General features: G+C 44.0%; 53 protein-coding genes and 1 tRNA gene (1 of these 54 running past the window's edge). 27 read left to right on the forward strand and 27 right to left on the reverse strand.

Going from position 1 to position 57,671, the window contains the following annotated elements:
* Together AAE02nite_RS22575 and AAE02nite_RS22580 are read right to left on the reverse strand one after the other, a co-directional pair.
* A partial coding sequence (locus AAE02nite_RS22575) for a DUF3843 family protein (protein ID WP_146903666.1) occupies window positions 1-426 on the reverse strand: 426 nt, incomplete at its 3' end.
* Window positions 427-526: 100 nt separating this feature from the next.
* Window positions 527-1,744 carry an MFS transporter gene (locus tag AAE02nite_RS22580; protein WP_146903671.1) on the reverse strand — a complete coding sequence of 406 codons (1,218 nt, stop codon included), beginning with the start codon at window positions 1,742-1,744 and terminating at the stop codon, window positions 527-529.
* Between the two features lie 188 nt (window positions 1,745-1,932).
* Between AAE02nite_RS22580 and AAE02nite_RS22585 the strand changes: the two genes are divergently transcribed.
* Both AAE02nite_RS22585 and AAE02nite_RS22590 read left to right on the forward strand, forming a co-directional pair.
* Window positions 1,933-2,418, forward strand: a complete 486-nt coding sequence (locus AAE02nite_RS22585) for a hypothetical protein (protein WP_146903674.1) — start codon at window positions 1,933-1,935, stop codon at window positions 2,416-2,418.
* Entirely contained in the window at window positions 2,408-2,608 is a 201-nt protein-coding gene (locus AAE02nite_RS22590; protein ID WP_146903677.1) for a helix-turn-helix transcriptional regulator, read from the forward strand. The genes AAE02nite_RS22585 and AAE02nite_RS22590 overlap by 11 nt, the downstream gene beginning before the upstream one ends.
* A gap of 113 nt (window positions 2,609-2,721) precedes the next feature.
* On the opposite strand, the gene AAE02nite_RS22595 is transcribed toward AAE02nite_RS22590, so the two are convergent.
* Both AAE02nite_RS22595 and AAE02nite_RS22600 read right to left on the reverse strand, forming a co-directional pair.
* Window positions 2,722-3,918, reverse strand: a complete 1,197-nt coding sequence (locus AAE02nite_RS22595; RefSeq protein WP_146903680.1) for a lactonase family protein — start codon at window positions 3,916-3,918, stop codon at window positions 2,722-2,724.
* Between the two features lie 237 nt (window positions 3,919-4,155).
* Window positions 4,156-5,388, reverse strand: a complete 1,233-nt coding sequence (locus AAE02nite_RS22600) for a DEAD/DEAH box helicase (RefSeq protein ID WP_146903683.1) — start codon at window positions 5,386-5,388, stop codon at window positions 4,156-4,158.
* Window positions 5,389-6,095: 707 nt separating this feature from the next.
* Between AAE02nite_RS22600 and AAE02nite_RS22605 the strand changes: the two genes are divergently transcribed.
* Window positions 6,096-7,349 (forward strand): metallophosphoesterase, encoded by a 1,254-nt coding sequence (locus AAE02nite_RS22605; protein WP_146903686.1) that lies wholly within the window; start codon window positions 6,096-6,098, stop codon window positions 7,347-7,349.
* 72 nt (window positions 7,350-7,421) lie between these two features.
* Here AAE02nite_RS22605 and AAE02nite_RS22610 read toward each other — a convergent pair whose 3' ends face one another.
* The 3 genes from AAE02nite_RS22610 to AAE02nite_RS22620 form a co-directional block, all read right to left on the reverse strand.
* Window positions 7,422-8,219, reverse strand: coding sequence for a glycoside hydrolase family 16 protein (locus AAE02nite_RS22610; RefSeq protein ID WP_146903688.1), 798 nt, complete (start codon window positions 8,217-8,219; stop codon window positions 7,422-7,424).
* A gap of 79 nt (window positions 8,220-8,298) precedes the next feature.
* Complete coding sequence (locus AAE02nite_RS22615; protein WP_146903690.1) at window positions 8,299-8,706, reverse strand: VOC family protein; 408 nt, start codon at window positions 8,704-8,706, stop codon at window positions 8,299-8,301.
* 205 nt (window positions 8,707-8,911) lie between these two features.
* Window positions 8,912-9,574: a YdcF family protein gene (locus AAE02nite_RS22620; protein WP_146903692.1), complete on the reverse strand. Its 663-nt coding sequence runs from the start codon at window positions 9,572-9,574 to the stop codon at window positions 8,912-8,914.
* Window positions 9,575-9,899: 325 nt separating this feature from the next.
* Here AAE02nite_RS22620 and AAE02nite_RS22625 point away from each other — a divergent pair, with 325 nt between their 5' ends.
* From AAE02nite_RS22625 to AAE02nite_RS22635, 3 genes are all read left to right on the forward strand, one after another.
* On the forward strand, window positions 9,900-10,691 hold the full coding sequence (locus tag AAE02nite_RS22625) for an alpha/beta fold hydrolase (protein ID WP_170252668.1): 792 nt from the start codon (window positions 9,900-9,902) through the stop codon (window positions 10,689-10,691).
* Between the two features lie 21 nt (window positions 10,692-10,712).
* On the forward strand, window positions 10,713-12,284 hold the full coding sequence (locus AAE02nite_RS22630; protein ID WP_146903696.1) for an ATP-binding protein: 1,572 nt from the start codon (window positions 10,713-10,715) through the stop codon (window positions 12,282-12,284).
* 125 nt (window positions 12,285-12,409) lie between these two features.
* A complete protein-coding gene (locus AAE02nite_RS22635) occupies window positions 12,410-13,279 on the forward strand; it encodes an SDR family oxidoreductase (protein ID WP_146903699.1) in 870 nt (289 codons plus the stop codon).
* A 31-nt stretch (window positions 13,280-13,310) separates the two neighbouring features.
* Here AAE02nite_RS22635 and pth read toward each other — a convergent pair whose 3' ends face one another.
* From pth to purL, 5 genes are all read right to left on the reverse strand, one after another.
* Window positions 13,311-13,871, reverse strand: a complete 561-nt coding sequence (gene pth / locus AAE02nite_RS22640; protein ID WP_146903886.1) for an aminoacyl-tRNA hydrolase — start codon at window positions 13,869-13,871, stop codon at window positions 13,311-13,313.
* 207 nt (window positions 13,872-14,078) lie between these two features.
* A complete protein-coding gene (locus AAE02nite_RS22645; protein ID WP_146903702.1) occupies window positions 14,079-14,648 on the reverse strand; it encodes a 50S ribosomal protein L25/general stress protein Ctc in 570 nt (189 codons plus the stop codon).
* 177 nt (window positions 14,649-14,825) lie between these two features.
* Window positions 14,826-15,752: a ribose-phosphate pyrophosphokinase gene (locus AAE02nite_RS22650; protein ID WP_146903707.1), complete on the reverse strand. Its 927-nt coding sequence runs from the start codon at window positions 15,750-15,752 to the stop codon at window positions 14,826-14,828.
* Between the two features lie 170 nt (window positions 15,753-15,922).
* A tRNA-Gln gene (locus AAE02nite_RS22655) sits at window positions 15,923-15,995 on the reverse strand.
* 83 nt (window positions 15,996-16,078) lie between these two features.
* On the reverse strand, window positions 16,079-18,331 hold the full coding sequence (gene purL, locus AAE02nite_RS22660) for a phosphoribosylformylglycinamidine synthase subunit PurL (protein WP_371863495.1): 2,253 nt from the start codon (window positions 18,329-18,331) through the stop codon (window positions 16,079-16,081).
* A gap of 339 nt (window positions 18,332-18,670) precedes the next feature.
* On the opposite strand from purL, the gene AAE02nite_RS22665 reads away from it, so the two are divergent.
* Entirely contained in the window at window positions 18,671-19,144 is a 474-nt protein-coding gene (locus AAE02nite_RS22665; RefSeq protein WP_146903710.1) for a hypothetical protein, read from the forward strand.
* A gap of 210 nt (window positions 19,145-19,354) precedes the next feature.
* On the opposite strand, the gene AAE02nite_RS22670 is transcribed toward AAE02nite_RS22665, so the two are convergent.
* On the reverse strand, window positions 19,355-20,449 hold the full coding sequence (locus AAE02nite_RS22670; RefSeq protein WP_146903713.1) for a hypothetical protein: 1,095 nt from the start codon (window positions 20,447-20,449) through the stop codon (window positions 19,355-19,357).
* Window positions 20,449-21,087 carry an ABC transporter ATP-binding protein gene (locus AAE02nite_RS22675; RefSeq protein ID WP_146903716.1) on the reverse strand — a complete coding sequence of 213 codons (639 nt, stop codon included), beginning with the start codon at window positions 21,085-21,087 and terminating at the stop codon, window positions 20,449-20,451. The genes AAE02nite_RS22670 and AAE02nite_RS22675 overlap by 1 nt, the downstream gene beginning before the upstream one ends.
* Before the next feature lie 371 nt (window positions 21,088-21,458).
* Between AAE02nite_RS22675 and atpD the strand changes: the two genes are divergently transcribed.
* From atpD to AAE02nite_RS22690, 3 genes are all read left to right on the forward strand, one after another.
* Window positions 21,459-22,964 carry a F0F1 ATP synthase subunit beta gene (atpD, locus tag AAE02nite_RS22680; protein ID WP_146903719.1) on the forward strand — a complete coding sequence of 502 codons (1,506 nt, stop codon included), beginning with the start codon at window positions 21,459-21,461 and terminating at the stop codon, window positions 22,962-22,964.
* A gap of 83 nt (window positions 22,965-23,047) precedes the next feature.
* On the forward strand, window positions 23,048-23,293 hold the full coding sequence (gene atpC, locus AAE02nite_RS22685) for an ATP synthase F1 subunit epsilon (RefSeq protein WP_146903722.1): 246 nt from the start codon (window positions 23,048-23,050) through the stop codon (window positions 23,291-23,293).
* A 168-nt stretch (window positions 23,294-23,461) separates the two neighbouring features.
* A complete protein-coding gene (locus AAE02nite_RS22690) occupies window positions 23,462-24,604 on the forward strand; it encodes a trans-sulfuration enzyme family protein (protein WP_146903726.1) in 1,143 nt (380 codons plus the stop codon).
* Window positions 24,605-24,803: 199 nt separating this feature from the next.
* On the opposite strand, the gene AAE02nite_RS22695 is transcribed toward AAE02nite_RS22690, so the two are convergent.
* From AAE02nite_RS22695 to AAE02nite_RS22710, 4 genes are read right to left on the reverse strand one after another with little or no spacing between them, the layout of a single operon-like run.
* On the reverse strand, window positions 24,804-25,385 hold the full coding sequence (locus tag AAE02nite_RS22695) for a nitroreductase family protein (protein ID WP_146903729.1): 582 nt from the start codon (window positions 25,383-25,385) through the stop codon (window positions 24,804-24,806).
* Window positions 25,382-26,518: a DegT/DnrJ/EryC1/StrS family aminotransferase gene (locus tag AAE02nite_RS22700; RefSeq protein WP_146903732.1), complete on the reverse strand. Its 1,137-nt coding sequence runs from the start codon at window positions 26,516-26,518 to the stop codon at window positions 25,382-25,384. Before AAE02nite_RS22700 ends, AAE02nite_RS22695 begins: the two co-directional genes overlap by 4 nt.
* The gene (locus AAE02nite_RS22705) at window positions 26,511-27,188 is read right to left on the reverse strand and encodes an acetyltransferase (protein ID WP_146903735.1); all 678 of its coding nucleotides are present in this window, start codon (window positions 27,186-27,188) and stop codon (window positions 26,511-26,513) included. The genes AAE02nite_RS22700 and AAE02nite_RS22705 overlap by 8 nt, the downstream gene beginning before the upstream one ends.
* Window positions 27,178-27,795, reverse strand: coding sequence for a sugar transferase (locus tag AAE02nite_RS22710; RefSeq protein WP_146903738.1), 618 nt, complete (start codon window positions 27,793-27,795; stop codon window positions 27,178-27,180). Before AAE02nite_RS22710 ends, AAE02nite_RS22705 begins: the two co-directional genes overlap by 11 nt.
* A gap of 195 nt (window positions 27,796-27,990) precedes the next feature.
* On the opposite strand from AAE02nite_RS22710, the gene ispE reads away from it, so the two are divergent.
* On the forward strand, window positions 27,991-28,800 hold the full coding sequence (ispE, locus tag AAE02nite_RS22715; RefSeq protein ID WP_146903741.1) for a 4-(cytidine 5'-diphospho)-2-C-methyl-D-erythritol kinase: 810 nt from the start codon (window positions 27,991-27,993) through the stop codon (window positions 28,798-28,800).
* On the opposite strand, the gene AAE02nite_RS22720 is transcribed toward ispE, so the two are convergent.
* From AAE02nite_RS22720 to tgt, 3 genes are all read right to left on the reverse strand, one after another.
* Entirely contained in the window at window positions 28,748-29,701 is a 954-nt protein-coding gene (locus tag AAE02nite_RS22720; RefSeq protein WP_146903744.1) for a DMT family transporter, read from the reverse strand. The genes ispE and AAE02nite_RS22720 overlap by 53 nt on opposite strands.
* Window positions 29,702-29,816: 115 nt before the next feature.
* Complete coding sequence (locus tag AAE02nite_RS22725; protein ID WP_146903747.1) at window positions 29,817-30,896, reverse strand: LptF/LptG family permease; 1,080 nt, start codon at window positions 30,894-30,896, stop codon at window positions 29,817-29,819.
* A gap of 191 nt (window positions 30,897-31,087) precedes the next feature.
* Window positions 31,088-32,218 (reverse strand): tRNA guanosine(34) transglycosylase Tgt, encoded by a 1,131-nt coding sequence (tgt, locus tag AAE02nite_RS22730; RefSeq protein ID WP_146903752.1) that lies wholly within the window; start codon window positions 32,216-32,218, stop codon window positions 31,088-31,090.
* A gap of 191 nt (window positions 32,219-32,409) precedes the next feature.
* Here tgt and AAE02nite_RS22735 point away from each other — a divergent pair, with 191 nt between their 5' ends.
* From AAE02nite_RS22735 to AAE02nite_RS22755, 5 genes are all read left to right on the forward strand, one after another.
* Entirely contained in the window at window positions 32,410-33,522 is a 1,113-nt protein-coding gene (locus tag AAE02nite_RS22735) for a glycosyltransferase (protein WP_170252669.1), read from the forward strand.
* A complete protein-coding gene (locus tag AAE02nite_RS22740) occupies window positions 33,513-34,124 on the forward strand; it encodes an RNA polymerase sigma factor (protein ID WP_146903759.1) in 612 nt (203 codons plus the stop codon). The genes AAE02nite_RS22735 and AAE02nite_RS22740 overlap by 10 nt, the downstream gene beginning before the upstream one ends.
* Before the next feature lie 350 nt (window positions 34,125-34,474).
* Window positions 34,475-35,113: a 16S rRNA (guanine(527)-N(7))-methyltransferase RsmG gene (gene rsmG / locus AAE02nite_RS22745; protein ID WP_146903762.1), complete on the forward strand. Its 639-nt coding sequence runs from the start codon at window positions 34,475-34,477 to the stop codon at window positions 35,111-35,113.
* A 242-nt stretch (window positions 35,114-35,355) separates the two neighbouring features.
* Entirely contained in the window at window positions 35,356-35,538 is a 183-nt protein-coding gene (locus tag AAE02nite_RS22750) for a hypothetical protein (RefSeq protein ID WP_146903765.1), read from the forward strand.
* 159 nt (window positions 35,539-35,697) lie between these two features.
* Window positions 35,698-38,184, forward strand: a complete 2,487-nt coding sequence (locus AAE02nite_RS22755; protein ID WP_146903768.1) for a DUF5686 and carboxypeptidase-like regulatory domain-containing protein — start codon at window positions 35,698-35,700, stop codon at window positions 38,182-38,184.
* A gap of 73 nt (window positions 38,185-38,257) precedes the next feature.
* Here the strand turns inward: AAE02nite_RS22755 and AAE02nite_RS22760 are convergent, their stop codons facing one another.
* Window positions 38,258-39,232, reverse strand: a complete 975-nt coding sequence (locus AAE02nite_RS22760; protein ID WP_146903772.1) for a YheT family hydrolase — start codon at window positions 39,230-39,232, stop codon at window positions 38,258-38,260.
* A gap of 242 nt (window positions 39,233-39,474) precedes the next feature.
* Between AAE02nite_RS22760 and rpsT the strand changes: the two genes are divergently transcribed.
* On the forward strand, window positions 39,475-39,738 hold the full coding sequence (gene rpsT / locus AAE02nite_RS22765; protein WP_146903774.1) for a 30S ribosomal protein S20: 264 nt from the start codon (window positions 39,475-39,477) through the stop codon (window positions 39,736-39,738).
* 275 nt (window positions 39,739-40,013) lie between these two features.
* On the opposite strand, the gene pyk is transcribed toward rpsT, so the two are convergent.
* Both pyk and AAE02nite_RS22775 read right to left on the reverse strand, forming a co-directional pair.
* Window positions 40,014-41,444, reverse strand: a complete 1,431-nt coding sequence (gene pyk / locus AAE02nite_RS22770) for a pyruvate kinase (RefSeq protein ID WP_146903777.1) — start codon at window positions 41,442-41,444, stop codon at window positions 40,014-40,016.
* 6 nt (window positions 41,445-41,450) lie between these two features.
* A complete protein-coding gene (locus AAE02nite_RS22775; protein WP_146903781.1) occupies window positions 41,451-41,876 on the reverse strand; it encodes an IPExxxVDY family protein in 426 nt (141 codons plus the stop codon).
* Window positions 41,877-42,062: 186 nt separating this feature from the next.
* Between AAE02nite_RS22775 and AAE02nite_RS22780 the strand changes: the two genes are divergently transcribed.
* The 7 genes from AAE02nite_RS22780 to AAE02nite_RS22810 all read left to right on the forward strand — a co-directional run bounded on the left by AAE02nite_RS22780 (window position 42,063) and on the right by AAE02nite_RS22810 (window position 50,903).
* On the forward strand, window positions 42,063-42,299 hold the full coding sequence (locus AAE02nite_RS22780) for an acyl carrier protein (RefSeq protein ID WP_026462992.1): 237 nt from the start codon (window positions 42,063-42,065) through the stop codon (window positions 42,297-42,299).
* Window positions 42,300-42,364: 65 nt separating this feature from the next.
* Window positions 42,365-43,618, forward strand: a complete 1,254-nt coding sequence (fabF, locus tag AAE02nite_RS22785; RefSeq protein ID WP_146903784.1) for a beta-ketoacyl-ACP synthase II — start codon at window positions 42,365-42,367, stop codon at window positions 43,616-43,618.
* A 19-nt stretch (window positions 43,619-43,637) separates the two neighbouring features.
* Complete coding sequence (gene rnc / locus AAE02nite_RS22790; RefSeq protein ID WP_246151223.1) at window positions 43,638-44,357, forward strand: ribonuclease III; 720 nt, start codon at window positions 43,638-43,640, stop codon at window positions 44,355-44,357.
* 69 nt (window positions 44,358-44,426) lie between these two features.
* Window positions 44,427-46,304 (forward strand): NAD(+) synthase, encoded by a 1,878-nt coding sequence (gene nadE / locus AAE02nite_RS22795; RefSeq protein WP_146903788.1) that lies wholly within the window; start codon window positions 44,427-44,429, stop codon window positions 46,302-46,304.
* Between the two features lie 127 nt (window positions 46,305-46,431).
* Entirely contained in the window at window positions 46,432-47,316 is an 885-nt protein-coding gene (lgt, locus tag AAE02nite_RS22800) for a prolipoprotein diacylglyceryl transferase (RefSeq protein WP_146903791.1), read from the forward strand.
* Between the two features lie 649 nt (window positions 47,317-47,965).
* The gene (locus AAE02nite_RS22805) at window positions 47,966-50,020 is read left to right on the forward strand and encodes a beta-L-arabinofuranosidase domain-containing protein (RefSeq protein ID WP_146903795.1); all 2,055 of its coding nucleotides are present in this window, start codon (window positions 47,966-47,968) and stop codon (window positions 50,018-50,020) included.
* 67 nt (window positions 50,021-50,087) lie between these two features.
* Window positions 50,088-50,903: a DUF4488 domain-containing protein gene (locus AAE02nite_RS22810; RefSeq protein ID WP_146903798.1), complete on the forward strand. Its 816-nt coding sequence runs from the start codon at window positions 50,088-50,090 to the stop codon at window positions 50,901-50,903.
* Window positions 50,904-50,994: 91 nt separating this feature from the next.
* Here the strand turns inward: AAE02nite_RS22810 and AAE02nite_RS22815 are convergent, their stop codons facing one another.
* Together AAE02nite_RS22815 and yidD are read right to left on the reverse strand one after the other, a co-directional pair.
* Window positions 50,995-51,891 (reverse strand): hypothetical protein, encoded by an 897-nt coding sequence (locus AAE02nite_RS22815; RefSeq protein WP_146903801.1) that lies wholly within the window; start codon window positions 51,889-51,891, stop codon window positions 50,995-50,997.
* A gap of 119 nt (window positions 51,892-52,010) precedes the next feature.
* Entirely contained in the window at window positions 52,011-52,232 is a 222-nt protein-coding gene (gene yidD / locus AAE02nite_RS22820; protein WP_146903805.1) for a membrane protein insertion efficiency factor YidD, read from the reverse strand.
* 87 nt (window positions 52,233-52,319) lie between these two features.
* On the opposite strand from yidD, the gene AAE02nite_RS22825 reads away from it, so the two are divergent.
* From AAE02nite_RS22825 to AAE02nite_RS22835, 3 genes are all read left to right on the forward strand, one after another.
* A complete protein-coding gene (locus AAE02nite_RS22825; RefSeq protein WP_146903808.1) occupies window positions 52,320-53,135 on the forward strand; it encodes a PorV/PorQ family protein in 816 nt (271 codons plus the stop codon).
* Window positions 53,136-53,141: 6 nt separating this feature from the next.
* Complete coding sequence (locus AAE02nite_RS22830; protein ID WP_146903811.1) at window positions 53,142-55,238, forward strand: ComEA family DNA-binding protein; 2,097 nt, start codon at window positions 53,142-53,144, stop codon at window positions 55,236-55,238.
* A gap of 192 nt (window positions 55,239-55,430) precedes the next feature.
* Complete coding sequence (locus AAE02nite_RS22835) at window positions 55,431-56,906, forward strand: nicotinate phosphoribosyltransferase (RefSeq protein WP_146903816.1); 1,476 nt, start codon at window positions 55,431-55,433, stop codon at window positions 56,904-56,906.
* Window positions 56,907-56,974: 68 nt separating this feature from the next.
* On the opposite strand, the gene AAE02nite_RS22840 is transcribed toward AAE02nite_RS22835, so the two are convergent.
* Window positions 56,975-57,671 carry the 3' portion of a class I SAM-dependent methyltransferase gene (locus tag AAE02nite_RS22840; protein WP_146903819.1) on the reverse strand. 59 nt of this gene lie beyond the right edge of the window, so 697 of the gene's 756 nt are visible here — the last part of the coding sequence; its start codon lies off the right edge, out of view; its stop codon occupies window positions 56,975-56,977.

A 57,671-nucleotide genomic window follows, 5' to 3' on the forward strand; every position in this document is an offset into this window, starting at 1 on the left:
AGTTTGGTGAAGCACTAGTGTTAAAGGGAAATCCGGCGCTAGGGTAGAATCTACATAGTTTTTTGACATGTAGTGCCAAATCAGGTAGGCAATATCCTGCGGGTTTAGGTATTCGGTATCGTATTCTGTTAAATCGTAAAAAGGCAGGTAAAAACCGCAGGTTTCTTTATTATGGTTTATAAATGTCTGCCAGATTCCGATTTCGCTGATAAAATCTTCGAAGTAAGAGGTTAAGATACAGGCCAGTTCCTTTAGGTTTTCACTGCCCATTTCGTATTTCAAAAACCACTTTTTCTCCTTTGATAACAGGTTATTTACCTCGCTGGCAAGTTTCAGAAAAGGTTTATCGTAGTCGTTGAAAGTTTTATAAGGCTTTAAAGCCAGCCAGTCTTTGTTTGTAACCTTACCGGTTAATGTAATGGCCATAGTTTCCCGGAGCTAAAATATCTGGTTAGAATAGTATATCAGAATTATTTTCGGAGATTCTGATTTTACGATTTTGAGGAATCACCGTTGCCGTTTAATACTAAACCGCTGGAGCATGGGTATTAAGTTTAGGTGTTATCACCATAAATCCAATGGCCGTAAGTACCGAAAAAATACCGGCCAGCCACCACAAGGTTGTAAAGCCATAAGCAGCCACAATGCTGGTGCCCAGGTAAGGGGCCAGAATATGGGCCGCCGAGTAAGAGAGCGAATACAAGCCCATGTAAGCGCCCCGGTTGTGGTCGTTGGAACGGTTAACCGTAATGGTAGCCATAAAAGGCATGGCAAATATTTCGGCCATACTCAATAATAACATGGCGATAAATAATACAAATTGCCCGTAGACCAGGTTTAATAATATAAAAGAAAACCCGTTGAGCAAAATACCGCTTACAATTAACCTGGTAAAAGAAATTCGCTGCCCGATGAGGTAAATTAATATCATCTCAAACAGGAAAACAATAAAGCCGTTCAGGCCTAGCAGCGTACCAATGCGCGCCTCCGACAACACATAAACCTGACGGTAATAAAGCGGTAAAGTAGTGAAAAACTGAAAAAATACCACCGCAAAGCAGGTACACAAAAAAGCAAAAACCAGGTAAGGATAATCCTGGTAAGGCGACGAATTACTTTTTTCAACTGTTTTCTCCGGTTGAATTTTGGGCTGGTAACCTTTGCGGGAGTTAAAATAAAAGTAAAAAAACAACCCGGCTAAAATGCAGGTAATGCCATCAGCCATAAATAACCATTGGTACGATATAGTCGCCAATAAGCCGCCAATTGCCGGACCAATAGAAAAGCCCAGGTTAATGGCCATCCGGTTGAGCGAAAAAGCGCGGGTAAGGTTTTCGGGTTTGGCGTAAAAAGCAACCGACGAAGAGTTAGCCGGCCGCAAACATTCCGTAATCAGGCTTAAAATAAACAAACCGCCCACAAACGGTAAAAAGCTTTTTAATTGCAGCAACATAAAGAAAAAGCTGCCGCCCAGAATCAGGCTGTAAAACTGCACCCGGAAATGCCCAACCCGGTCGGTGAGCCAGCCGCCTAAAAAAGAACCACACATAGAACCTAAACCAAAAGCGCTCAGAGCCAGCCCCGCTTGTTTCAAAGAAAAGCCCAAAGCCTCGGTTAAATAAACACTTAGGAAAGGCACCACCATAGCCCCGCTCCGGTTTATAAACATAACCATAGCCAGCATCCAGGCCGGCCTCGACAAACCACCATAAGCGTTGCGGTACAAGGTTAAAACACGGTTCATCAGACAAGGCTTATTTAGACGGTAAATTTAAAAATTAGACATTAAGTCAGCGGAATATTATTCTGGTTCCTTAGGGCTATAATTATGATAATAAATTAAATGGTAAAATATTTAATACAAAATGTAAAAAATACTTGACTTTTGTAAAATATGTTTTACATTTGTAACGAACTTAAAACCTAATCACTATGAAAACATCATTCTTATTTCCCAACTCCTTTAAGAAAGTGGGTTGGCTCTTGTTAATTCCTGGTACTATTCTAGGCATAATGGTCGTATTTCTAGATTATGAAGCGCCCTTCTTAAATGCCCAAGTATTTTCGCTATTTAAGAATGCACCGTTATTTAACAACGAAACCCCAGCCAGCCATGTGGTTTACAATAACCTGACCAATGAAATAGCCGGAATAATTTTTCTCATTGGGGCTATTTTGGTGAATTTTTCAAAGGAAAAACAGGAAGACGAGTATATTGCTAAAGTCCGGTTGGAGTCGTTGGTTTGGGCCACTTACCTGAATTATGGTTTTTTATTGCTTAGCCTGCTATTGGTGTATGAATCCCAGTTTCTTACCTTCATGGTGCTGAACATGTTTACCCTGCTGATTTTCTTTATAATCCGGTTTCATTTGATGTTAAGCCAGAATAATTACTCCCTTAAGGTCCATGCAGAATAAATTAAGAGTAGAAAGGGCAATTAAAAATATTACCCAGGAAGAACTGGCCCGCTTAATTGGGGTGAGCCGCCAAACCATTAATGCCATGGAGCTGAATAAATACGTGCCGTCAACGGTGTTATCGCTTAAAATTGCCCGGGTGTTCGAGAAGAAAGTAGAAGATATTTTTATTTTGGAAGAGAACGATTAAACTAAACTACCAACGCCCTTAAAGCATTAGGCCTTAGCAAATTATTAATAAATAAAAGGCTTTGCCCATGAGCAAAGCCTTTTATTTTGGCATTTAATAAATATTGCAGGTAATTAGGAAGCAAAAGCCGGCACCACTTGTACACAAACCGGCGAAGGCACTTCTACCGAATGGCCGGTAGGTTTTAGTTTACCGGTATTTGGGTCGGCGAGATAGGTAAAAATATTGTTTGTATTTTGGTTGGCAACGAGTAAAATATTGCCGCTGGGATCGAAGCCAAAATTGCGCGGCCATTTGCCCTGGGTACTTACGTGTTCTACCAAGGTTAAATTACCCGAATCGGCATTAATTGCAAATACAACCAGGCTGTCGTGGCCCCGGTTAGAACCGTACAAAAATTTACCGTTTGGCGAAACGTGTACATCTGCGCAAAAACTTTCCTGGGTAACACCGGCCGGTAACGTAGAAATAGATTGGGTTTGAGTAAACGAGCCATTGGTGCTGTTATAAGCCAGTATGGAAACAGTATTATCTAATTCGTGAATTAAGAAGGCAAATTTGCCATTCGGGTGAAAAGTTAAATGCCGGGGGCCAGCGCCGGCTTTAGCGTTAAAATCGCCTCCGGGGTTAGCAATTAAACCACCCCGCTTGGTGTCGAGGCGGTAGCTTTTTACTTTATCAATACCTAAATCAACGGCAAAAACAAATTTATTATCCGGTGCCGGCACAATGCAGTGTGCATGGGGTTTTTCCTGTCGTTTGGTGTTGGGGCCAGAACCCTCGTGTTGCTGCTTGGTTCTTAAATTGCCCAGGTTGCCATTGGGCTGCAATGGAAAGATAGCTACATTGCCGCCCACGTAATTAGCCACCAATGCAAATTTATTTGATTTATCGAGGCTGATATAGCAAGGAGCGCCGCCGCCGGTGGCCTGCTGGTTGAGTAAAGTTAAACGGCCGGTTTTTTTATCGACCGAGAAAGCGCTTACGGCCCCGGTGTTGCTGCCGTTAAATTCGGCTACTTCGTTTACCGCGTATAAATATTGCTGGTCTGGAGCTAACGTAAGAAAAGAAGGATTAGCGCCGCCTTTGTAACCGCTTACTTTTGTAAGCTGGCCGGTGGTGCCATTTAGCCGATATTGAAATATACCCAGGTCGCCGACTTTGGCGTAGGTGCCCACATATACCGCGTAAAATTTATCTTTCGGTTTTTTATCTCTTTGGGCCAAAGCCGAGAAGGCAAATGGAAGCCCAGCCAGCCCCAGTCCGGCTGCTTTCATAAAAAATCGACGTGTCTGTTTCTCTTTCTTCATAAAGTTATACTGGCTTTTTCAACGGTTTGGGTAGCAAGATAAGCAGAATAGCTGAAATGAATAAAGGTATACTATTGCTGTTAAATATTAGTTCTTTGGAAAGCTAATATGCCCTTTCGGGACTGGTGAAATTTAGCTATCTCCTTTAAAAAAATAAAACCAGGTGTTTGCTTGCACCTGGTTTTATAGAATAAGTTTATAAATTTTCCTTTGTATAAGGACTTGTTTTAGATTCGCTTAGCCTCTGGAGCGGCCAAACCACTTCTTTTTCTTTTTCACTTCTGCCCGGTTTTTCTCGGCGCTGGAGGCAACAATTTCGGCATGGCCGATAGAGGTGAAATGGTAAGGATGATCTTCTACAACCGGAATATTTTTCGAAATTAATTTATGAATATCGCGGAGGTAAGGCTTTTCTTCGGCGTCGCAGAAAGAAAGCGCAATACCGCTGGCGCCTGCCCGGCCAGTCCGGCCAATGCGGTGCACGTAAGTTTCGGGTACGTTCGGTAATTCAAAATTAATTACGTGCGTTAGTTCTTCTACGTCGATGCCCCGGGCAGCAATATCGGTAGCAACCAGCACGCGGGTAGTACGGCTCTTAAAATTGGTAAGCGCACGCTGGCGGGCATTCTGCGATTTATTACCGTGAATCGCTTCGGCCTGAATACCGGCATTATTTAAATCTTTTGCTACGCGGTCGGCACCGTGTTTGGTGCGCGTAAATACCAGGGCCGTTTCTATTTTGCGGTCTTCCAGTACGTGGTTCAGCAGTTTACGCTTGTTGTTTTTCTCTACAAAGTAAACGGCTTGCTTAATGGTTTCGGCGGTAGAAGAAACCGGAGTAACTTCTACTTTGGCCGGATTTACCAAAATGGTATTGGCTAAATCTGTGATTTCGGGGGGCATGGTAGCCGAGAAAAACAGCGTTTGCCGCTTAACCGGTAATTTCGCAATCACCTTTTTTACATCGTGCACAAAGCCCATGTCCAGCATCCGATCGGCCTCGTCCAACACAAATAATTTAATACTGTTCAGGTTGATAAAGCCTTGGTTCATCAGGTCGAGCAGGCGACCCGGCGTAGCCACTAAAATATCGACGCCCCGCTGCAAAGCAGCGGTTTGGGCGTGTTGCGATACGCCGCCAAAAATTACCAGGTGCCGCAAACCGGTAAACCGACCGTAAGCCGTAAAGCTTTCTTCAATCTGGATTGCCAGTTCGCGGGTAGGGGTTAAAACCAGCGCTTTTATGCCTTTAGGACCACGCTCAGTTGTTTGTTCGTTTTTTAATAATTGCAGAATCGGGATGGCAAAAGCGGCTGTTTTCCCGGTTCCGGTTTGGGCACAGCCCAGCAAATCTCTGCGTTGCAAAATCAACGGAATAGACTGTTCCTGAATAGGGGTCGGTTGGGTATAACCTTCTTTTTCTAGCGCCTTCAGGATGGGCTCTATTAAATTTAATTGATTAAATGTCATTCTTGGTTTTTATAAGCCGGTTTTAGTAATCGGGTTTCCGCTGTGTTGCGGCGAAATGGTTTCGGATAGTTTTATAATTTTTACCGGCTGGTTCTGTTGTATAACTCTATTCCGGGCGTAACAATTCAATTACTGCATTATTTATCTTTATGGAGGCAGTTACAAGATTTAGACCTTCCCCGGAGGGCGAAGGTACGGTTTTATTATTTAGAACAAGCGTTTCTTTTAAAGCACTATACCGCCGGCTTAAGCAATCAGATGAACAATATTCAAAATCAAGTTTAACTTACTTTTAAATTCATTAGAACTTTGCCGCATTAAACTATCAGTTCGCATGCCGGTGGAATAAAATGAATTCAAATAACACTTACTAATCTGGTCCAGAACATAAATTTTATAATAAAACATATTCAGGAGAATGTTTGCACAATATTTGTATAAACAGAAATTAGAACTTACCTGTTTTTTTTATGTTCTTCTATTTAATAGTTAATCTTTATAGCTGATAACATAGCAAGGATCAGCCTTGGAAGTTAGTTTTTAACTTTTGCCATAATGGCAGGAGCGGAGTACCTTTGGGGCGAAAAAATATTTAATAAATTAATTTTATTATTTAACAAGCGTTCTGCTAAGCTGGAATTAGTCTGAATATTTTCGGGAAGCCTTTTTTAGGTTTATTCTCTATTTACTAAATACAAAATTAAATAATGCATCAAACAAGATTTTTTATAGGTGTTTTTCTAGTTGTTCTGCTTTCATTTTTACTAGATAAATACGTTTACGCGGGCATCCGTACCATTACAGATAACTGGAAATCAACTAAATTAAAGAAATTTATACGGCGGGGTTACTGGGCATTATCCTGGGGTGTAACTGCCACCATGCTGGTTTATCCGGTTTTTGGTATGCGAAACGCTTTTACTTACTGGATTCTCAGCATCTTTTTTACCTTGTTTGTAACCAAACTGGTTTTTACCCTGGTTTTGTTTGGCGAAGATATTTACCGCCTGATAGTTGGCATGATTAAAACTGTTTTTAATTCCGGAACTAGCGATAAGCCGGCAAAACCTGGACGCCGGAAATTTATGAGCCAATTGGGTTTAGCTTTGGCGGCTATTCCGTTCGCCTCTTCTCTTTATGGCATGATCATAGGCAAGTACGATTACAAAGTGCACCGGCATACCTTATTTTTTGACGATTTACCCGAAGAATTCGATGGGTTTACCATTACTCAGATTTCGGATGTGCACACGGGTACTTTTGATAATGCCGAAGCCGTACAGCGGGGGATTGACATGATAAAAGACCAAAAATCGGATTTATTTGTTTTTACCGGCGATTTGGTAAATAACGTAGCCGATGAGGTTGAGCCCTGGATGAATCTCTTTGGGCAGTTGCGGGCTCCGTTCGGTCAGTTTTCGGTACTGGGTAACCACGATTACGGCGATTACATGGAGTGGGAAAGTGAAGAAGCCAAAGTTGCCAACCTGGACAAACTGAAAAAACACCATGCCGATATGGGCTACCGGTTATTGCTCGATGAAAATATTACCCTGGAGAAAAACGGTCAAAAAATTTCCTTACTGGGTGTAGAAAACTGGGGTGATGGCTTTATTCAGAAAGGCGATTTGGAAAAAGCGCTGAATGGCGTAGATAAAGATTCTTTTAAAATATTGCTGTCGCACGATCCTTCACACTGGCAAAATATTGTTAATACCCACCCGTCTAACATACACCTGACTTTATCGGGCCATACGCACGGTATGCAAATGGGCATTGAAACGCCTACCATGAAATGGAGCCCATCGGAATTGCGCTACGCCCACTGGGCCGGGCTGGCCGAGGCAAACAGCCGGTATTTGTACGTGAACCGGGGCTTTGGTTTTCTGGGCTTTACTGGCCGGGTAGGTATCTGGCCCGAGATTACGGTATTAGAACTGCGCAAGAAAGCAGTGGCTTAAACTTCTAATGAAACAAAAGAGCCGGGTGAAAATTTAACTTTCACCCGGCTCTTTTGTTTACCTTTTTATGGTTTACAATTGGTAAACCCGAACGTAATCGATGTAAAATTTTTGCGGGAGGGCTGTCATATCTACTCCTTTCTGACCGCCCCAGCCACCGCCAATGGCTAGGTTCAAAATAAGGTAAAAAGGTTGGTTAAATGGCCAGGTATCGGTACCGGTACCTTCGTTCTTAAAAGTAAAAACTACTTTGTTGTCCAGCCAAAAATCTATTTTGTCTTTGTTCCAATCTACGGCGTACACATGGTAATCGGCGGAAGGTTTGGCTAAACCTACTTTTCGGCCTTTGTTCGTGTTTTTGGTATGGTTGTAAGCTTTGGTATGTACGTTAAAATGCACCGTATCCGGGTCGTAGCCTACGTTTTCCATAATGTCTATTTCGCCGGAGGCCGGCCAACCCACTTCTTTAATATTTTTACCCAGCATCCAAATGGCCGGCCAGGTACCACGCGCCGACGGAATTTTAGCCCGAACTTCTATGCGGCCGTACTGCCACTCGCCGGTGCCCTGCGTGGTAAGGCTGGCTGAGGTTACCGGTACTTTTTTGCCGTTTACCAGCAAAGAATCATGGCGGGCTTCTATAACCAGGTTACCGTTTTCGACGCGGGCATTTTCCAAGCGACCTTTGGTATAAAATTGCAGCTCTTTATTCCGGATATAACCTTCTTCGGGCACCCACTTTTTAGGATCGGGCTGACCTTGGTAATTAAATTCATCCGACCAAATTAACTTAGGCTTTTTGGGCAGCGAGGGAGTTTCCAGGGTAAAGAAAGTCCAGAACGAAATGAATAATAAACTGAGATAGGCCATATATTTAAAATCCGAAATAAATGAAAATATATTATTAAGGGTGCACGGGTAATTATCAAAAACAGTTAAAGCTTAAACTTTACTTTTTTTGTTCGCAGTTAAACATCCAGTTTATACCAAATTTATCGGTTAACATACCAAAGCGGGCTCCCCAAAAAGTATCTTGCAGCGCCATGGTTACCTGGCCACCAGCCGCAAGATTGGCAAAAGCAGTTTCCATTTGGGCAACATCTTCGAAATTAAGCGATAAGGTAACATTATTGCCGATGGTTAGTGGGTGGTTTGGTAAACAATCCGAAGCCATAATAGTAGCTTTGTCAAGTTGTAAAACGGCGTGCAAAACTTTCTTTTTATAAGCCTCGGGTACTTCCATTTGCGCGCTATCGAAATAACTTAACATCCGGATTTCGCCATTCAGGGTTTCTTTGTAAAAATTCAGAGCCTCCTCGCAGTTGCCCTCAAAGTTTAAATAAGGTTGTACTTCCATTTTTATTATTCAGGTTAAAAAATATTGGCTTAAAAACTAAGGTATTGCGCAATATGCAATTACAACTTACGTGGCAGCGTCAGCCCGTAAAGTTGGTGCTTTGTCAGGCTAAAAGGCAGCGATTATAAATTACAATTTATCCTCAACCAGACTAAGCATGTTTTAGTTAATGCATTAGTATTTTAGAAAGGATGTTATTGGGATGTTAATTTTCAGGCATTAAATGGCTCGTAAATCCTTTCCGGACCAGCTGTTCATAAGCGCTCCACACTTCTTCCGGAATGTCCTGGTAAATCTGAAAGCCTTTGGGCGGGTATAGCCGGATTCGTTGTAAATCGCCCAGCATAATATTAATGACCATTTCCTGCGAAATCTCGTGGTTGGGGTAATCGGCAAAACTGATCTGGGGGGAGGTTACCGATATTTCTACTGGTTCGCCGGGCCATTGCTTCATAAAGGTGGCAAAAGTTCTTCTTTCCATGTACGGTTTTTGCACCAAAATCAGGCGTTTCACCGGTATTTGGTGTTGCTGCAGCAAAGCATACGTTAAGGCAATATTTTCGCCGGTGTTGGTCGAACGGTTTTCGGTCAGAATTTTATCGGCTGGAACTCCCAGGTCGCGGGCAATGCGGGCAAATTTATCGGCTTCGGGTTCATCCCACAGGTCATCGGTAAGCCGGCCCAGCCCGCCCGAAAATATCAGCAGCGGCGCGAAGCCCTCCAGAAATAGTTCGGCCGCACGTTCGGCTACCCGGGTGTCGTGGCTACCCAGGGCCAGAATACAATCGGCAGGGGAAAGCAAATGGTTAACGTGATGATAATCCCAAATAAGTTGGCTTAAGCGTAAGGTTTCCGGATCAAGGAGCATAATTAATTTGTTTTGACTTGAATATCTTAAAAGTACTTTAATTAAAAAAACAGTTTAACCTAAAACCACCATTATAAAATTAAGACGTATGCAAACTCCTCTTAATCAAGGGTTAGTTAGGTTGCATCCCATCTTCCTTTGTATTTTGCCAGTCAGGAGATGCCGAGAAGGCAGCCTTCGCAGAATAAGGCAGGGTTCCTAAAAAATATAACCAGTAGGGGAGATGGCTCGTTAAAAGAAATAGACTTTATTTTATTGCACTTTAGATATATATTATATAAAATTATAATTAATAAATTGCTCAGCTTTATTTCGGAACAGGCTCATGATAGATATTCTGCATAGAAATAATGTTAAAGTAAGCGGTCAGGGCGTTATACCTATGTTGTTTGCGCATGGTTTTGGCTGCGACCAAAGCATGTGGCGCCTCATGACGCCGGCTTTTGAGCAGGAATATAAAATAGTGTTGTTCGACCACGTGGGTTTCGGGCAATCTGATTTAAAGGCTTTTGTGCCGGGTAAGTATAATTCGTTGCAGGCTTACGCCGATGATATGCTGGAGATTTGCGAGGAACTGGATTTAAGAGAGGTAATATTCGTGGGGCACTCGGTTAGCGCTATGATTGGCGTGTTGGCCGCCATAAAAGAACCTGATTGGTTTCAGAAATTGATTTTAATTGGCCCATCACCGCGTTATATTAACGACGAAAATTACGTGGGTGGTTTTAATGCCGAAGACATTGAAGGCCTGATCGATTTTTTAGACAGCAATTATTTGGGTTGGTCCAGTGTTATGGCGCCGGTGATTATGGCCAATCCGGAACGACCGGAGTTAGGCCAGGAATTAACCAACAGTTTCTGCCGTACCAATCCGGAAATTGCGAAGAACTTTGCCCGGCTAACTTTCCTTTCGGATAACCGGTCCGATTTACCAAAAGTACATACGCCGTCTTTGGTGTTGCAGTGCGCCGAAGACGTAATTGCCCCCGCAACAGTAGGAGAATACGTGCATGAGCAATTACCCAACAGCAAATTAATATTTATGAAAGCAACCGGCCACTGCCCCAATTTAAGTCATCCGGAAGAGACCATTGCGGCAATAAAGAATTTTTTATAAGAGTTAAGGTGTAATGCAGGGATGATGAGCAGGGTAGATTACAAAGAATATATACTGGAAAGTGCGGAGGATTTATATGAAAATGCGCCCTGCGGCTATGTATCTTTCTTGCCGGACGGCACTATTGTTAAAATTAATAAAACCCTATTAAACTGGCTGGGCTACTCCCGCAAAGAAGTTATTTCTAAAAAGAAGTTTATCGACTTTCTGGCCATCGGCGGAAAAATATTTTACGAAACACACTTTACGCCTTTACTTAAACTACAGGGGTTTGCCAACGAAATAAATTTTGACCTGCTGCCGAAGGAAAATGCGCCGGTACCAGTATTGGCGAACACGGTTCAGCTACGCAACGAAAACGGGGAACCACAAATGAACCGGGTGACGCTGTTTAATATTACCGACCGGAAAAAATACGAACAGGAATTATTACTAGCTAAGAAGAAAGCCGAAGAAGCCACCAAAGTTAAAGCCGATTTTATTTCTACGCTTAGCCACGAAATAAGAACGCCCATGAATGCCATTGTCGGCATTACCGATATTCTTTTAAATACCGGTCCCACACCAGCACAACTGGAGTACCTGAATATTTTAAAGTTTTCGTCGGAAAGCCTGCTTAACCTGATAAACGATATTCTGGATTTGAGTAAAATGGAAGCGGGGCAGGCTACCCTAAACCCGCATATTTTTAATTTACGCGAACTGGTAAATAGCATTTTGTACAGCTTTACGGTTAAGGCCGAAGAGAAAAATATCCTGCTGGAAGTTTTTATAGATGAGCAAATACCCGCGTATATAAATGCTGATGAAGTAAAAATAGGGCAGGTACTGACCAATTTGCTGGGTAATGCCATTAAATTTACCGACCAAGGTGCCGTTAAAGTTTCTTTAGACCTTTTGGGCTATGAAAAAGATGCAGTAAACATTCATTTTAGAATTAAAGATACTGGTATTGGCATTCCGGAAGATAAGTTAACCTTAATATTTGAGGAATTTGCCCAGGCTACTGCCGATACCGAGCAGCAATTTGGCGGCACCGGACTAGGTCTTACCATTACCAAACGCATCCTGAATTTATTTAACAGTAAAATTGACGTACAAAGTGAGCCGGGCAGAGGCACCACTTTCAGCTTTGATTTGAAGTTAAAAATAGGCAAAGCAACTACCTCGCGTTCCGGTATTAACCAAAATAGTGCTATGGCTGCCGGGCTTTTAAAAGGCATTAAGTTGCTGCTGGTTGAAGATAATAGCATTAATATTCAGGTAACGGAGAAATATTTGAAAGACTGGGGGGTGACTTATGAGGTGGCCCGCAACGGCCTGCAAGCAATATCTAAAATTAACCAGACCGATTTTGACTTGATTTTAATGGATTTGCAAATGCCGGTGATGGACGGCTACGAAGCCACCCGATGGATCCGGAATTTACCCGAACCTAAGTACCGGCAGTTGCCCATTATTGCCCTTTCAGCATCTGCCAAATCCGACATAGACCAGAAAATAAAGGAATGCGGCCTGACTGATTTTGTGAACAAGCCTTTTAAACCGGAGGAATTACACCATAAGATAGCCTTGTACGGCAGAAAGAAATAAGCTAAATAAGTAATAAGTTGCTGTAGATTAGCTGTAAAGCTTGTATAAAAATTAAAGTGCAATTTAATTTTGTTCAAGCACTTATAAATATTTAATTGGAGGCTAATGCTTTAACTACCACAACCATGCCAGCAGAACCCATGTTGCGAGCCGATGCCCTGCAGGGCAAAACCATTCTGGTAACCGGTGGCGGTACCGGCTTAGGCAGATCGATGGTCGCCTGCTTTCTGAAACTAGGAGCCCAAGCCGTTATTTGTAGCCGGAAATTAGAAGTACTGGAACAGACTGCCCGGGAATTACGCGAAGAAACCGGTGGCGAAGTGCTGGCCTTGGCTTGCGATATAAGAAATTATAGTGAGGTAGAAGCAATGCTGGCAGGAGCTTTAAGCCGGTTTAATAAAATAGATGTACTGGTAAATAATGCCGCCGGTAATTTTGTGAGCCCCACCGAGCGCCTGAGCCATAAAGCATTTGATGTGATAACTGATATTGTTTTAAAAGGAAGCTACAACTGTACCCTGGCTCTGGGCAAACATTGGATTAGCCAACAGCAACCGGCTGCTATATTAAATATTATTACGACTTATGCTTCTACGGGTTCGGGTTACGTGGTGCCGTCGGCTTGTGCGAAGGCCGGGGTGCTGGCACTTACCCGCTCGTTGGCCGCCGAGTGGGCGAAATACAATATTCGTTCCAATGCCATTGCTCCGGGCCCTTTCCCCACCGAAGGCGCCATGAGCCGGCTGTTTCCGCCGCAGTTAGCCCAGCAACTCGACCCCATTCAGCGCATCCCGCTAAAGCGTTTTGGGGAGCACCACGAACTGGCTAATTTAGCGGCTTACCTGATATCAGATTATGCGTCATTTGTCACCGGTGAAGTAATTACCATCGATGGCGGGGAGTGGCTTTATGGCGCCGGCGAGTTCAACCATTTCGACCAGGTACCGAACGAACTTTGGAATGCCTTGGATCAGCAGCGAAAAAGTAAATATTAAAAATTTAAGAATTTAGCTCCGGCTCAGAAGACTACTTATTGTAGAAATTCATGGTGCGTTCCAGTCCGATGGTTCCGAAGGCCAAACTCATTTCGGCGGATTTTTCGATTAATGCGGGCAATTGTTCCTGCTCTTCTTTAAAGAAAGGACTGAGCACGTAATCAACCTGGCGACCCTTCGGGTAACTGTCCCCGACACCAAACCGCAGCCGTGCATATTCGTTAGAGCCCAGCGTTTCTTCTATGTGTTTTAAACCGTTATGGCCGCCCGCTGAGCCTTTGGAGCGCATACGCAACTTACCGAAGGGCAAAGCCAAATCATCGGTGATAACCAGCATATTGGCTACCGGTATTTTAAGCGAGGTAAGATAATGCGCAACGGCTTTGCCGCTCAGGTTCATGTAGGTGGTAGGTTTTACCAGGGTATAGCTTTTGCCTTTGTGTTTTATTTCGGTTACAAAAGCGTGGCGGCCGATTTCAAAGCGGGCTTCGTGTTGCTGCGCCAGGTAATCTACTACCATAAAGCCGATATTATGACGGCTTTCGGCGTACTCGGGACCAATATTGCCCAATCCTACTAAAAGATATTTCATGTCCGGAGGAAAGTTTTCGACGGCATTAGCTGGACTGGTAGTGGCACCAAAACCAAAAGCCGCTTTAATTATATTTATGATACCGCCCAAGCGTATTTATTTTGCCGCAAAATTACAGGAATTAACCAAAAAGCCGGTTATTAAAAACAAAAAATCCTGCCCGGCGAAAAGACCAGGCAGGATTCGGAAAACAGAAATATTTTAAAATTATTTCTCGTTCTGCTGTTGTTTCAGCGCCCGTGGAATAGCCACGGTTGCTACCGGTGAAGCCGGGTTGGTTAAAATGGTATAGTTTTCGGCTTTAATTTTGCCAACTTTAACCGAACGGCCTAATTCCAAATCCGAAATATCAACATCGATATAATCAGGCAGGTTAGCCGGTAAAGCTTTTACTTTAAGCTTACGCAGTTTAGCCACTAATTTACCACCCGATAATACGCCTGGCGATACACCTACGAAGCGAACCGGAATTTCCATTTTTACTTCTTTGTCATCGTTCAGTTGTAAAAAGTCGGCGTGCAATAATACTTCATTAACCGGGTGGAACTGGGCATCCTGCAGGATAGCTTTGTAAACAGTACCTTCTATGTTTAAATCCACCGTTGCAACTTCCGGTGAATAAATTAAGTCGCGGAACATAATCATAGGAGCACGGAAGTGAACCTGCTCGCTACCGCCGTACAATACACATGGTACATACGATTCTTCGCGAAGCTGCTTGGCTTCGGTTTTACCGAGATTTGCTCTTTTAAACCCTATAATCTCTATACTTTTCATTATTAAATTGTTAAATGGTTAAAATTGATTGTTAGTGTTTAGCTATTAGCTTTTTAGCGATTAGCCGTATTATTTTAATATTTAATTTCTTCTTGATTCTTATTCTGTTTTCCTGAACCCCAACGCTCTTCTTTTAATTCCGAACTACTTATAGATATAACTTCTAATGGCTAAAAGCTACAAGAATAGCGAACTAATAGATTCGTGCGTTACGACGTTGCTGATGGCCCGGGCAAATAACTGCGAAAAGCTTAAAACTTTAATCTTCGGCGAAGCATGACGCAACGGAATAGTATCCGATACAACCAGCTCTTCCAGCATTGAATTTTCGATACGTTCGTAAGCCGGGCCGGACAAAATCGGGTGGGTAATAATAGCCCGTACGCTGCGGGCTCCTCTTTCCCGGAGCAGTTCGGCCGCTTTGCAAATAGTGCCGGCCGTATCCACAATGTCATCCACCATTACAATGTCCTGACCTTCTACATCCCCAATTACCTGCATCGAAGCAATTTCGTTGGCACGGGCCCGTTGCTTATCGCAAACTACCATTTCGGCGCCAAATTTAGACGCAAAAGCCCTGGTTCTTACCACCCCACCCACATCCGGCGAGGCAAATAATAAACGATCCAGTTTCAGGCTTTTAATGTAAGGCACAAAGATGGCCGAGCCATCGAGGTGATCTACCGGAATATCGAAAAATCCCTGAATCTGGCCGGCATGTAAATCGCAGGTCATGAGGCGGTCGGCGCCGACGCTTTGTAAGGCATTGGCTACTACTTTAGAACCAATAGCCACCCGGGGTTTATCTTTGCGGTCCTGGCGGGCGTAACCATAATAAGGCACCACCACACAAACTTTATGCGCCGAAGCACGCTTGGCGGCATCCACCATCAGCATTAATTCCATCAGGTTGTCGGCCGGCGGAAAAGTAGACTGAATCAGGAACACTTCGCAACCGCGTACCGACTCGTTGAAGCTGGCAGAAATTTCACCATCGCTGAACCGTTGGAGGGAGACATCACCCAACGCGATGCCATAAGCGGCGGCAATTTTTTCGGCGAGGTACCGGGATTGAGATCCGGAAAAGATTTTAACTTGAGGCATTTTGCGTTTGATTTTTGAAAGCGGAACGCGAATTTATAAAATAATAAAACTAGTTACTATTAATTTAAATTAATCGCTCTTAGGGCTTTCAAAAGGCCTATTAACAAAATTAACAATGCGCTACATCCTGGTTTTACCCGTTTGGAAATCGCACATTGTTAATCTTTTTGTTGTCCGACCAGGTTTCGAACCTGGACTCTTCTGAACCAAAATCAGACGTGTTGCCAGTTACACCATCGGACAATTTCCCATTCGCTTATCGTTTGGTGGCACAAATATACGGCGAACTTTTCTTTTTCAAAATCTAAAATTAATTTTTTTGAAAATTAATTCATTAGTTTTTCTAAAGCGGTGTCGTACAGCTTCTTAATTTCTGCGGTATTTTGGAAGGCTTCATTGTCGATGCGGCATTCGCCGGTTGTAACCGTACCTAATAAGGTAAAAGCGGTATTCCGGCCTTTTAAGGCAGATTCAAAGGCTTCTTGTTGCGCCGGTGCTACCGAAATAACAATGCGGCTCTGGCTCTCACCAAATAAATATGCGTCTTTCCGGAAAGCCGAATCTGTTTTAATATCGAAGCCTAAATTCTTTGGCATAGCCGATTCCAGCAGGGCAATGTACAAGCCGCCGTCCGAAATATCGTGCACCGATTGTACCAGTTTTTCCCGGATGAGCTGTTTCGTAGCCTCCTGTACCTGGTACTCGGTTTCTAAATTAAAAGCCGGCGAAGGCGATAATTTTACGCCGTGGTAAGAGTATAAATATTCCGAAGAATTAATGTCGTTCTGAGCCGAACCCACTAAATATATTAAATCACCGGCATTCTGGAACGCTAGGGTAGTAGCCAGTTCTTTGTTTTCCAGGATTCCCAACATCCCAATGGTAGGCGTCGGGAACACCGGACCTTCGTCGGATGACTGGTTGTAGAAACTCACGTTCCCGCCGGTAACCGGCGTTTCGAATTTTTCGCAGGCTTTTTTCATACCTTTGATGGCGCCTACAAATTGCCAGTAAACTTCCGGTACGTAGGGGTTACCAAAATTAAGGCAGTTGGTAATGGCAACCGGTTCGCCACCGGAGCACACAATATTCCGGGCCGCTTCGGCCACCGCAATAGCGCAACCTTCTTCAGGGTTGGCGTTTACGTAGCGGCTGTTGCAATCTACGGTTATCGAAATGGCTTTGTCGGAGCCTTTAACTTTTACAATGGCGGCATCGCTCGGCCGGTTGGTCGTCATGGTAGCGGTACCTACCATTGAGTCGTACTGGTGGTTTACCCAGCGGCGGGAGCAAATATTCGGGTGGCTGGCTAAGAATTCGGCTATTTTCCGGTACTCGTCTAAACCGGTTGGTTCGGCTACCTGGTCGATGCTGAATTTCTGGGCTTCGGCAAAATAAGCGGGTTCGCGGTATTCGCGGTGGTAAACCGGGGCGCCGCCGCCTAGCACTAAATCTTCGGCGGGCACATCGGCTACCAACTCGCCGTGCATATAATATTTTAAACGTTTGGTATCGGTTACTTCGCCAATCTGGGCGCAGTACAAATCCCATTTATCGCAAATGGCTTTTATTTTATCTTCCTGGCCTTTGTGCACCACAATCAGCATGCGTTCCTGGCTTTCCGATAGTAATATTTCAAAAGGCACCATGTCTTTCTGGCGGGTAGGTACTTTATCGAGCCATACTTCCATGCCGCTTTCGCCTTTGGCGCTCATTTCGGAAGTAGAACAGGTAATGCCGGCCGCGCCCATATCCTGCATACCAACCACACAACCCGACTCCAATACCTCTAAGGTAGCTTCGAGTAATAATTTTTCCTGGAACGGGTCGCCCACCTGCACCGAAGGTAATTTTTCGGCGGAAGCTTCGGTAATATCTTCGGAAGCAAAAGTAGCCCCGTGAATACCGTCCTTACCCGTAGCGGAACCCACAATAAATACCGGATTGCCGACGCCTTCAGCAATAGCAGAAGCGGTTTTACCAACTTCTACAATACCCGCTGAGAAAGCATTTACCAATGGGTTTACGTTGTAGCAATCATCAAAATATAATTCGCCACCCACCGTGGGAATACCAAAAGCATTGCCGTAATCGCCGATGCCTTTTACCACGCCTTTTAACAAGCGCTTGGTTTTATCGTTTTGTATATTTCCGAAACGTAGTGAGTTTAACTGGGCAATCGGGCGGGCACCCATCGTAAAAATATCGCGGTTTATACCACCCACGCCGGTGGCGGCACCCTGGTACGGTTCAATGGCCGACGGGTGATTATGGGATTCGATTTTGAAGCTGCAGGCCAAGCCGTCGCCAATATCTACCAGACCGGCATTTTCTTCGCCGGCTTCGGCCAACATTCGCGCCGATTTCTTAGGCAAGGTTTTCAGCCAGACAATAGAGTTCTTGTAGGAGCAGTGTTCCGACCACATTACCGAGAAAATACTCAGCTCGGTAAAGTTGGGCGTACGGCCTAATATATTTTTTATTTTTTCGAATTCTTCGGGAAGAAGTCCTAATTTCTTAGCAGTTTCTACGGTTGTTAGCTGTTGTTCCACGCCGGTAGCAGTTTTAATGAAGCGCAAAATTATGTAATTCTCGTTTATCAGCCTTCATAAATATTTTAAATTATCTTCAAATAGGAAAATGTACAGAATTATCAATCTAATATAAGTATTAAGCTATACTTTATATTAGAATTACTTACGCCTGATGACATATTCTAAGCAGTAGCTGTGGTACTCTAATGCAACTTATATAATGCGGTTAAATAATATTATTGGCTTGCAACGTTTTAGTCGTTTGGAGAGTCATGAAGGTAAAAGATGTTTCTAATCCGTAAGGTTTAACGGTTATTCTTTTGACTTAGGATTTATCTTTAATATTTACTTACTTACAAATATCCATCTTTAACAATAAGCTTTATGAGATTATACTTTTACACCTTGCTATTAATAGCACTACTTACCAACTGTGCAGATGGAGAAACAACTCCTTCTCAGATAGCCGGTAAAATAAACGAGGAGTTTACGCTAAAGCTAAACCAAACCATTCAGTTAACGGGAGGGGCCACTGAGGTGCAAGTAGCTAATGAAAATCCCCTTTTGGTGCAGATGATAGAAGCTAAGGACGGAAGTTGTCCAGCTAACGCTACATGTATAATGTCCGGTTTTGCTACTGTTACTTTGAACGTATCACAGGGTAAATCCTACAGCGACACCATACATCTTTGTTTGGGTGATTGCAATTTATATCGTGGCGGAACCAGCGGCGATACTGTCGAATTTAGAGTAGGCGCAAATCAATATGTAGCTATTCTGAAAAGCGTAGAATCCAAAAGTGAGGCTTCACTTCGCAATGTGGTGCAGCGGGTATTTTTGGCTGTGAGAAACAAATAGTTACTGGCTAAAAGCTGGTATTAATACATTCCCTCTCTTTGGTTGCAGTTTGGCAAAACTTACTTCTGTTTAAATTAATTTTTTGCCAAATGGATATCTAGTTACAGCAGGCCTAGCGGGTATCCTAAACCCGCCGGGCCTGCTGTAACTAGATACGTACTTTGTAGCGTTTTAAAATAGTTGAATATTGACTTTTCATTAATATTATTTCTAATAGACATAGTAATAGCGGTAGTAGAGAGAATAAGCCAACAGAAACAGCAAGATGGTTAGCAGGTAAAGCGGTGGGTGCAACAGTAAAAACAAGAGCAAGCCTATATAAATAAAGAATACCCACTTTAAATAAGCCTCCTGGTTTAGCTTTAAATATAACAAGGTATATATAAGGGAAATAACGCTTATGCCAAAGGTTACCAGGAATATTAAAGAGCTTATGGTCGCCGGATTAAAGTTGAGCCGTAAAACCATTATTATTTCGGGCACGAGTAAAAGGCTAAAAAGTATAATTTGGTAAGTAAACCGGTGCCAGCGCGGAAAGGGCAACTGCCGCCAAAAAACTAAAGCTGTTTCCTGAAATTGCTGTACCTGTTGCACCAGCATAGCCTGAGTTACTACGGCCGTCAGAAATCCAATGAAAGTGGGACGTAAATCGTATTTGGGGTAGGGGTAGAGCGTCATAAAGGCATAGAGTACGCCCAAGGATAATATTTTGGTTAAGCCCAGCATCACTTTTTCCTGCCGGACCAAATACCGCAACGGCCATAAAACCGGGTGCGCTAATATTCTTTTTTCACCGCTGCGCAATATAATATTGTCTGCCGCCTCCGGAATAGTTTGGGTAATTTGCCGACCGAAATAAAATAAGGTATATAATATTAATAGCAGATTGTATGAGGTAACTACCCCTATTACCCAATAGTAGGCAGTTTGCAGACCGTAATAACTTATTAATATTGTATAAACCAACGCCGGTAAAAAAAGCTGTAAATGGGTTAAAGCCAACCCAAGCCACAAAATCCGGCGGGGAAATAAACTAGTGATGAATAAATATTCGTTTTCGGGAGCCCGAATAGTTTTTAACAAAAAATTAAAGCACTTGAGGTAATATAACAGAAAAACTCCTAATACCGAAAATATAAAAACCGGCGAAGTTACCGCCCCAGTCAGAAAATACGGACTTACCAGCATGGTTGGCGACTGCTGAATTCCAAAAGATAGGAAAAACACAACCAGAAAAAAGCCGGCATTAAGCTGGTAAAATTGCTGCACCACCACTTTATTTAATATTCTGAGTAGCGCAATCATCAGGAGACCGAAAGCTGGGTTAAGGTTTGGTTTTGCACCAGCCAGGTAGCCGTTAGGGTTAGTTGAGACATCTGCGCATCCTGGTGCGAGGTTACCAGAAAACTGGTTTGGTGCTTACTATTATACTCCTGAATTAAATTATAAACCAGTTCTACCGTAGCCGTATCCAGCGTAGCCAGTGGTTCGTCGAGTAATATTAAACTAGGCCGACCAATAAAAGCCAGGATAAGCGACAGCTTTTTGAGCATACCCGAGGAGTAAGTACGAACAGGTTGGTGCAAATAATTTGTGTTAAAATATTTAATTAAGGTAGTTGCTTGGTCGGCCGGCGCCTTTCGGGCTTGCGCAAATAAATTTATTAATTCGGTACCGGTTAAGAAACCCGGATAAAGTGGCGCGGCTTCTCCTAAATTAATATGGCGGCGGTGCAGCAGGGGCTGTGCCTGCAGGTTTATGCTTTGGTTCAGCAAAATATTGCCCTGGTACGGAATTAAGCCACCCAGCACCCGGAACAAAGTAGTTTTACCCGATCCGTTTTGTCCTTTAATCCAATGGTTCCCCGCCGGTATTTGGAGTTCCGGAATAGAAAGTACCAGGTGATTGCCGTAATATTTGTTAAAGTTCCGGAAGGTTAACATGCCTGCGCGTGGTAATATTTTTCTGCTTTAAGTTTAATGGTATTCTGGTATTTATTAATCGGCACACGCTCAATTTTAATACAAATAATACTTATAGCTAAGTATTAATTTTACTGAGGGCTGGTTATTTTTTACTTTCTGGTCTGCGATAATGAAAACTGCCGGTTATAAATTAAAATGTGGTATCTTTGATATTAATCCACAACACTTTCGTTTTCAAATATTACCTGTTTGCAGGTTCTTATAATAAGAGATATTTTCAGCTTTCTTTTTTTTACTAAAAACTTTTAACCAACCAATTTGAATTACGCGAATTATAAATTAATTTTGCGCCCTGAAAAGAATAGGATTAGAATACTTTAATCAAAAATATGGCAAATATTGGCAGAATTACCCAGGTTATTGGTCCCGTGGTGGATGTTAGCTTCTCGGGTGAAAACTCTAAATTACCAAACATTCTGGATGCCCTGGAAGTAACCAAAGGCAATGGCCAGAAAATCATCCTGGAATGCCAGCAACACCTGGGCGAAGACCGGGTACGTACCATTGCGATGGACTCTACGGATGGTCTTACCCGTGGCGCCGAGGTAACGGACCTGGAAGGACCAATTAAAATGCCAACCGGCGATGACGTGCGTGGCCGTTTATTTAACGTGGTAGGCGAAGCCATCGACGGTATTGCCCAGCCAAAAAGCACCGGCGGTTTATCTATTCACCGTCATGCTCCCCGTTTTGAAGATTTAGCTACTTCTTCGGAAGTATTATATACCGGTATTAAAGTTATCGACTTGCTGGAGCCTTATGTAAAAGGTGGTAAAATTGGTTTGTTCGGTGGTGCCGGGGTAGGTAAAACCGTATTAATCATGGAGCTGGTAAATAATATTGCCAAAGCTTACGGTGGTCTTTCGGTATTTGCCGGTGTGGGTGAGCGTACCCGCGAAGGAAACGACTTACTGCGCGAGTTCTTGGAATCGGACGTAATTAAATACGGCGAAGAATTTAAGCATTCAATGGAAGAAGGTGGTTGGGATTTATCTAAAGTAGATGCCGATGCCTTGAAAGATTCTAAAGCAACCTTAGTGTTCGGTCAGATGAACGAGCCGCCAGGGGCCCGTGCCCGCGTGGCATTATCCGGTTTAACCGTAGCCGAAAGCTTCCGCGACGGCGATGGTACCGGTGCTGGTCGTGATATCCTTTTCTTTATCGATAATATTTTCCGTTTCACCCAGGCAGGTTCTGAAGTATCGGCCCTTTTAGGTCGTATGCCATCGGCGGTAGGTTACCAGCCAACGCTGGCTACCGAAATGGGTGCCATGCAAGAGCGGATTACTTCTACCAAGCGCGGTTCTATTACTTCGGTACAAGCCGTTTACGTACCGGCGGATGACTTAACTGACCCGGCTCCGGCAACAACTTTTGCCCACTTGGATGCCACTACCGTATTGAGCCGTAAAATTGCTGAGTTAGGTATTTACCCAGCGGTGGACCCATTGGATTCAACTTCCCGTATTCTGAATGCCCAGGTTCTCGGCGATGAGCATTACAACACGGCTCAGCGCGTAAAAGAAACCCTGCAGCGTTACAAAGAATTACAGGATATTATCGCCATTTTGGGTATGGACGAATTATCCGAAGAAGACCGTTTGGTGGTAACACGGGCACGTCGGGTACAGCGTTTCTTATCGCAGCCTTTCCACGTGGCCGAGCAGTTTACCGGCTTAAAAGGTGTATTGGTTGATATTAAAGACACCATCCGGGGCTTTAATATGATTATTGATGGTGAGTTAGACCATTTACCCGAAGTAGCTTTTAACCTGGTTGGTACCATCGAAGATGCGATTGCCAAAGGCGAAAAGTTAATGGCTGAAACAAAATAATTTTTCGTTATTCGTTGTTCGTTAATCGTTATTAGTTTTAATGCGATTCGAATAACGAATAACTAATAACGAACAACGAAATAATGTACTTAGAAATAATTACCCCGGATAAAAGTGTATTTGAAGGCGAAGTAAGCTCGGCTCAGTTTCCGGGTACGCAAGGTTCTTTTGAAGTGCTGAATAACCATGCGCCTTTAATCAGTACCTTGGAGAACGGTCAAGTCCGGGTTACCACGGCCACGGGTAATCAATATTTTAATGTAAATGGCGGGGTGGTTGAAGTTCTAAAAAATAGAATTATTCTTTTGGCGGAAGCTGTTACCGAATAATCTCTCCTGATATAAAAAGTAAAAAGCCTTTCTCTATCCAGGGAAAGGCTTTTATTTTATAAAATTTTTTGGGATTAATTTAACACAGTAAAGCATAGAAAATTTTTAACTTTTCATTTAAGTAAGGCATTCTCTACCTTTGCGCAACTTACTTCTTAAAAGATTCAGATGGCCCAGCACAACCCGCCCATTAAACCCAAAGTAACCCCCATTTACCAAACTTCGGTTTTTACTTTCGATGACCTCACCGAACTGGAAGCATATTTTGAGCAACCTTCGCAACGGTATATGTACGCGCGGTACAGTAATCCCAACGCCAACGAACTGGCCGAGGAAGTAAATAAGCTGGAGCAGGGCGATGGTGCCGTCGTTACTTCTTCGGGTATGTCGGCCATTTTTGCGGCTATTTTGCTTTTTTGCCAGGCCGGCGACCACGTGTTGTGCGCCGAAGAAATTTATGGGGGTTCGTCGGTGCTGCTGAACCAGGAACTCAACCGAATGGGTATAACGGTAACTTATGTGCCAGTTGAAAGTTTATACAACCTAAGCAGCTTTACAAAACCTAATACCAAACTGCTGCTTGCCGAAACCATGAGTAATCCTTTGCTGCGGGTGTTGGATATAGCGCAAGTAGCCGCCGCCTGCCATCAAGAGAACATCAAACTGGTAATTGATAATACGTTTGCCTCGCCCATTATTACCCAACCTTTAGCCTTGGGGGCCGATGCGGTCATTCACAGCGTAACTAAATATTTAGCCGGACACAGCGATGTAACGGCGGGCATTGTGGTTACCAAAGGCGAAGAACAGGTAAAGCGCATCCGGCAAATTATGATGCATTATGGCTTAAACCTCAGTCCGTTTGAAAGCTGGCTTGCCGTTAGGGGGCTGAAAACCCTGCGGCTCCGGATAAAACAACACAGCAGCAATGCCTTAACGATTGCCCAATATTTATCCGCGCACCCCAAGGTAAACCGCGTTTATTACCCGGGTCTGGCAGCGCATCCGGACTACGAATTAGCTAAAATACAAGGCCAGGACTTGTTTGGCGGTATGCTGTCGTTTGCTATTGCCGACGACGAAGCAGTGGTAAATAAATTTATGCAAAGCCTGCCTTCTATACCGTTCGCGCCGTCTTTAGCGGGCGTAAGTACTTCTATTTCGCACCCGGTTCGTACCTCACATCGCTCTTTAAATTCTGTCAAACGCGATGCATTGGGTATTACCATGGGCGTCATCCGGTTATCAGTAGGCGTAGAGGAACCAGAAGAAATATTAGCCGAACTGAAAGAAGCTTTAAAAGTAATTTAAGCAGACCGTTAAATACTTTATCTTGATTTTGAGCTAAATGCTTTTACTTACGCCCTAACTCATATCTGTCATTCAGGAGGAAGCTTTTTAGCAGCTTACTAAATAGGTTACTCCTGTTTGACAACTGTGGATTTCATGTACATTGGCTATCTTTTCTCAACAGAACTTCATTTGTCAGTAATTTACCTAGCTAAAATGTTTACTTTATATAAGTGATTTTGGCATGTATAGGGGAATTGCGGCGGCCGGTTAATACTTTATCGGAATAGCCCAGGTAAATAATTCCCAGAACAAGATCTTCTGCTTGTAGTTGCAGGAAGGTTTTCATAGCTGGGTGGTAGGCCATGCCGCCGGAACCCCAGTAAGAAGAAATACCCAGTGCGGTAGCACCCAATAATAAATTCTGAACAGCACAGGCGGCGGCCGCAATTTCTTCCAGTACCGGAATAGCCGGTAATTGTCCGCGCTGCATAATGGCAATTATTACATGCGAGGCCAAATCGCCCATGTGCAACAGTTTATCGTATTTTTCGGGCATAAACTTTTCTGCCGGTATATGCTGCTGGTATAAATTGGCGTGCTGCTGGCAAAACTCTTTTACTTTTTCGCCGGCATAAACCACAAAATGCCACGGCTCGGTTAGCCCGTGGGTGGGTGCCCAGTTAGCTAGTTGCAGCAGTTCGGTTACTTGTTCCTCCGGAATTTGCTGCCCGTTCATCAGGTGCGGTTTGGTAGTCCGGCGGGTTTGGATAATATGTTGGATGGCAGAAAAGTCGTTCATGCGGATCTAAATTGTTTTAAGATAACGGCCGTAATCTTTTCGAGTTGCTCTGGGGATAAGGCGGAGCCGGAAGGCAGGCATAAGCCCAGGTTAAATAAATTTTCGGCCACTGAGCCACCATAAAAAGGGTTACCGGCAAATAGCGGCTGCTGGTGCAGGGGCTTCCAAAGCGGGCGGGCTTCAATATTTTCTCTCTCCAGGGCTTGCCGGAGTTTTTCGGAAGTTATGGTTTGGTCAGGATCTAAAGTAATACACGACAGCCAACGATTAGAAAAACCTCCCGGCAATTCTGGTAAAAAATGGATAGTTGTTATGGGCGAAAGCGCCTGTTGGTAAAATTCGTGAATCTTTCGTCGTTGCTGCACCCGCTCTTCCAGCACACCCAACTGGCCTAAACCAATCCCTGCCGAAATATTGCTCATCCGGTAATTATATCCTACTTCGGAATGCTGGTAATGCGGGGCCGGATCTTTGGCTTGCGAACCCAGGAATAAGGCTTTCTGTGCCAGACTGGCATTATCAGTAACTAAGGCACCGCCGCCAGAAGTAGTAATAATTTTATTGCCGTTAAAAGAATAAATACCTATCGCCCCGAAAGTGCCCAAAGCTTTATCCTGGTAAGTCGAACCAAGCCCTTCGGCCGCATCTTCTATAACGGGAATGTCATAGCGGTTGGCAACATTCATTACCTCGTCTAACTTAGCCGGCATCCCATATAAATGCACCAGTAAAATAGCTTTGGGCTTTTTGCCTAATTGCAGTCGTTCCTGAATAGCTTTTTCTAAAGCTTCCGGGCACATATTCCAGGTGTCAGGTTCGCTGTCGATAAATACAGGCGTGGCGCCCTGGTATAGGATGGGATTAGCAGTAGCTACAAACGTAAAAGTAGAACAAAGCACTTCATCGCCGGTACCAACTCCTAAAACCCGCAAAGCCAAGTGAATGGCGGCCGTGCCGGAATTAAGCGCAACTGCATAGTTAGCACTAAATTTCTGACAAAGTTCTTTTTCGAAATCCTGAATATTTTGTCCGGCTGTGGTAATATAATTTTCGTCGAAAGCTTTTCGAATATAAGCTTGCTCCGCACCGCTCATGTGCGGCGGCGACAAAAATATCCGCGACGAATCAGCCATGGTGCCGTTTAATAACTTTGGCCGGTACGCCCACCGCTGTAACAGCCGCCGGTAAATCGCGGTGCACCACGGCTCCTGCTCCAATTATTGCTTTATCGCCAACTTTCAGAAACTGAATAACAGTAGCGTTGGTGCCCACATATACGCCCTTGCCCAAAGCGGAATTACCGGCAATATTTACGTGGGGCATGAGCGAACAGCAATCGCCCAGTACCACATCGTGGCCCAACGTACAGCCCAGGTTTAGCAACACATGTCGGCCTAAAACAACATTGGTGGTTAAAATACAACCCTGCGTAATAATAGAGCCCTCACCAATTTGATTAAACTGGTAAGCTTCGTTGGGTACCGCCGGGTGAATTAAGGTCGCGAACTGAATATTTTCATTCGTAATTTTCTCCGCAATTTGGGCTTTAAGGCCGGGGTTGCCAATGGCAATGGCTACATAAAGAGGTTCCTTTACTGCCTGTAAATCTTTTAGGTCTCCCAGGTACGGGTATTTATTAATGGTTTTGGGCGTATCAGAATTATCATCGTAAAAACCAATCATATTCCAGGTAGGAATATAGTGGTTTATCTGGTGGATGAGCATGAGTACTTCCCGGCCGAGGCCGCTGGCGCCGAAAATGGCAATATTTTTCAGGTAAGAGTGGGTTCCTTTATGAGGCATGAGGTAAAGTTCCGGTAAAACGTTCGGCAGTGGCACTGCCCGGAGCCTGAATATCGGTCGGCTTCCATAACTTAACAAAGGTGCGGGCTAATATTTTCAGGTCCAAAAAGAAACTTTGGTTTTCTGCGTACCAAACATCATAATTAAATTTCTGCTCCCAGGTTATGGCATTACGGCCATTTATTTGTGCCCAACCCGTAATACCCGGCTTTACCTGGTGCCTTTTGGCCTGTTCCGGCGAGTACAAAGGCAAGTATTCGGGCAGTAATGGCCGCGGACCAACCAGGCTTAAATCGCCTTTCAGTACGTTCCAGAGTTGGGGTAATTCGTCTAAGGAATAACGGCGCACCAGTTGGCCAATTTGGGTTAAACGCTCGGCATCCGGCAGCAACGTGCCATCGGGCGCACAAGCATCGCGCATGGTTTTAAATTTATAAATGGTAAAAAATTTGCCGTGCTGGCCGGGACGGACTTGTTTAAAAAATACGTTTCCTTTCTGAATAATCAGCAGCAATAAAGCAGTCAGGAGCACTGCCGGTAAGGTTACCGGCAAACTTAGGATTACAAAGCCTAAGTCTAAAGCTCTTTTAAAATATTGCTGATACATACTTGATCTTTCAGAACAATCTCAAAATTAAACTTAAGTTTTTGTTTTTCGAAATAATACGCTGGTTTTCAGTCTTCCTGTTACCTAATAGATAATTTTTGTGCCTAATTGATCTAATGATTTACAATAAAACTCGCCAAACAAAACAGGAGCGTATGGTTTTTTGTCTGCACCCGGTTCTATAACTTCGCAGCCATGATTTTATTCCCGAATGCAAAAATAAATATTGGCTTAAACGTGGTTTCTATGCGGCCCGATGGTTTCCGAAATCTGGAGTCGTGCTTTTACCCGGTGCATTGGTGCGATGCCCTGGAAATATTGCCAGCCGAAGCCATGCAGTTCTCTTTATCCGGCATTCCGGTACCCGGTGCTTCCGAAACCAATTTGTGCCTGAAGGCTTACGAATTGCTAAAAGCTGATTATGATTTGCCGCCGGTGTTTATGCACCTGCACAAAAATATTCCTATTGGTGCCGGCATGGGAGGCGGTTCGGCCGATGCGGCGTTTGCCTTAAAACTGTTAAACGATTTATTTAAACTGAATATCAGTACGGAACAGCTAGAGGATTACGCTCGCCGGCTCGGCAGCGATTGTGCATTTTTTATCCGAAACAAACCGGTATTTGCTGTTGAAAAAGGTGACGTTTTCCAGGACATTAATCTGGATTTAACGGGTTACGGCTGCACCGTGGTTTACCCCGATTTACATATTACCACCGCCGAAGCTTATAGCCAGGTAGTGCCACAAGCGCCAGCGCAACCCTTGCTCACGGCTTTGCAAGGAGATATTAGTACCTGGAAAGAAACTGTAAAAAATGATTTTGAAGCTGCTTTGTTTCCGCGTTACCCCATAATCGGTGAAATTAAAGCACAACTGTACCAGGCCGGAGCCTTGTATGCGGCCATGACTGGTTCCGGCTCGGCAGTTTTTGGTATTTTTCTGAAAGAACAGGCTATGGAACTAACGTTCCCGGCTGCGTATCGGGTGTGGCGGGGGCTCCTTTAAGCTTATACCGCCGGTTCAGGTAACGCTCAATTAAAGAATGCGAAAAAACACTGAATAAAATAATAACGGCGCCCAGGTAAAAGCCACCCGACATTTTCTCGGAATCTTTAAAAATAAAGTATGCGAACAAAATGCCGTAAACCGGCTCCAGGTTAATACTCAGGTTTACCGTAAAAGCCGATATTTTTTTCATGAGCCGGACCGAAGCGGTAAATGGGTATACGGTGCACACAATAGCCAAAATCAAGAGCCAGAGTACATCTAACCAAGTAAGCGCTAAATTTACTTGTCCGGTATCGGTAAACCAGCGGGCATAAACCGGAAAGAATAAGGCGGTTGCCAGACAAGCGCCAACCATTTCGTAGCAACTAATAATGGCCGGCCGGTAAGTTTTAACCAGACGCACGTTTACAATGGAGAAAACAGCGCTCAGCAACGCCGATACCACGGCCATCACAATACCCAGCACGTGATCAAACTCGAACCGAAAAATCAGATATAACCCTAATATTATCAACAAGGCCATAAATATTTCGTGCGCCTGTATTTTCTTTTGCGTGAAAATAGGCTCCAGAATGGCGGTCCAGAGGCTGATAGTAGACATGCCGGCCAGGCAAATGGCCACCGAAGAAACCCGCGCCGAGGCAAAAAACAAAATCCAATGGGCCGAAATAATAAAGCCAACGCCTAATATCCGGATGAGCGCTTTCCGCCCAACGTTAAAGGAAATTTTCCGGAAATAAATAATTAGGGCCAAGGCAGAGGCGGCCAGCAACGTTCGTACAAAAACCAGTTCTACGGCCGGTATCGAAATTAATTTACCCAAAATGGCCGTAAAACCCCATAGAAAAACAATGAAATGGAGTTCCAGGTAATTTTTAAAACTGACAGATTCTTTCAAAACAAGAATAATTAACTAGCCTTACCCGGAGTTTAACCGGCTAAAACAAATAAAGTTGGTACAAAAATAAACTGGTTGGTGGTGGTTGTGGCTTGAGCTATTGGGTTGAATAAATTTACCGTGGCACTGTTTTATAGAGGACGATTCCGATAAAAGTAAATATAATAGAAGGTATCCAGGATGCTACCATGGGCGGTACATCGCCCACCTGGGCCAGGCTGCGGCTCATAATTACAAAAATAATAAAGATAAAGGCCAGCACAAACCCCAAGGCAATCTGGAAACCAACGCCACCCCGCGCCTTGCGCGAACTCAGAATTACCCCGATAACCGTGAGAATAATTATGGCAAACGGGTAACTGAAGCGCTCGTATTTCTCAATCAAATATATTTCTACATCATCGGCGCCCCGCATCTGCCGTTCGGAGATGTAGCGGTTTAATTCGGGTAGGGTAAAGGTTTCGGCCAGGCGGTACGTACTCGCAAAGTCTTTGGGTAATAAATTTAAGGTGGTATCTACGGGGCTGTTATGCACGATTATTTCTTCTTTGTCGCCGTTTATTACCCGGAGCACGTAACGATCTAAGTGCCATTTCTTTTTTTCCTCGTTCCAGCTAATGGCATCAGAAGTTAATTTGCGTTTCAAGGTGCCGTCTTCAATGGTTTCCATGGTAAAGCGGTAGCCAATATTGGCCGTGTTGTTATAGCTTTCCATGTAAGCATATTGGGTCGGCGACAGCTTAAAGTGAATATTGCGCTGGTCGAAGGTGTACGGGTTTTTAATATATTTTACCTCGAAGGCCACCCGGGTTTTATTCGCGTTCGGAATTATCCAGCCGATTAAAGCAAATGTTACCCCGCCAATAATAGCCGCACCCCACACGTAAGGCACAATAAACCGTTTAAAACTCACGCCGCTGCTCAAAATAGCCACTACTTCGGTATGCGAAGCCAACTTGGCCGTAACAAAAACGGTGGCAATAAACACCGTAATGGGGCTGAGCATGTTGGCGTAAAATGGAATCAGGTTGATGTAATAATCAAACAAAATTTCTTTTATCGATACATTATGCTGAATAAAATCGTCGTTTTTTTCAGTGAAGTCGATTACGCAAATAATAGCAATCAAAATCAAAACCACGAAAACGAACGTGGTCAGGAATTTTTTAAGTATATACTTATCGAGGAGTTTCATTCGTCTAAATAACTTGTTTCGTTATTCGTTGGTCGTTAATCGTTGTTCGTAAAATATCGTACTTTAAATTTTTAAGCTAATTTTATTTGATTAGTAAATAACGTTGTAAGGTTGATAAATTACATTTAAGAAGATTTGCAAATTCATCATCATATCCGAACAACGATTAACGACCAACGAATAACGAAAATTTACAACCGCTGCATAACTTGTTTTACCATTTTGTCTTTCCAGGCCAGGTAGTCGCCGGCAATAATATGTTCGCGGGCTTGTTTTACCAGCCACAAATAAAAAGTAAGGTTATGTACGCTGGATATTTGGGAACCCAGCATTTCGCCGCTGTGCACCAAATGCCGCAAATAAGCTTTAGAATAAAAAGTGCTGGCATAACCGCCAACCGTTTCGTCTATAGGAGAGAAATCGTTTTTCCAGCGTTCGTTCCGGATATTAATAATGCCTTGCGAGGTGAAAAGCATCCCATTCCGGGCGTTGCGGGTAGGCAGTACGCAATCGAACATGTCTACGCCCAAGGCAATATTTTCGAGAATATTGGCCGGTGTTCCCACCCCCATGAGGTAGCGGGGTTTGTCGGCGGGTAAAATATCGCAAACCAGTTCCGTAAACTCGTACATCATCTCGGCCGGTTCGCCCACCGATAAACCCCCTATTGCATTTCCCTCACGGTTAAAAGAAGCAATGGTTTCGGCCGATTGGATGCGCAAATCTTTATAGGTGCTGCCCTGCACAATCGGGAATAAAGTCTGGTCGTAGCCGTACTTGCCTTCGGTGCTGTCGAAGCGGTCGCAGCAGCGTTGCAACCAGCGGTGCGTCATGTCCAGTGACTTTTTGGCATAATTGTATTCACAAGGGTAAGGCGTGCATTCGTCGAAAGCCATCATTATATCAGCCCCAATAGTACGCTGAATATCCATTACACCTTCGGGCGAGAAAAAGTGGGTAGAACCGTCGATGTGCGATTTAAACTTAACCCCTTCTTCCACAATTTTGCGGGTGCCCGAGAGTGAATAAACCTGGTAGCCGCCGCTGTCGGTTAAAATAGGTTGGTCCCAGCCGTTAAACTTGTGAAGACCACCGGCTTGCTCCAGCACCTCCAAACCGGGACGCAAATATAGGTGGTAGGTATTACCCAATATTATTTGCGCCTGTATATCATTAGTAAGTTCGCGCTGGTGCACGGCCTTAACCGTGCCGGCGGTACCAACGGGCATAAAAATGGGCGTTTGAATGGTGCCGTGCGCGGTGGTTATTTCGCCGGCGCGGGCTTTGGAATGAATATCTTTGGCGGTAAGTTCGAATGTCATGGTTGGTGCTGCCGGAATGTCTGTTTTGGCGCAAGGCTTTCTTAAAAAAACAAACCGGTTTCTGGTATAAAAATAACAGGCAAAATTACGGCTAAATATTTAATTTGCCGAACCGGCACCCGTTTATTCCTATAACCAACCTATTATCGGTAAAAATAAGCTAATATTACGCGCTTATTCCGGAATATCTTTTGGCCACTGGTGTTTTGTATTTCCTGCTTTGTGTATGTGTGCTCATTCAGTGGGGGTACGTGTTTTATTATTTTCTGCCGTTTTATTTTTATACCCCGCCGTTAGCCGATCCGGAACAGTCGCCCAAGCCCGTTTCCGTAATAATTGCTGCCCACAACGAACTTTATAATTTGCAGCGCCTGCTGCCCGCTGTACTTTCCCAGCAATATCCTGTGTTTGAAATAATTGTGGTAGATGATAGATCTACGGATGGCACAACAGATTATTTGGCAGAAACCCAAAATAAGTTCCGTAATTTCCGGTATATTAAAATTGAAAATACGGATGGAACAATAAATCAGAAAAAATATGCACTTACCCAAGGAGTAGGTTTGGCCCGGTTTGAATATTTATTGTTTACCGATGCCGATTGTATGACTTTGAGTAACAATTGGATAGGTGAAATAATGTCGGGTTTTACCAGTGGTGTGGAGATGGTGCTGGGCTACTCACCGTATAGGAAAAAACCAGGGTTTTTAAATCATTTAATCCGATTTGAAACCTTGTTATCTGCAATTCAGTATCTGTCTTTTAGTGTAAAGGGCAGGGCTTATATGGGCGTAGGCCGGAACCTCTCTTATACTAAAAAATGTTTCTATGAAAGTAATGGATTTACCTCACACATAAATATCTTAGGAGGAGACGATGATTTATTTGTACAAGACGCTGCCTTGCGGCACAAAGTAAACATAGCTATTAGTAAAGAAAGTCAGACCGAAAGTATTCCCAAACAAACGTATTCAGAATGGGTTATTCAGAAGCGGCGGCACCTGAATGTGGGCCGTTATTACAAACTGGCTGAAAAATTGCGGGTAGGGATCTTTATGTTATCTAATATTTTCTTTTATTTAACCGCTATTTTTCTTTTGTTTGTGCCGGATAATTTAATCTTCCTTGGCATACTTTTTACCCTACGGAGTATCGTTGTATACTTTGTATATGTTTTGTTAGCCCAAAAAATAAAAGAGCCTTTATCGGTTTTTCTCTTGCCCGTGCTCGATTTGGTTTACTTTTTGAACTACCTGATGCTGGGGGCCTCTGTATTAATTCTTAATAAAGTAAGATGGAAATAAACAATAAACAATTTTCTGCTAAAGCGAAACACGATTTTAAACTTATTCAGGCGGCAGTAGAGGAGGGCGACGAAAAAGCCTACGCGGAGCTGATGAACATATACAAAAAACCCGTTTACCACGTGGTGCTTAAAATGGTGCGCAACCCCGACGATGCCGAAGATTTAACCATTGAGGCTTTTGCCAAGGCCTTCCGGAACCTGCATAAGTTTAACCCGGAATATGCTTTTAGTACCTGGCTTTTCCGGATTGCCACGAACAACTGTATCGACTTTATCCGGAAAAATAAAATCAAAACCATGAGCATCGACTCGGCCATTAAAATAGATAACGGCGACGAGATAAATATTGATTTTAAAGACCTGAACCTGAACCCGCAGGAAAGCGCTATTAAGAACCAGAAAATCCAGATTATGCAGTTTATCGTTAGCAAGCTGCCCGATAAATACCAGCGCCTGGTAACGTTGCGTTATTTCGATGAATTATCGTACGAAGAAATTGCTACTGAACTGAATGCACCGCTTGGCACTGTAAAAGCCCAACTGCACCGCGCCCGCGAGTTGCTCTACGACATGGTTAAAAACAAGAAGCACTTAATTTAGACTAAAATTATTAGTGCTTAGTTGTTTGTTCTTTCTTTAGATAAAAGAAATTTTAGGAAAATATTAAAAATAAGCCCCGTTGCTGTTCAGGTACCGGGGCTTATTTTTTACCTTCGCCCGTTATTTGCGGATGTAACCTAATATTTATTCTGTTAGGTCCGGCTAAACAATTAAATGAACAAAATTCTCATTCATCTAAATTTAACTTGTTTTCAGGAAGCAAAATATTAACTACGGGTACATAAATAAAGTCTCTTAAACTTATTCCCGATTTAATAAATTGCCCAATCAGTACATTAGCACATTCCTGCATTTGCACCTTAAATAACTAGCACATTAATTAAAATAACATGACTGTTCAGGCTGCCACCCTTGTTAGGCAATATTTTCCGGATATTACCACCCGTCAGGAAAACCAGTTTAACCAGTTAGAACAACTGCTGCGCGACTGGAACCTGAAAATAAACGTTATTTCGCGGAAAGACATGGATCAGATTGGCCTCCACCATATTCTGCATTCGCTGGGTATTGCCAAAGTAGTACAGTTCCCGGCCGGTAGTGCAGTAATGGATGTGGGTACGGGCGGTGGTTTGCCTGGCTTACCCTTGGCTATTCTGTTCCCGGAAGTAAAGTTTCATCTGGTTGATTCTATTGGCAAAAAAATAACCGTTGTGCGTGAAATTGCCCAGGCACTGCATTTATACAACGTGAAAGCCACCCAGAGCCGGGCCGAACAGGTTACGGAGAAGTATGATTTTGTGGTAAGCCGCGCCGTAGCCCAACTCGGCGAATTTTATACCTGGATTCATAACAGCTTTAAACAACCTACCGATGATTTACACGGCCTTTATTACCTAAAAGGTGGAGATTTAACCGGGGAAATTGCGGAATCGGGTTTGGTTACCCAAGTACACGATTTAAAAGATTATTTTGAAGAGGAATTTTTCGAAACGAAGAAAGTAGTTTTTGTACCCGTTACCCATTTTTAAGGTAAATACACCCGCCGGTACAGCTATTTTCATTTAAATTAATACTTATTTAGGCTAAAATCAGGCGAAAAAGATATAATTTTAAAATAAGATAAAGTCAGATTAATTACGATTAATTATTTGATTACTAATAATTTACAACAGGTAATTTTAAATAAATAAAGTCTCTTTTCGGTAGAATAAATATTTTTTCGCTTTCTCCATAGTATACCTTTGAATCACCAATCTAAACTATTACAACTATGGAAAAAGAAATATTTTTTCTCTTTAACCCGGATGCTCCGGAGCCCGTTTTCCCACCTAAAGAAAAATACCGCACTACCTTACGCCAAACGCCTGCCCAAAAACGGACAGAGAAAAAAGTAAATTCTTTTAAACTGCGTGCAACCATTTGCAAGGTTTTTAGCTCTACCTGGTGGAACTAAAAACCTGACTTTTATCCAATATTGGATAAAGACGTTAGCATATGACCAGTGCAAATATTTTACTTACAGCTAAATAGAAATCGAAATACAAAATTAACAGCCTTATTAGTGCATAATTGTATTATTTACAAGATATTTGCATTTCTATTAGCCTGATATATGAAAAGCCTCCTAATATTTTTATTATCTTTTACGGTGGTTTCTGCCCTGGCACAAAACCAAATTTCCGGAAAAGTTACGGATGCCCGCACCGGCGAAGCTTTGCCATTTGTAAGTATATATATAAAAAATACAACTATTGGTACCTCTACCGATGAGAATGGAAGCTATCGTATAAAACTTTCTAATTTGCCCGATTCGCTTACTGCTTCTTTTGTGGGGTACAAAAACCAGTCGAAGTTTGTTAAAAAGGGTGTTGCCAATCAGGTAATTAACTTTGATTTAGGTTTAACCAGCGTTAGCCTGAACGAAATATTAATCCGGCCCGAGGAAAATCCGGCCATCCGGATTATGCGACAGGTAATGGCTCATAAAAAGAAGAACGATAAGCGTAAGCTAACCGCCTACCAATACGAGGCCTATACCCGTATGCAGTTTCAGGCCGATAACCTCCTCCAGAAAAAAGGTAAAATAAGCTTGCGGTCGGCGGTTACAACCCTCGTAGATACCCAATTATTTGTAACCAGCCAGGATGGTAAAAAGGTAATGCCGTTTTTTATTTCGGAGGGCTTATCGGATTATTACTACAACCGCGATCCCCGGAAAACGAAGGAATTGGTTAAAGCCACCAAAGTTTCGGGCATTGGTTTGCAGGATGGCAGTTTGGTATCGCAGGTAATTGGTAACAGTTACCAGGAATACAATTTTTACCAGAACTGGGTAAGTGTGCTGCGGAAAGATTTTATCAGCCCGATTGCGGATGGCTGGAAAGGTTCTTACGAATATGAGTTGGAGGATAGCCTTTTTGTAGGGGATAATTGGTGTTATAAAATAAAATTTAACCAGAAAAGAGCGCAGGACCTGGCCTTTAATGGATACTTGTGGATTGACGAAGAAACATTTGCCATCCGGAAAATAGATGCTGCCATTAGTAAGTCGGCAAATATAAATTTTGTGGAGGGGGTGCATTTGGTGCAGGAAGAACTGCCTACCGAGGCTGGCGCCTGGATGCCGGTAAAAACCCGCATCCACATGAAATTTGTTCCGCTGAACGAAACCCGGCCAGGAATTCTGGTAGATATTAATACTTCGGCTAAGGGAATAAAAGTAAATAACCCGCAAAAGCTGAGCTTTTTTAATGAACCCATCCAAATAGCCCCAACAGCCGCTGCTAACTCCGAAAGCTTTTGGGAAGCTAACCGGCACGATTCTTTAAGTGTAGCCGACCAGCGCTTGTATACGGTGGTAGATTCCATTAAAAATTCGCCGCGAATGGCCCGCTTTACCAAACTGGCCACGGTGCTGGCTACCGGATATTTAAGGGTAGGCAAGCTCAGTCTTGGTCCGTATCCTTATTTATATGCCCATAACGATCTGGAAGGTCACCGTTTTCAGGGTGGCTTTAAAACCAATATTTATTTTAGTAAAAAATGGGAATTTAGCGGCTACGCAGCTTATGGCACGCTCGATCAGAAATTAAAATACGGTACCAATGTGCGGTATATTATTACGCGCAAGCATTGGAGCGAAGTAGGCTTTTCGCGTCGCGAAGATGTGCAGCGGGTGGGCTTTATGTCGGAGAAACTAGCGGCCAGTCCGTTCCTGATGGGCTTTTCACGGTTCGGCGATTTGCGACGGCCTATTTTTACCAAAGAAACCAGTGCCTACCTGCAGCGGGATATTTCCCGGGGCGTAACCCAGCGCATCACGCTGTCTAACCGCGAATTTCAGCCCTTGTACGACTTTGCGTTCTATAACCAGGGAGCCGATAATCAGCCGGTACCCACCAAAAACTTTACGACCACCGAACTTAGCTTTTTAACCCGCTATGCCAACAATGAAGTAAAAGTAACGAATGATAATGACCGGATTAGCTTGGGCAACGGCAAGTGGCCGGTAGTTTCCTTTAAATACACCCTGGGCCTGAAAAATTTCCTGGGCTCTACGGTAGACTACCAGCGGGTAGACGCCGGTATAACCCAAACGTTTGTAATGGGGCGGCTGGGCAAGGCTAATTACCGCCTGGAGGCCGGCAAAGTGTTTACCCCGGTACCGTATCCGTTGCTGGAGATGCACTTGGGTAACCAAACGCCGTTTTACTACGTGCAAACTTTTAACCTGATGAATAATTTTGAGTTTGCCAGCGACACTTACGCGTCGATGCACTACGAACAATATTTTGAAGGTTTGCTGCTGAATAGCCTGCCGCTGATAAAAAAACTAAAATGGCGGTTGCTGGCTACCTCTAACGTGCTGTACGGCCACTTGAGTAAAGAAAATTTAAACTTAATCGTACCCAACGGTTCGGATAACATGGCCCCGGATTCTTTTAAATCCTTAAATAACGGCCCATATGCAGAAGTGGGTTATGGCATCGAAAATATATTCCGGGTACTACGCGTAGATGCGATACACCGTTTAACTTATCTGAATGATCCGGCCGTAAAAAAATTCGGGTTACGGGTTTCTTTCCAGTTTAAACTTTAGTTGAAGCTAATTTTCCTGAGACGAAAACCTAAAGTTTTAGTGGCCCTCAACTAGTTTGGTCTGCTGTAAATTTTTATTTGCTTATAATAGAAGTAAAAAATTCGGCGGTCCGTTTTTCAGAATAGTAAATATTTTTACGGAAATCTTCGGCAAACCCTACGTGTCCGCCATGCAGCGGCATTTCCAGAAATAAATTGGGGTTTTGTTCCGCTTCAGTTACCGGGAAACATTCCGGCGATAAAAACGGATCGTTTTGAGCATTAACCAACAAGGTAGGAATTTTAATGGATGGCAAATATTGCCGCGAACTGCAACGGTTATAATAATCCTCGGCGTTTTTAAAACCATGAATAGGCGCCGTATAGCGGTCGTCGAACTGCGGAAAAGTTTTTAGTTTATCGTAACCGTCCAGGGTAATGCCTTCGGGCAGCAGTGTAAGTTTATCTGTTATTTTTTGGCGCAGGGTTTTTAAGAACCGTTGCATATACACCCGGTTTTCCGGACGCGCCATTTGGGCGGAGGCAGTAATAATATGGCAGGGTACCGAAAAAGCCGCTGCGGCTTTAACCTGTTCCGGTACGAGTTCGGGCTGCTGGCCCAGGTAGTGCAGGGTAATATTGCCGCCCATGCTAAAGCCAACTAAATACACTTCATGGTACTTGCCGGTTTTTAAAGCATATTCTACTACCGTGTGCAAGTCATCGGTAGCGCCCATGTGGTAGGAGCGAAGGAGCTTGTTCGGTTCGCCGCTGCAACTCCGGAAATTCCAGGCCAGGGCGTCCAGGCCTATTTTATGCATTTGTTTCGCCATGCCTTTTACATACGGGCGGTCGCTGCTGCCTTCCAGGCCATGGGAGATTATAGCTAACCGGCGGTAACCTTTTTCGGCCCAGTCCAGGTCCAGAAAATCATGATCGGGCGTTTCGATGCGCTCTCGGCGGTACAATACGCTTTTTTCCTGCCGGAATAAACTGGGAACAATGGTTTCTACGTGCCGGTTGAAAAAGTAAAATGGTCCGCCCCGGTATCCGGAATGTAATACAGGCATGCTAAAATAAGTTTCGCCGCAAAGATAGTTGCTTTGGCAGCCGTTGTAAGTTTATATTTATAACAAATTATTCTGCTTACGCTAATAACAAAGTTTGTCAGAAAAAAGGTTTACGAACGAGCGGGAGCGGCTTAGGTATAAATACCGTAGAAATTTTAGCTTTATGTTTGGAAAGCTTTAGGAAAAGCTATAAATTTGCACCTCATTCAGAAAAAGAATAAAAAATATTTATAATATAAATCATGGCTAATCACAAGTCGGCATTAAAAAGAATCAGAGCTAACGACGCTAAGCGGGTGTTAAACAGATACCAGGCTAAAACTACCCGTACATTTATTAAAAAATTAAAAGGTACTACTGATAAGGCCGAAGCCCAGGAACTTTTCAAAAAAGTTTCTTCTATGCTGGACCGTTTAGCAAAACGCAACATTATTCATAAAAATAAAGCGGCCAACAACAAATCTAAATTGGCTAAGCACATTAATGCGCTGGCAACTGCTGCTTAATGTATTGCGGCTTTTTATTTAAAAATTTGGCCTAGCCAATTTAAAGAGATTTTCCTGTTTTTTTATAATCAGTAGCCTTGCCTTTGGGTAAGGCTTTTTTTATGCCTAAAGCTCAGGCGAACTGCGCCAATACGCAAGTACTTTAGATGCCAGTGGTAGCATATTTTAATTTTGTTCAGAGAAGAGCAATAAAAAAGCCGGTAAATATTTACCGGCTTTTTTATCTCTAAAATATGAAATCAGGGCAATCTAATTAATCATTAAAATCAGCGATATTATTTACGGCTTAGCTTAATGGTATTGGCGCTAGTGCGGTCGGTGGCCGGCATACTGGTAATATTTACCACCACATTTCCATCCATCACATGACCGTCTTTGGTTAATATCGACCGGAAATCGGCAATCAAATTATCGGTAGAGGTTACTTCCTTATCATAATAATAGGTACGGATACCCCAAACCATATTCAGTTGGTTTACTAACCTAAGATTATCGGTAAATACAAATATATGCGCCTTGGGGCGGTGTTTAGCCGTATGGAAAGCCGTATAACCTGAACGGGTCATGCACACCACAGCAGTTGCTTCGGTATCGCGGGCCAGGGCACAGGCATTAGAAATAACCGTTTTACTGAAGAAGGACTCTACATTAGGCTTAGGTTTTACTATTTTGTGGTACACTTCGCCGTTAGCTTCTACCGAGGCAATGGTGCGGCTCATGCTCCGGATGGTTTCCAGGGGGTAAGAACCAGCAGCAGTCTCAGCACTTAACATTACGGCATCGGCTCCATCAAATACCGCGTTGGCCACGTCGTTGGTTTCGGCGCGGGTAGGGCGGGCGTTGGTAATCATGCTTTCCATCATTTGGGTAGCAATAATTACGGGTTTGCCAGCTTTGTTGCATTTCTCTACCATCATCTTTTGCAGCATGGGTACGTCCTCCGCTTTTATTTCTACGCCTAAGTCGCCGCGGGCCACCATAATGGCATCGGTAGCCGAGATAATTTCGTCGATATTCCGGATGGCTTCGGGTTTCTCAATTTTTGCCACCACCAGGGTGTTCTTGCCCCGCTCTTTAATAATCCGCTTTATATCGGCTATATCCTGGGCTTTGCGCACAAACGATAAGGCAACCCATTCTACATCGTTGTCTAAACCAAAATGTAAATCTTCAACATCCTTATCGGTTAGCGAGGGGGCCGAAACTGAAGTATCGGGTAAATTAATGCCTTTACGGGGTTTTACCGGACCACCGTAAATTACCACCACATCTACTTCTTTGTCTTTATCAGTGGCCAACACCCGCAGCTCAATTTTGCCATCGTCAATCAGGATAGCATCGCCCACATTTACATCCCGGGCCAAATCCATGTAAATAGTAGATAAGCGGGTGGCGGTACTTACCGAGTTATCGCAAACCAGTTTTATCTGATCGCCGGCTTTAATTTCTACCTGGCCGTTTTCTACATCACCCAGTCTGATTTTGGGGCCTTGTAAATCCTGCATCAGGCAAATATGGGTGCCCATCTCTTGGTTCAGCTGGCGCACCATTTCTACAACTTGGCGGTGGTCTTCGTGTTTGCCATGCGAAAAATTAAGCCGGAATACATCAACGCCTTCTTTAATCAGAGCCGAAAGCATGTCGTAATTGTTGCTGGCCGGGCCAACCGTGGCTATAATTTTGGTCTTATTAAATGCTACTTCCATAAAATATTAAAACATCAGGTTTTCCTTAAATTGAAAGGAATTTGGGTCGAATTTTTTTACGTATTGTACTAATGGTACCAGTTTAAAGCGATTCAGGAATTCCTGCTGGCAATTGCTGAGCGCGCCGGAAATCTGAATGATATAATCATATTCTTTAATATCGGGTACCAGAAAAGGTTTTTTTAACGTGCTAAGGTCTACGGATTTGTTGCGGATAAGTCTGAAAGTACTGTGTTCGGTGGCGTGCAGGTAGTTTGATATCACGAGGCGGCCTTTATTAAAAAAGTCGTACTTTAAGTCTTGCTGTTTGATTAGTCTTATTCTAAAGCATTTATTCAATGCCCATGCAAGTTTATGTTCTTTACTGGAAGAAACCAAACCAAATATGTCAAAATCATAATCGTATTCTACTTCCAGCTTAAATGTTTTCATATAAAGGATAGATTAAAAGGTGAAAGCCTAATGGATTTGAACGGGACGCTAAAAATAAGCAGCCTTTGTATTACTTGCTTCACCCAAGCAGGAAAACATTTATCCACAAAGTTATCTGCATAAATTTTTTTGACATTGTGTTTTTAAATCTCTTAATTTGCACAGTATTTCAAAAAAATAAAGAAAATGTCAGAAATCGCAGAAAAAGTTAAAGCTATTATCATCGATAAATTAGGTGTTGAAGAATCAGAAGTAACTCCGGAGGCCAGCTTTACCAATGACTTAGGTGCCGATTCTTTGGATACCGTAGAACTTATTATGGAATTTGAAAAAGAATTCAACGTTTCAATTCCCGATGATCAGGCTGAAAACATTGGCACCGTTGGTCAGGCCATCAGCTACCTGGAAGAGCACGCTAAATAGTAATTCTTCCAAAATTATTTTTTCTGTTCATCACTTTTCCTATTTTCCACCCTCTGTGCTAGCTTATGGAGCTTAAGAGAGTTGTAATTACTGGCCTTGGCGCACTCACCCCGATTGGTAACACCGTTTCAGAATACTGGAATGGTTTAGTTAACGGGGTGAGTGGTGCCGCGCCTATTACACGATTTGACGCCAGTAAATTTAAAACTCAATTTGCCTGCGAAGTAAAAGGATATAACGCCGAAAACTATTTCGATAGAAAAGAGGCGCGTAAAATGGACCTTTTCTCGCAGTTTGCCATGGTTACTGCCGAACAGGCCGTAGTAGATGCCAACCTGTTGCAGAATGGACTTGATCCGGACCGTATTGGGGTAATCTGGGGTTCCGGCATAGGGGGCTTGCGCACCTTTCAGGAAGAATGCGTGGCTTTCGCCCACGGCGATGGTACCCCACGCTTCAATCCTTTCTTTATTCCCAAAATGATCGCCGATATTAGTGCCGGGCATATTTCCATAAAATATGGTTTCCGGGGCCCTAATTTCGTAACGGTATCGGCTTGTGCTTCAGCAACCAATGCTTTAATCGACTCTTTTAATTACATCCGGTTAGGAATGGCCGATGTAATTGTAAGTGGCGGTTCGGAAGCCGCTGTAACCGAAGCCGGTGTGGGAGGTTTTAATGCTTTAAAAGCTTTATCCGAACGCAACGATTCTCCAGCCACTGCCTCCCGCCCCTTCGATAAAGACCGCGATGGTTTTGTATTGGGCGAAGGTTCGGCGGCCATTGTGCTGGAAGAATACGAACACGCCAAAGCCCGGGGTGCTAAAATTTACGCCGAAATTATTGGCGGCGGCATGAGTGCCGATGCTTACCACATTACCGCTCCGCATCCGGAAGGATTAGGCGCTTTAAACGTAATGAAAAATGTAATCCGCGATGCCCGCATAGATCCGGAAGAAGTAGATTACATAAATGTACACGGTACTTCTACGCCATTGGGCGATTTAAGCGAAGCCAAAGCGATACAGGAAGTTTTTGGCGAACACGCCTATAAATTAAACATCAGCTCTACCAAATCCATGACCGGCCACTTGCTGGGTGCGGCTGGTGCCATAGAGTCTGTAGCGGCCATCTTGTCTATCCAGAACAACATGGTGCCACCTACCATCAATCATTTTACCGACGATGAAAGTTTCGACCCAAAATTAAATTTTACGTTTAATAAGGCGCAGGCCCGCGAAGTAAATGTGGCCTTAAGTAATACTTTTGGGTTTGGCGGACATAATACCTCGGTAATATTCCGCCGGGTAACGGAGTAGAAGTTATCCTGTTAAGTTGGTGTTTACACTCTTTAATAAATTATTACACAAAGACCGGGCTTTCATTAAAGCCATTACCAACGTTACAAACATTACGCCGGATAATGTTTACCTCTATACCCTTGCCCTTACCCATACCTCTTTTGCGAAACAAAACCAATCGGGGAAGCAGGAAACCAACGAGCGGCTCGAATTTTTAGGGGATTCTATTCTGGGAGCGGTGGTGGCCGAGTTTCTGTTTAAAAAATTTCCTTACAAAGACGAAGGTTTCCTGACCGAAATCCGATCCCGGATTGTAAACCGCGAGTCGCTGAACCATATTGCCGTAAAAATTGGCCTGAATACGCTGGTAAAAATAGACCAGCAAAACCACAATACCCGGTTTAAATCGATTAACGGTAATGCGCTGGAGGCTTTGGTAGGTGCCATTTATTTAGATAAGGGTTACAAAACCACCAAAAAGTTTATCCTGGATAAACTCATTAAGCCGCATTTCGATTTCCACACCTTATTAAATACCACCGTTAATTTCAAAAGTAAATTAATAGAGTGGGCCCAAAGCCAGAATAAAAATATCCGGTTCGAAATTGTGCAGCAAAAGCAATCGGGCAGTACCACCGAATTTACCGCCGAAGTAACCATCGACGATAAACCGATTACTACCGGCACGGGTTACTCTAAAAAGAAAGCCGAACAGGCAGCGGCCGAAAAAAGTTTAACCTTACTCCAGGTTGCGTAATTTCGGCTGGATTGGTGTGCCTTGCGTATACGCACATTAAAATCAGGTTTTTCCTTTTTTTATAAGCTTATGCAAACTTCTTTAAAACTGGCAGGCGCCGCCTTGAACCAGACCCCGCTCGATTGGGAAAATAATCTCCAGAATATTAAAACTGCCATCACCCAGGCGCAGCAACAGCAGGTAGATATATTGTGTTTACCCGAGCTTTGCATTACCGGGTACGGTTGCGAAGATTTGTTTTTAAGCCCTTGGCTGCCCGAAATGGCTTTCGGGAAATTACTCGAAGTAAAAGAATGGTGCAGTGGATTAACGGTTTGTGTGGGCTTACCCGTACGGGTGTTTGGCCAGGTCTTTAACACTGCCTGCGTTATCCGAAACCGCGAAATTATAGGGTTTACGGCCAAGCAATTTCTGGCCAACGATGGCGTACACTACGAGCCTCGCTGGTTTTCGTCGTGGCCGGCTAACGAAATCCTCGAATTTCAGATGGGCGGGCATACTTACCAAATCGGCGATATTGTGTACGAAGAGCAGGACGTAAAATACGCTTTTGAAATTTGCGAAGATGCCTGGCGGCCCGATACCGACCGGCCGGCCGTTCGGCATTTAGAAAAAGGGGTGCAGTTAATAATCAACCCTAGTGCCAGCCACTTTGCCATGAGCAAAACGGATTTGCGCTATAAGCTGGTGCTGAATGCCTCTAAAAAATTTAACTGCGCTTATTTGTACGTAAACCTGCTGGGCAACGAGGCCGGCCGCATGATTTACGACGGCGAAATATTAATTGCCCAAAACGGTAACCTCGTGCTCCGGAATAATTTACTCAGCTTTAAACGGGTAGATATGGAAGCCGCCGCGGTAGATTTTATCAATCCTTTACCGCCGGCTGAGCAAATGGCTGGTTTAGGTGAAATTGACGAATCAAAAGAATTAATAGCGGCATTGAGCCTGGCGTTGTTCGATTATTTGCGCAAGAGCCGGAGCCGGGGCTTTGTGTTATCGCTCAGCGGCGGCGCCGATTCTTCGATGTGCGCCGTAGCAGTAGTCGAAATGATCCGGCGGGCAATCTGCGAAATTGGCTTAGATGAATTTACGGACCGGCTGGGCTTTTTTAAACCAGAAGAAATTGCTGAACTTAAAAACTTAGCGGAAGACGCTCAGGTAAAAGCGCTTTGCGGACGTTTGCTCATTTGTGCCTATCAGGCGTCCCGCAACTCTTCCGAAGATACTTTCCAATCGGCCGAAGGCCTGGCTAAAAGTTTGGGCGCTACTTTTTATAACTGGTTTATCGACGATGAAGTGGCTGGTTATACAAATAAAATCGAAAAATCTATCGGCCGTAAGCTGACCTGGGAAACCGACGACGTTACCTTGCAAAATATTCAGGCGCGCGTACGGGCCCCGGTTATCTGGATGCTGGCTAACTTAACCGGTTCCTTGCTTATTTCTACCTCTAACCGCAGCGAAGCCGCTGTTGGTTACGCCACCATGGACGGTGACACGGCCGGAAGCATTTCGCCGCTGGCTGGCGTAGATAAAGCTTTTTTGCGGCAGTGGCTCGTATGGGCACAGCGTGAACTGGGTTACGAAGGCCTGCAGTACGTAAATAATTTGCAACCGACTGCTGAATTGCGCCCTGCTGAGCAAGCCCAAACCGATGAAAAAGATTTAATGCCTTACCCCATTTTAAACCAGATCGAACGGCACGCATTTTACGACCGCTTATCGCCGCAGCAGGTTTATGAAAAAATGCGCGGCACCGAACCCGACGACTTACTGAAAATGCACATCCGTCGGTTTTATACCCTTTGGTCGCGGAACCAGTGGAAACGGGAACGCTATGCGCCCGCCTTTCACCTCGATGATTACAACCTGGACCCCCGGAGTTGGTTGCGCTTCCCGATATTAAGCGGCGGTTTTCAAGAAGAATTAGATTTTTTGAAGTAAATAGCTAAAATTATATGTTAAGTACAGACAAAGCCCTTATCTGAGATGGGGGCTTTGTCTGTTTATAAAAAGGCAGTTGTTGTGTACTCCCTACAAAATCGTAATTTTGGTTTTTACACAATTAACTATGGCTGTTCTAAATTATATTACCTGGGACGTATCTGACGAAATCTTTCGCTTTACGCTGCCAATTTTTGGCAGTGTGGCCCTGCGTTGGTACGGGTTGCTTTTTGCGTTAGGCTTTGTTTTCGGACAAATAATATTAACCCGCATTTATAAAGCCGAAGGCGTCCGGGAGAAATGGGTAGACGTAATTACACTGTATATGATTGTGGGTACCGTTGTGGGTGCCCGCCTGGGCCACTGTTTGTTTTACGAACCTGAAGTATATCTAAAAGATCCCATCCGGATTTTAAAAATATGGGAGGGAGGCTTGGCCAGTCATGGCGCTACCGTGGGTATATTATTAGCGCTTTACCTGTACGCCCGAAAATATAAGTTTGATTATTTGTGGGTACTGGACCGCATTGTAATTGTGGTGGCATTGGGCGGCGCTTTGATCCGGTTGGGCAATTTGTTTAATTCCGAAATAGTAGGCAAGGCCACCGATGTACCCTGGGCTTTTATATTCGTCCGTAATTTCGAATTCCCGCAGGTGCCCCGGCATCCGGCCCAGCTTTACGAATCCATTTCCAGCTTTTTGTTATTCTTAGGGCTTTATTTCCTCTGGAGCCGGTTAAAAGCCGCTACCCCGCGCGGCCGTATATTCGGGTTGTTTGTATTCATTTTATTTACCCTGCGGCTCCTTTACGAGTTCCTGAAAGAAAACCAGGTAGATAAAGAAGACTTCTTACTCCAAACCATTGGGCTGAACATTGGGCAGTTATTGAGTGTGCCGCTAATAATTATAGGCTTAATTGTGCTGATTCGTTCGTATACCCACCCGGTAGTGCCGGAGATAAATCCCTACGACCCCGATGAAGTAAAAGCAAATACCAAAGTGAAAAAGTAAACAACCGGTAAATACCGGAACCATAGCATTATTTTAGACAAATCCTGCTCTGAGAGCTTTTTTACCTATATTTCAAATCAGTATCTAAAAATACCGGTTCTGAAAAATTACAGGTAAGAATAAGCCTTCGAAGCAGGATTTTTAGTGCCTGGCAACAAAGAAAATGTTTGCTTCGCTTTATTAATTTAACTAAAGCCGTTTAGAAGTTCAAAAGCTGGTAAAAACTGCGGCCATTGGTAGTGTTTTCACCAGTGACTAATCCGCCAGAAATATTAAAATAGGCCCTGAGAACACCATTGAGGACGTTAGGTTTTGATAGAATCATAAATACAGAACAGCCACCATCACGGCCGACATAATTTCTAAATAGAATACACCTATTATTGGAGGAATATTCTTAATATAAGATAATGATTTCTGCCAGTTCATGCGATAACCAACCAAAGTATAAATGCTTTTTCAGTTGGTTTTAAGCTTAACTATCCGTTAAAATTGTAAATAATCTTCAACGGACAAAGACTATTTACCAAAGCAATAGGCAGCATATTCTGGAGCCTTGTTTTCACTTTTGGATTAAGTAAATAATTCTTTAAATTGAAAGCTTCATCATTTTTGCTTTCGATTACAGGAATATTAATTGTCCAGGTAAATGAACAAAAAGTTAATCATTTCTTCTTTAGCCGTTTTCTTCATAACTTCTTTTAAACCCGCCAAGCAGGGAGTGGTTCAACCGCCGCAATCTGCTGCGGGCTATGTAACGCCGGCTTATACCCCGTTGCCTTTAGGCAGTGTTAAACCAAAAGGCTGGCTGCTGAATCAGTTGCAAATAATGCGCAATGGCACTACCGGGCATTTAGACGAGGTGCACGAAAAAATTAGAAAAGACAATGGTTGGCTGGGAGGCAAAGGCGACAATTGGGAAGAAACGCCTTACTGGCTGGACGGAGCGGTGCCACTGGCTTATTTACTGGACGATAAGCAACTCCAAACTAAAGTATTAAAATATATTAACTGGACGCTCGATAACCAGCGCCCTTCCGGCTATTTTGGACCGATTACCAAAGCCGAACGGGAGCAAGGCATCCAGGTTGCGGCCGAAAACTGTAGCCAGGGCGAAGATTGGTGGCCCAAAATGGTGATGCTGAAAGCCATCCGGCAGTATTACACGGCTACCCAGGACCGGCGTGTTATTCCGTTCATGACCAAGTATTTTAATTACCAGTTAAAATCCTTGCAGCAATGCCCCATTGGCAAGTGGACTGAATGGGCCGCCTCCCGCGGAACCGATAACGTTATGCTGGCACAGTGGCTGTACGGCATTACGAAAGAACCCTCCTTGCTGGAATTGGCTAACTTAATAGAGTCGCAGTCTTTTCCGTGGAGTACCTGGCTGGGTAACCGCGATTGGGTAATTGGGGCAGCCGCGCAGCAAAATGGTGATCACTGGATGCGCCGGCACGCCGTAAACGTAGGCATGGCCCTGAAAGCACCGGCTATTAATTACCAACGCACCGGCGACCAGCAATATTTAAAATCGTTAAATACCGGCTGGAACGATCTGATGCAGCTGCACGGATTGCCGATGGGAATATTTTCGGGCGATGAAGATTTACACGGCAACGACCCTACCCAGGGCACGGAACTTTGCGCCATTGTGGAAGCCATGTATTCGCTGGAAGAAATATTAGGCATCACCGGCGACATGCAGTACGCCGATGCCTTAGAACGCATGACCTTTAATGCATTGCCACCCCAAACCACCGACGATTACAATGCCAAGCAATATTTTCAGATAGCCAACCAGGTGCAAGTAAAACGTGGGGTATTTAACTTCTCGCTGCCGTTTAGCCGCGAAATGAACAACGTGTACGGTATGCGGAGCGGGTATACTTGTTGTTTGGCCAATATGCACCAGGGCTGGACTAAATTTACTCAGCACTTGTGGTACGCGACTCCGGATAACGGATTGGCTGCACTGGCTTACAGTCCCAATGTAGTAAAAGCCAAGGTAGGTAAAGCCAACACCGAAGTAACCATAAATGAGGTAACGGATTATCCGTTTGGCGATGTCGTTAATTTCCAAATCACGACTAAGCAGGCAGTTGCTTTTCCGCTGCAGTTACGGGTGCCCAATTGGTGCCAGGAAGCAACGGTGCTAATAAACGGGGAGAAATTAAGCACCGAAAAAGGTAAACGGTTAATTACCGTAAACCGCACCTGGAAAAATAAAGACAAAATGACCCTGCAGTTACCCATGCCGTTGACAACCTCTAATTGGGGCCGCAACTCGCGGGCAGTAGAAAGAGGCCCCTTGGTGTACGCCTTAAAGCTGGAAGAAAAATGGGAAAAAGGCACCGACGAAAAAGAAGGTGATTATTTTAGCGTTTACCCGAAGGGCGACTGGAATTACGGCCTGCTGGAAACGATTGTAAAAGAACCGGTTCAGAACCTGGAAGTGAAAGTAGTGCAGCCGGTTACAGATAAATTTATCTGGAATATTCAGCATGCGCCTATTCAAATTACTACTTCGGCCCGCAAAATACCCGAATGGCGCATTGTAAATGATGTGGCTCCCCAGCCGGTAACCGATAGAACCGGTATTTTTAGAGGCGAAGTGCAGAAAGAAGTAGAAAAAATTACCCTGGTGCCTTTTGGCTGCACCAAAGTGCGAGTAGTGGCTTTTCCGGTAGTGCCGGCTAAATAAATATTTTCGAAATGAATTTTATGGTAAGTACTTAGCTGATTTATTTAACCGTTTAACCTGTAAACACATGAAAGTAAACCAAAAGATAAATCTTTTTCCACTGGGGTTTCTAGTTTTAGTTTTATTAAGCGCAAGCGCCTTCAGCTTTCGTTTTGAACAATCCAAAACGATTATAAGTAGTAAAAAACAGCAACCCGGCAATGCAACTGCTAAAATCCTGACGGGTGCCTGGCGGCTGGTAAAAACCTCTGACCCTGCCCGAACGGCACCCAACGTGGTGAAAATAATGGTTGATGGGCATTTTACGGCGGCCGACTATAACCTGAAAGATAAAGCTTATATTGGGGCCCAGGGCGGTACCTACACCTTAAATAATGGCCGTTATACCGAAAACCTGGAATATTTCACCACCGATTCTACGAAAGTAGGTACCAACTTGGCTTATAATTTAAGTGCCAAAGGCAACACCCTGCAACTTACCCGAACCCAGAATGGCCAAAACATAACCGAAACCTGGGAGCGAATAGATGCGGGCGGTAGTGCTTTAACCGGCGCCTGGCGCATCCGCGAACGCGAAACCCAGCCTGGGCAAATGTCGGTTATGCAGCGTGGACCCCGCAAAACCATTAAATGGCTGTCGGGGAAGCGGTTTCAGTGGGCGGCTATTAACACCGAAACAAAGCAGTTTTTTGGTACCGGCGGCGGTACTTATACCCTTAAGGACGGTAAGTACACCGAAAATATCGAGTTCTTCTCCCGCGATTCAAAACGGGTGGGCATGAGCATTTCTTTTGATTACGAAGTGAAAAACGGCGACTGGCACCACCGTGGCCTGAGCACTACCGGCAATAAAATCTACGAAATCTGGGCGAAGGAAAAATAGATAGACATCTGTTTATATGCTTTTGTTTTTAGGCAAAAAGCTGAAATTCAAAAAGGATATTTAAGATAAGTAAATCATACCGATATTAAATTTATAGATTATAGCGGTACATTTGGCCGTTTTCGTTGGTAATAACCACTGTCTTATTGCCGGTGAAAACGGCAGCTTCGGTTTGTCCTACTTTCCCAAGATTTAAGGTTTGCATCTCTCCGCTGAAGAACTGCCCTTTGCAGGAAGGATGAAACAAATGAATTTTTCCCTTGCTTAAAAGTAGGAGTGTTTTGCCGTCAGGGCTAATGTCGGCGGCTGTCACGGGTAGGTTTACATCATGCTTTTCGATTAATTTCGCTTCGTAATCGCCAGGTTGATCGGGAAGTTCGTATAACTTGGCCAGCACGCCATCCTCCCGGTCTTTTGTAACCAGGTGCAATTTATTTTGGTGCCAAAAAAGGGCCTCACAATCAAATTCGTAATGCGTTTTATCCGCGGTGCCATTCTTCCGGTCGGCATACTCAAAGTTTATTTCCGCCAGTTTCTCAGGGTTTTGCGGGTTTAGCTTATAAATTCTTAACCTTAATCGTTTATTGCTGTTATTGCCGGTATCGCTAATGTAAATATTGCCTTTGTCGTCGCGGGTTAAATCTTCCCAATCAATATTTTCGGCATTACTTAAATTAATAGTAGCCAGCAGGTTTCCTTTATCGTCTATTTTATAAAGCGTGGCCGGGTTGTTTGCGTCGTTGTGGGTGTAAAACGTACCAAGTTGGCCGCCTTCTTCTATACCCGAACTTTCTTTAATTTCTTTTGGCAAGTCGGCTATTTTAACAGCTAGATTTTCATTTAATTTATTAACAGAAGCAGTGTTTGCCGGAGCGGTGGTTGCTAAAGGAATGGGTGAGGAAGTTTCAAAAGCAGACTGTCCGTTAAAACCATACAGTACAACCGAACAGAAAATCAGAGCTAAAAAAATCTTAAAAATTAAGCGCATACCCGTTCTTCTGAATTTAACGTCAACCTGAACGCTGATTATTATTTTTAGAAGAATTAAAACGTAAAAGCGAGCGGTAGGTTTAGAAAAATAGTACTAAACTACTTTAACGCATTGGCTCAGGGTACCGGGTCGTAGCCACTGCCACCCCACGGATGACACCGCCCCAAGCGCTTTAAAGCCAGCCATCCACCCCGCAACGGACCGTGTTTGGTAACCGCTTCAGCCGCATATTGCGAGCACGTGGGGGTAAACCGGCAGCTAGGTGGCTTTAGCGGGGAAATCAGCCGTTGGTACACCCAGATTAAACCAAGCAAAAATTGTTTAAAGAGCTGTTGCATAACTGAATCGGTGATGGCTTTAATACGTAAATAGCTCTGGTAACGGGGCGAATTTAAGATCTAAATCAGCAATACTTAGGTGAGTCTATGAAATATAAAATTCCGCTGCTGCTCTCTTTTGTATTATTCTTGTCTTCTGCCCAGGCGGATAATTACCCGAATCCTGCCGGTGCCCGGACCAACGGGTTGGCGGGCGTAGCCGTTACACTGGCCGATGTGTGGGCCGTTAGTAACAATATTGCCGGTATCACCGCTCTGAAAAAACCAGCCGCCGGCGTTTATGCCGAAAATCGTTTTAACTTAAAAGCCCTGAGTACGGTTACCCTGCAGGGTGTTTATCCTATCGCCAAACAAGGTGCTTTGGGCATTGAGTTGATGCGGTTTGGGGATAAACTTTACAACGAGCAAAAACTAGGACTGGGCTATGCCCATCGCATTGGGCCGGTAAGTTTAGGCTTAAAAGCAACCTTGCTGCAGTTACACCTGGAGCAGTTGGGAAGCCGCCGGGCCGTGGCTTTGTCGTTTGGTGGCCAATCCGAAATAATACCCAAACTCACCTTCGGGGCCCATATTTTTAACTTCAACCAGGCCAAACTGGCCAGCTACCAAAACGAGCGATTCCCAACTGTTATGCAGGCGGGCCTGGCTTATCAACCCAGTGCTAAATTGCTCTTAAGCCTCGAAACCGAAAAAGACCTGGAACACGCTGCTGATTTAAAAGGTGGCTTAGAATATAAACCAATAACCCAATTAGCCTTACGCACAGGCTTTTCTACAGCCCGGCAAGCCGCTACAGCTGGTGTTGGATTTGTAAGCCGGCAATTCAGCATCGATTATGCCTTGGGCAGTCATTCGGTTTTAGGTATCAGCAATCATCTTTCCATATCATTTGGGTTTGAATAAAGGCTTATGGGCAGAAAATTAGCTTTGTTTTTGTTCTCTTTATTTAGCTGGTTTGCTGCCGCAGCCCAGGAATACCAGCGACCAGCCATTAACCTGGAACTATTGGTGCAGGAACTACTCGCACAACAAGAAGAAGACAATCCGGTTTACGAAGATGTTTACGAAAACCTGCTGCTTTACTACCAAAATCCTATCAACCTGAATAATACGAATGCCGATGAATTGACCGCTTTGTTTGTTTTAACTCCTGCCCAAATAAATAATTTATTTACGCATATCCGGCAAAATGGGCAATTATTGAGTATTTATGAACTGCAATCCGTACCGGGTTGGGATTTAATTACCATCCAAAAAATATTACCTTTTGTTACCGTACAGGAACCGGGGCTGCTGGCTACCCGGCAGGATTTATGGCAACGCATTTTAAAAAACAACAACCATTATTTATTAGCCCGTTACGACCGTACCTGGCAGCAACGCAAAGGCTATTCACCACCCGATACCATCGGTAACCGTCTGACCACCCGTTATTCCGGTTCGCCGGATAAATATCTGATGCGCTACCGCAACAGCCACGCCCATGATTTTAGTATTGGTTTTACCACCGAAAAAGATGCCGGAGAGGCCTTCGGCTGGCAACCCACCAGGCATCAATACGGGATGGATTTTTATTCGGCTCATTTTCAGGTATACAACAAAGGCCGGTTTAAGGCCTTGGCTTTGGGCGATTATCAGTTGCAGTTCGGGCAGGGGCTGTTGCTGTCCTCGGGTTTCTCGGTTGGCAAAGGCAGCGAAACCATTACCACTGTTCGCCGCAGCAACGTGGGCATCCGGCCGTATTCGTCGGTACTCGAAAGTGGCTTTTTCCGCGGGACGGCGGCCACTTATACTATTCACCAAAATATTGAACTGACCGGCTTTTTCTCCCGCAAAAGAGTGGATGGCACTTTGGGAGCCGCGGCCGATAGTTTAGCTGCACAAGCCTTTTCTTTTGGCGGCGTACAAACCTCCGGGCTGCACCGCACACCTACGGAACGCCGGAATAAGCACCAACTAACCGAAAATATATTTGGGGGTAACATAATATTTAAAACATCAGCACGCCACTTCACCACCGGCCTCACCTTTGTACACACCAGCTATAATTTGCCTTTGCAGCGGCAGAATGCCAGCTACCACGCCTTTAGTTTTAATGGGAAGCAAAGTGCCAATATTGGATTTCATTACAGCTACAATCTGCTAAACGTAAATGTTTTCGGCGAAACGGCCAGATCGTACAGCGGTGGTTTAGGTACCGTAAATGGGTTAATGGCCAGCTTATCCAAGCAAGTAGATGTTGCCTTAATCTACCGGAACTATGCCAAGAATTTTCATAGTTTTTACGGAAATGCCTTCGGCGAAAACACCCGCAATGCCAATGAACTGGGCTGGTACACCGGCCTGAAGATAAAGCCGGCCATAAAATGGGAAATTACTGCTTATTACGATCGGTTCCGGTTTCCGTGGCTTAAATACCGGGTAGATGCACCCTCGGGCGGACAGGAATATTTGGTGCGGTTGCTGTATAAACCTACTAAAACCGCAAACCTGTACGCGCAATTCCGGCAGGAAACCAAAGGTTTAAACCGCCGCGAAAACGGCCGGCCGCTGGATTATGTGGCACCGGCTACCCGCCGCAATTATTTATTTTACTTAGATTTCTCGCCGCTGCCTTCTTTAAGTTTACGCTCGCGGGTACAAATGAGCCGGTACCAGCACGAACATCCCTGGGAAACCGGATATTATATCGGCCAGGAAGGAATATTTTCTTTCGGAAAGACCGTACTCAGCGCCCGCTTTGCCCTTTTTGATACTGACGATTATGACACCCGGCAATACGTAACCGAACGGGATGTATTATCCGCTTTTTCGGTGCCGGCGTTCTTTGGAACGGGTACCCGTGTTTACCTGGTGGCGCAACAAGCTATAACGGGAAAGCTGGATGCCTGGCTCAAAATTGCCTATACTCAATACCGGCACCAGGAAACCATCGGTTCGGGGCTGGAAGAAATTGCTGGTCCGGTGCGGACCGATATTCGTTGCCAGGTACGTTATCGCTTCTAAAAATTATCCATTATTTAGTTTTACCGGTTATTAATCAATAGTAATCATTTATTGGGGTAAAATGCGGCGTGGTTGCTTTAAAATAAATCTAAAGGAAAGCTTTTTTCGTTTGTGCACGGAATAATGCTCCGGTACTTTAACCTTTAATTTAAACTACCTTTAATTTTCTGAATCTGACAAATATCTGCTACTATGAAATTTACCAGCCGCTACGCTACCTCGCTTGCCTTGTTTACCGATATGTACCAGCTTACCATGGCCCAGGCTTACTGGAAAAAGGGTATGGCCGAACAGGAAGCGGTTTTTCATCTGTATTTCCGGAAGCACCCGTTCAATGGCGGCTATACAGTTTGTGCGGGGCTGGCTGATGCGATTGATTATTTAAAAGAATTTCGTTTTTCTCCGGATGATATTGCTTATTTAGGTAGTCTGAAGGGTAGCCAGCAGCAACCTTTATTTGAAACTGAATTCCTGGCTTATTTACAGAACTTAACTTTTACCTGCCAGGTCGATGCCATACCCGAAGGTACCGTGGTTTTTCCGAACGAACCGTTGCTGCGCATCCAGGGACCTATTTTACAATGCCAACTCCTCGAAACTCCCTTACTTACTATTATTAATTTTCAGACCCTGATTGCCACCAAAGCAGCCCGCTTAGTGGATGCGGCGCAGGGTGACCGTATAATTGAATTTGGCATGCGGCGGGCTCAGGGGCCGGACGGTGCTTTGTCGGCAGCAAGGGCCGCTTTTATCGGGGGAATTGGGGCCACCTCCAATTTACTGGCCGGGCGCTATTTTGATATTCCGGTTAAAGGCACGCATGCCCATAGCTGGGTTATGTCGTTTCCGGAAGAGCAGGATGCGTTTGCGGCTTACGCCGAGGTATTTCCGCATGATTCTGTTTTTCTGGTAGATACTTATAATACCCTGCAGGGTATTAAGAAAGCCATAATGGTAGCTAAACAACTCCGCGAGAAAGGAGCCGAACTGCTTGGAATCCGTCTGGATTCCGGCGATTTGGCTTACCTGAGCAAGGAAGGCCGCCGGATGCTGGATGAAGCAGGCCTGCCGGAGGTTTCTATTCTGGCCAGCAACGACCTGGACGAATATTTAATACAAAGCCTGAAATTACAGGGTGCCCGGATAGATACCTGGGGCATTGGTACTAAACTGGTAACGGCTTACGACCAACCGGCCTTGGGCGGCGTTTATAAACTGGCTGCTTTGCGCGGAACCGACGGCCATTGGGAATATAAACTCAAATTGTCGGAGCAACTGATAAAAATATCGACCCCGGGAATTTTACAGGTGCGCCGCTATTATGGCACCCAGAACTTTATAGCCGATATGATTTACTCGGAAGAACAACCTGTGCCGACTGACGCTACCATTATAGACCCCGCCGATGTAACCCGCCGCAGAACTTTATCCGCCGACGAAGACTTTGAAAATTTATTAGTGCCGGTATTCCGGAATGGAAAAGTGGTTTACCAGGAGCCGGATTTAAAAACTATTCAGGCCCGTACCCGGCAGCAAATTAGCCAACTGCACGAATCTATCCGGCGCTTCCTTAATCCGCATTTATATCCGGTAGGTTTAGAAGAGCAATTATTTAAAGAGAAAATGGAAATAATTTTGGGTATCCGGAATAAAGAAACAGGACAGTAAATAGCAACTAAGCCGATTTGTACCATCGGCTTAGTTGTTTTTATAAATAAAAAATTTAAACAAAATGGTTATTTAACTCTGCACACAACCGTAACGAACCAGTTTGAATGAGGAATTCCTCCTTGGAGCCACTTCTCAAAGCCAATAACTTCAAAGCCATTTAATTGTGCGAGCATTTCGATCTCAGGATAAAATAAAAACCGCATCCGGTGTTGTTCTCTTATTATCTGGCTATTGTGATGAATTTTATCTTTTATTTGTAAGGTATAATTTACATCTACCATATTTTGATTTAAATGCAGGATGGGTTCAGCAATTCTTTCCACTGAAATACGCGCATCTTCCATGTCTTTTATCCGTCGTTCCGGTAAATCGGTTAAAACCCCTGGCCCATACCAACTATCAAAAATAAAAAGTCCGTTAGGTTTCAGATGAACTTTAGCTGTTTCAAAAGTTTTTAGTAAATCCTCGTTCGTAATCTGGTAGTTAATAACATGAAAGAGGCAAGTAACTATATCGAAGGTTTGGTTTAATCTGATATTCCGGATGTCTCCCTGGCAAAAGTTAACGTTCAGGTTATTTCGGGATTTATTCTGATTGGCTTCCGAAATCATTTTTTCTGATAAGTCTACCCCGAACACTTGAAAGCCTCGCTCGGCAAGTAAAAAATCATGTTTACCAGTTCCGCAACCAAAATCTAATATATTTTTAGCTGTGGGCGAATGTTTTTTTATTAATGTATACAGGTAATCTACTTCACCTGCA

It is taken from the genome of Adhaeribacter aerolatus, from assembly GCF_007991635.1.
Classification (GTDB): domain Bacteria; phylum Bacteroidota; class Bacteroidia; order Cytophagales; family Hymenobacteraceae; genus Adhaeribacter; species Adhaeribacter aerolatus.

What these genes read in the sequence shown, in the direction of transcription:
- AAE02nite_RS22580 (WP_146903671.1), bottom strand. Translation starts at nt 1,744, where the DNA reads ATGAACCGTGTTTTAACCTTGTACCGCAACGCTTATGGTGGTTTGTCG.
- AAE02nite_RS22585 (WP_146903674.1), top strand. Translation starts at nt 1,933, where the DNA reads ATGAAAACATCATTCTTATTTCCCAACTCCTTTAAGAAAGTGGGTTGG.
- AAE02nite_RS22590 (WP_146903677.1), top strand. Translation starts at nt 2,408, where the DNA reads ATGCAGAATAAATTAAGAGTAGAAAGGGCAATTAAAAATATTACCCAG.
- AAE02nite_RS22595 (WP_146903680.1), bottom strand. Translation starts at nt 3,918, where the DNA reads ATGAAGAAAGAGAAACAGACACGTCGATTTTTTATGAAAGCAGCCGGA.
- AAE02nite_RS22600 (WP_146903683.1), bottom strand. Translation starts at nt 5,388, where the DNA reads ATGACATTTAATCAATTAAATTTAATAGAGCCCATCCTGAAGGCGCTA.
- AAE02nite_RS22605 (WP_146903686.1), top strand. Translation starts at nt 6,096, where the DNA reads ATGCATCAAACAAGATTTTTTATAGGTGTTTTTCTAGTTGTTCTGCTT.
- AAE02nite_RS22610 (WP_146903688.1), bottom strand. Translation starts at nt 8,219, where the DNA reads ATGGCCTATCTCAGTTTATTATTCATTTCGTTCTGGACTTTCTTTACC.
- AAE02nite_RS22615 (WP_146903690.1), bottom strand. Translation starts at nt 8,706, where the DNA reads ATGGAAGTACAACCTTATTTAAACTTTGAGGGCAACTGCGAGGAGGCT.
- AAE02nite_RS22620 (WP_146903692.1), bottom strand. Translation starts at nt 9,574, where the DNA reads ATGCTCCTTGATCCGGAAACCTTACGCTTAAGCCAACTTATTTGGGAT.
- AAE02nite_RS22625 (WP_170252668.1), top strand. Translation starts at nt 9,900, where the DNA reads ATGATAGATATTCTGCATAGAAATAATGTTAAAGTAAGCGGTCAGGGC.
- AAE02nite_RS22630 (WP_146903696.1), top strand. Translation starts at nt 10,713, where the DNA reads ATGATGAGCAGGGTAGATTACAAAGAATATATACTGGAAAGTGCGGAG.
- AAE02nite_RS22635 (WP_146903699.1), top strand. Translation starts at nt 12,410, where the DNA reads ATGCCAGCAGAACCCATGTTGCGAGCCGATGCCCTGCAGGGCAAAACC.
- pth (WP_146903886.1), bottom strand. Translation starts at nt 13,871, where the DNA reads ATGAAATATCTTTTAGTAGGATTGGGCAATATTGGTCCCGAGTACGCC.
- AAE02nite_RS22645 (WP_146903702.1), bottom strand. Translation starts at nt 14,648, where the DNA reads ATGAAAAGTATAGAGATTATAGGGTTTAAAAGAGCAAATCTCGGTAAA.
- AAE02nite_RS22650 (WP_146903707.1), bottom strand. Translation starts at nt 15,752, where the DNA reads ATGCCTCAAGTTAAAATCTTTTCCGGATCTCAATCCCGGTACCTCGCC.
- AAE02nite_RS22665 (WP_146903710.1), top strand. Translation starts at nt 18,671, where the DNA reads ATGAGATTATACTTTTACACCTTGCTATTAATAGCACTACTTACCAAC.
- AAE02nite_RS22670 (WP_146903713.1), bottom strand. Translation starts at nt 20,449, where the DNA reads ATGATTGCGCTACTCAGAATATTAAATAAAGTGGTGGTGCAGCAATTT.
- AAE02nite_RS22675 (WP_146903716.1), bottom strand. Translation starts at nt 21,087, where the DNA reads ATGTTAACCTTCCGGAACTTTAACAAATATTACGGCAATCACCTGGTA.
- atpD (WP_146903719.1), top strand. Translation starts at nt 21,459, where the DNA reads ATGGCAAATATTGGCAGAATTACCCAGGTTATTGGTCCCGTGGTGGAT.
- atpC (WP_146903722.1), top strand. Translation starts at nt 23,048, where the DNA reads ATGTACTTAGAAATAATTACCCCGGATAAAAGTGTATTTGAAGGCGAA.
- AAE02nite_RS22690 (WP_146903726.1), top strand. Translation starts at nt 23,462, where the DNA reads ATGGCCCAGCACAACCCGCCCATTAAACCCAAAGTAACCCCCATTTAC.
- AAE02nite_RS22695 (WP_146903729.1), bottom strand. Translation starts at nt 25,385, where the DNA reads ATGAACGACTTTTCTGCCATCCAACATATTATCCAAACCCGCCGGACT.
- AAE02nite_RS22700 (WP_146903732.1), bottom strand. Translation starts at nt 26,518, where the DNA reads ATGGCTGATTCGTCGCGGATATTTTTGTCGCCGCCGCACATGAGCGGT.
- AAE02nite_RS22705 (WP_146903735.1), bottom strand. Translation starts at nt 27,188, where the DNA reads ATGCCTCATAAAGGAACCCACTCTTACCTGAAAAATATTGCCATTTTC.
- AAE02nite_RS22710 (WP_146903738.1), bottom strand. Translation starts at nt 27,795, where the DNA reads ATGTATCAGCAATATTTTAAAAGAGCTTTAGACTTAGGCTTTGTAATC.
- ispE (WP_146903741.1), top strand. Translation starts at nt 27,991, where the DNA reads ATGATTTTATTCCCGAATGCAAAAATAAATATTGGCTTAAACGTGGTT.
- AAE02nite_RS22725 (WP_146903747.1), bottom strand. Translation starts at nt 30,896, where the DNA reads ATGAAACTCCTCGATAAGTATATACTTAAAAAATTCCTGACCACGTTC.
- tgt (WP_146903752.1), bottom strand. Translation starts at nt 32,218, where the DNA reads ATGACATTCGAACTTACCGCCAAAGATATTCATTCCAAAGCCCGCGCC.
- AAE02nite_RS22740 (WP_146903759.1), top strand. Translation starts at nt 33,513, where the DNA reads ATGGAAATAAACAATAAACAATTTTCTGCTAAAGCGAAACACGATTTT.
- rsmG (WP_146903762.1), top strand. Translation starts at nt 34,475, where the DNA reads ATGACTGTTCAGGCTGCCACCCTTGTTAGGCAATATTTTCCGGATATT.
- AAE02nite_RS22750 (WP_146903765.1), top strand. Translation starts at nt 35,356, where the DNA reads ATGGAAAAAGAAATATTTTTTCTCTTTAACCCGGATGCTCCGGAGCCC.
- AAE02nite_RS22755 (WP_146903768.1), top strand. Translation starts at nt 35,698, where the DNA reads ATGAAAAGCCTCCTAATATTTTTATTATCTTTTACGGTGGTTTCTGCC.
- AAE02nite_RS22760 (WP_146903772.1), bottom strand. Translation starts at nt 39,232, where the DNA reads ATGCCTGTATTACATTCCGGATACCGGGGCGGACCATTTTACTTTTTC.
- rpsT (WP_146903774.1), top strand. Translation starts at nt 39,475, where the DNA reads ATGGCTAATCACAAGTCGGCATTAAAAAGAATCAGAGCTAACGACGCT.
- pyk (WP_146903777.1), bottom strand. Translation starts at nt 41,444, where the DNA reads ATGGAAGTAGCATTTAATAAGACCAAAATTATAGCCACGGTTGGCCCG.
- AAE02nite_RS22775 (WP_146903781.1), bottom strand. Translation starts at nt 41,876, where the DNA reads ATGAAAACATTTAAGCTGGAAGTAGAATACGATTATGATTTTGACATA.
- AAE02nite_RS22780 (WP_026462992.1), top strand. Translation starts at nt 42,063, where the DNA reads ATGTCAGAAATCGCAGAAAAAGTTAAAGCTATTATCATCGATAAATTA.
- fabF (WP_146903784.1), top strand. Translation starts at nt 42,365, where the DNA reads ATGGAGCTTAAGAGAGTTGTAATTACTGGCCTTGGCGCACTCACCCCG.
- nadE (WP_146903788.1), top strand. Translation starts at nt 44,427, where the DNA reads ATGCAAACTTCTTTAAAACTGGCAGGCGCCGCCTTGAACCAGACCCCG.
- lgt (WP_146903791.1), top strand. Translation starts at nt 46,432, where the DNA reads ATGGCTGTTCTAAATTATATTACCTGGGACGTATCTGACGAAATCTTT.
- AAE02nite_RS22805 (WP_146903795.1), top strand. Translation starts at nt 47,966, where the DNA reads ATGAACAAAAAGTTAATCATTTCTTCTTTAGCCGTTTTCTTCATAACT.
- AAE02nite_RS22810 (WP_146903798.1), top strand. Translation starts at nt 50,088, where the DNA reads ATGAAAGTAAACCAAAAGATAAATCTTTTTCCACTGGGGTTTCTAGTT.
- AAE02nite_RS22815 (WP_146903801.1), bottom strand. Translation starts at nt 51,891, where the DNA reads ATGCGCTTAATTTTTAAGATTTTTTTAGCTCTGATTTTCTGTTCGGTT.
- yidD (WP_146903805.1), bottom strand. Translation starts at nt 52,232, where the DNA reads ATGCAACAGCTCTTTAAACAATTTTTGCTTGGTTTAATCTGGGTGTAC.
- AAE02nite_RS22825 (WP_146903808.1), top strand. Translation starts at nt 52,320, where the DNA reads ATGAAATATAAAATTCCGCTGCTGCTCTCTTTTGTATTATTCTTGTCT.
- AAE02nite_RS22830 (WP_146903811.1), top strand. Translation starts at nt 53,142, where the DNA reads ATGGGCAGAAAATTAGCTTTGTTTTTGTTCTCTTTATTTAGCTGGTTT.
- AAE02nite_RS22835 (WP_146903816.1), top strand. Translation starts at nt 55,431, where the DNA reads ATGAAATTTACCAGCCGCTACGCTACCTCGCTTGCCTTGTTTACCGAT.